Source organism: Marivita sp. (assembly GCF_022763305.1).
Lineage (GTDB): Bacteria > Pseudomonadota > Alphaproteobacteria > Rhodobacterales > Rhodobacteraceae > Marivita.
The window spans coordinates 1-54,443 of the sequence record NZ_JALEGT010000033.1; the positions used below are offsets into that span (position 1 = coordinate 1).

Here is a 54,443-nt window from a genome sequence, read left to right on the forward strand (position 1 = left end):
AAAATCAGTGCGTCCAAGCGCCCTTGCGATCAACTGCGAAGTTTTCCGCATATCCGCGTCGCCGGATATTGGGTTTGCGCTTGTTTGGGGTGAGCTGGATCGCATCAATGCCATGTTCCTTGGCATAGGCCTTTGCGGCCTCCAGCGTGTCGAACTTCAGGCGCACTTGGCTCTGGGTGTCCGACGACGATGTCCACCCCATGAGCGGATCAATCTCGCGCGGGCTTTCCGGCGCGAATTCAAGAACCCAATGCCGGGTCTTCGCCGTGCCGGACGACATTGCAGTTTTCGAAGGCTGGTATATCCGGGCGCGCATGCATTTCACCTGTTTCCTGACTGCGCCAGATATGCGCAAAAACGCGTCCGGGTTCAAGGTCCCGGAAGTGTCGCAGGGCGCATGGGACTTGCGAAGCGTGTGGTGCAAGCAGGGTTTCATCCACCAACGAGCTGCGGGGAGCGAGGGGTGGGTGTGTGCCGCTCGAAAACAAATGATACCAACTGCTTGCAAAATTAAAGGTACTTCATTCGTACAACTTTGAAAGAAAAAAACTTTGGGGTGTTTCTTCCATAAGGCGTTGATCAAGAGAGCAGCCAGCGAAAATGCAATGAATACAGTTGGTTGACGCCACATTCGGCAAACCTGCGACCATGGTTGCATTTCCGTGATCGACTGCCCATTTTGTCATTTCCATTCTGGCCCGCCCGTTTTCGCGGCGAGCGATTCCGTCAGGTGATCCATGCCCGATACCCAGATTCTCCACGCTCCCGCCCCGGATGTGCGCGCTCGCGACAAACTCGAGGGCGGAATCCGCTTCAGGATGAACACCGAGTTCGAACCGGCGGGTGACCAACCGACAGCGATCAAGGAGTTGTCAGCGGGTGTTCTGGGCGGCGAGCGGGATCAGGTTCTGCTCGGCGCGACTGGCACCGGCAAGACCTTCACCATGGCCAAAGTGATCGAGGAGACGCAGCGTCCGGCGATCATTCTCGCGCCGAACAAGACGCTTGCCGCGCAGCTTTATGGCGAGTTCAAAGGTTTCTTTCCGGACAACGCCGTCGAATACTTTGTCAGCTATTACGACTACTACCAGCCCGAGGCTTATGTCCCCCGGTCGGACACTTATATCGAGAAGGAGTCCCAGATCAACGAACAGATCGACCGGATGCGCCATTCGGCCACCCGGGCGTTGCTGGAACGGGATGACGTGATCATCGTGGCCTCGGTGTCGTGCATCTACGGTATCGGCTCGGTCGAGACCTACGGCGCGATGACGCAGGATCTGCATGTCGGCAAAAGCTATGACCAGCGTGCTGTAATGGCCGATCTGGTGGCGCAGCAATACCGCCGCAATGATCAGGCCTTCCAGCGCGGGTCGTTCCGGGTGCGGGGCGACAGCCTTGAGATTTTCCCGGCGCACCTGGAGGACAGGGCATGGAAACTGTCCTTCTTCGGGGACGAGTTGGAAAGCATCACCGAATTCGACCCGCTGACGGGCGAGAAAACCGACAGTTTCGAACGCATTCGTATTTACGCCAACAGCCACTACGTGACTCCGAAACCGACGATGCAGCAGGCCATCGTGGGCATCAAAAAGGAATTGCGCCAACGGCTCGATCAGTTGGTGAACGAAGGCAAACTGCTTGAAGCGCAGCGGCTGGAACAGCGCACGAATTTCGATCTGGAGATGCTGGAGGCGACGGGCGTCTGCAACGGGATCGAGAACTATTCGCGCTATCTGACCGGCCGCGCGCCGGGCGAGCCGCCCCCCACCCTGTTCGAATTCATCCCCGACCATGCGATCGTCTTCGCCGACGAAAGCCATGTCAGCGTGCCGCAGATCGGCGGCATGTACAAAGGCGACTACCGGCGCAAGTTCACCCTTGCCGAACACGGGTTCCGCCTGCCCTCGTGCATGGACAACCGCCCCCTCAAGTTCGAGGAATGGGACGCGATGCGCCCGCAATCCGTCTTCGTGTCTGCGACGCCCGCGAAATGGGAAATCGAACAGACTGGTGGCGTGTTCACCGAACAGGTGATCCGACCCACCGGCCTGCTGGACCCGGAGGTGGAAATCCGTCCTGTCGAGATGCAGGTCGATGATCTTCTTGATGAGGTTCGCAAGGTCACGGCCAAGGGATTCCGGACACTCGTGACGACCCTGACCAAACGCATGGCAGAAGACCTGACGGAATACCTGCACGAACAGGGCATCAAGGTGCGCTACATGCACTCCGACATCGACACGATCGAACGGATCGAAATCCTGCGGGACCTGCGTCTTGGCGCGTTCGACGTGCTTGTCGGGATCAACCTGCTGCGCGAAGGCCTCGACATCCCGGAATGCGGGCTCGTCGCGATCCTCGACGCGGACAAGGAAGGCTTCCTGCGGTCCGAGACCTCGCTGATCCAGACCATCGGGCGGGCCGCGCGGAACGCCGAAGGGCGCGTCATCATGTATGCCGACCGGATCACCGGGTCGATGGAACGCGCGCTGGCCGAAACCGAACGCCGCCGCGTCAAGCAGATCGCCTATAACGAAGAGCATGGCATCACCCCCGAAACGGTGAAGAAGAATGTCGAGGACATTCTGGCCGGACTTTACAAAGGCGATGTGGACATGAACCGCGTCACCGCCAAGGTGGACAAACCGTTGGCCGGGGCCAACCTGCAGGCGGTTCTGGATGGATTGCGCACCGATATGCGCAAGGCGGCCGAGAACCTTGAATTCGAGGAAGCGGCCCGTCTACGGGACGAGATCAAGCGGCTCGAAGCGGTGGACCTCGCCATCGCGGACGATCCGCTGGCGCGTCAATCTGCTGTCGAAGCCGCAGCCGAGGCTGCAGTAAAGTCGTCCGGACGGTCGACGGCAGGTCGTCCGGGCCAGCGCGGCGGAAATGTAAAGCGGCGGAAGAAGCGGTAACGGCGTCCTCTGGCTCACCTCATTGCAATAGCCATTGAGGCGGGCCTTTGTCCGGCGTAGGTCTTTGAAGATACAGCCCGGTTTGTTGGTCGGGTGATTTCAATCGGAGTTGGCATTTCATGCAACGCGTTCTGGCATGCCTTATCGCTGCCGTGCTTGTGACGTTCGCAGGTGTTCCCGGTGTCCAAGGCCAAGGCTGGAGCCAGAGGGCCACCGCCCTGAGTGACAGTCTGACCGACGAAGTCGTGCGCCGCCTGGGAAACGATTTCCGGGAATGCGGCGAGCTGTCGAACGTCTTTCGCTACGACTGTTACAGCAAGAGCTACCGGAACGCCGCCATCAAACTCGTCGGCATTCCGGAATATGGAACAGCCCATGAGGCGCTGACCCTTGTGGAAAAGCGAATTGCTGCGGTGATTGACGCCAATCTGGACCTATCGCGCCCGCCGCTCCGTCAGGGCTTCAGGAGTTTCAAGGCAGTGACCGAAGCCGCCCTTCCCGTGGTGAAACGCGAAACGCTGCGGGCGATGGAAGAGGCGCAGACCATCCTGCTGCGGTCGCCCAACGCCCAGCAGCAAACGCATTTCGCAAGGATCGCGGCTGTCATCGACTCGAACAAAGTCTTGTTGCGGTCCGCGATGTTGCAATTGCGTCAGGGCGTGACCCGGTTTGCGGGTCTGCTGGGCCTTGCGTGGACGCTCTGATCGTCGCTCCAGCCCGATCCGTCAAATGAGCGGCACGAACGGCACTCCGCAGGCGCTCAGGACCAACAAGCCAGAAATCGCAATCCACACACGCATACCGCCTCCTGATGCCGGATGATTGTTTCCGGCCTAGGGGATACGCGATCAGAAGTCGAACAAGTCTTCCAGAAACCCGCCGCGCTTCTTCTTTTTGCGATACCCTGTGTCTTCGTAACCCGAAGACGCCCCGCGCATTGGCTGTGGCGCCGGCGGAGGCGGCGGTGGCGCGTAGCTGGCGCTGCGTTCGATGATCTTGTCCAACTCACCGCGATCAAGCCAGACACCCCGGCATTGCGGGCAATAGTCAATCTCGACACCGGAGCGTTCGGCGATCACCAGCGCGGTTCCGTCGATAGGACATTTCATGTGGCCGTCTCCTTTGGTTTGACCCTCAGGAGATATGCACTCCATGTCGAATATCACCCCCAGTGCAACAGTTCGGTCGGAAGCGACTGGCACAAGTCGAACGTTACGCTACCATATCGACATGCGTATGTTTGCCGTGGCCTTTACTGTCTTGTTGGCGCCTCTTCCAGCGGCTGCGTGGGAATTCACGCCTGCGCCGATCTGCACCTTGTTTCATCAAGACGCCGATGTGGCCGTGATGGTCACCTATGACCCGGCCAGTGGTGAATATGCCATTCATCTGTCGCGCGAAGGCGGCTGGCCGAATGCGGCCGTCTTCTCCATGCGGTTCGAAGGGCCGCGCGGGCTGACCATCTCGACCACCCGCCATGTGATCGAGACCGAGGACACGCGCACCCTCACCGTAAGGGATCGCGGGTTCGGGAATGTCCTGAACGGATTGAACTTCAACCAGCGCGCAGTGGCTGTACTGGGCGATCTGGAGGTTTCGATGTCGCTCGATGGCGCGGCGCCGGCGGTCGAGGAGTTTCGCGCCTGCCCGCAGGACCAACTCGTTCACTGGCGCGAGACCAGGTCCAGCCGCGCGTCCTGACCATCGCTTGCGGCAGGGCATCGGACCGGCTTAGAAGACGCCATGATCCCGCTTCCCATTGACCATGTCCTTCCCGAACTTGTCGCGCATCTGCGCGACCGGGGACGCGCGGTCCTGCAGGCCCCACCTGGCGCCGGCAAGACCACGCGTGTCCCACTGGCCCTTCTTGAGGCTGGTCTGACACAGAAGCGCATCGTGATGCTCGAACCTCGGCGTCTTGCCGCGCGGGCAGCCGCCGAACGTATGGCTGAAACACTTGGTGAAGCGACCGGTCAGATCGTGGGGTACCGCGTGCGCGGCGAGAGCAAGGTCTCGAACAAAACCCGCATCGAAGTTGTGACCGAAGGCATCCTGACCCGCATGATCCAGTCCGATCCCGAGTTGACCGGCATCGGAGCAGTGATCTTTGACGAATTTCATGAACGCTCGCTGAATGCCGACCTCGGGCTCGCGCTCTGCCTCGAGATCACGGGTGCCTTGCGTGATGATCTGATCCTGCTGGCGATGTCCGCCACTCTGGACGCCGCACCCGTTGCAGCCCTGATGAACGCCCCGATCGTCACCTCGGAAGGGCGCAGCTTTCCGGTCGAGACGCGCTGGCTCGAAACGCCTGTCGGCAAATCCGTCAGGTTTGACGCCGCAATGGCCGAACTGATCCAGTCGGCCCTGTCCAACACCGAAGGCGGGCTTCTGGCATTTTTACCGGGCGAGGGCGAAATCCGACGGGTTCAGGCGGCACTGGACGGACGGGTTCCGAAAGGCACGCACATCCGCCCCCTGTTCGGCGCGATGCCCTTCAAGGCACAACAAGAGGCGATCCGGCCCGAACCCACCGGCCGCAAAGTGGTGCTGGCAACGTCAATTGCAGAAACATCGCTCACCATCGAAGACATCCGGGTCGTCGTCGATGGCGGCCTCGCACGGCGGTCGCGGTTCGATCCGGGATCCGGAATGTCGCGCCTCGTGACCGAAAAGGTCACAAAGGCCGAGGCAACCCAGCGCGCCGGACGCGCGGGCCGTGTGGCCGAGGGTGTGGCTTTCAGGCTTTGGACCAAGGGGGAAGATGGCGCGCTGGCCGCCTTCCCACCAGCCGAGATTGAAGCCGCCGATCTGGCCGGTCTTGCGCTGGAGCTGGCGCTCTGGGGGGCGACGCCGGACGCCCTGCCCTTTCTGACACGTCCGCCCGATGGGACTTTTGCCGAAGCGCAGGCCCTGTTGCAGATGCTGGGCGCTCTCGACCCACATTGCCGGATCACGGATCACGGGCGCACCTTGTCTGCCCTGCCTCTGCATCCGCGGCTTGCGCATATGCTGTGCCTTGCCGGCCCGCCTGCCGCACCACTTGCCGCGTTGATGGCGGACCGCGATCCGCTTCAGGGTGGCGGCGTCGATCTGAATCTCCGCCTCGAAGCGCTGCGGGACCCACGGCAATTCAGCACTGAGCGGCGCGCAACCCTCAATCGCGCGGCGCTCGACCGGATCCGCACAGAGGCGCACCGGCTTGTCCGCGTCGCTCCAAGAACCGGGGACACTCAACTTGGGCCTTCGGACATGGCAGCGCTTGCCTATCCAGATCGCATTGGGCTGCGCCGCAAGGGTGACGCTCCGCGCTATCAGCTGTCCGGGGGCAAAGGCGCCGTGATGGACGCGGGCGATGCGCTTGCCGGTGCCCGGCTGATCGTCGCCACGGACCTCGACGGCAATCCCCGCGAGGCGCGCATTCGTCAGGCAATCCAGATCACTGATGGCGCGCTTCGGGAATTGTTTGCCGACCGGATCACCTGGGTCGATATCTGCGAATGGTCGAAACGCGACCGGCGCGTCATTGCGCGGCAACAGGAAAAGCTGGGTGCCATTGCGCTTGACGACCGGGCCTGGAAAGACGCGCCGCCTGACAGGATTGCGGAGGCAATGCTGGACGGAGTGCGCGAGCTTGGGTTGAGCCCCGCATTGAGCGATGCCGCGCGCCGCTTCATCGCCCGCGTCGCGCTCGCGCGGGACGCGGGGATGGACGTGCCCGACATGTCCGAGACCGCGCTGCTCGAAACGTTGGAGGACTGGCTGCTGCCGCATCTGGGCGGCGTCAGGACGGCGGAGGACTGGAAGCGTTTCGATCTCTTGCCGGCGCTGCGCGCCATGCTCGACTGGTCGCAGATGCAGGCGCTGGACCAGCGAGTCCCCGGCCGCTTCACGACCCCTCTGGGCCGCGAGATCCCAATCGACTATTCGGGGGATCACCCCGAAATTTCCCTGCGGCTGCAAGAGCTTTTCGGTCAGAAGACACATCCCCACGTGGGCAAAACACCACTCAGGGTAACGCTCTTGTCTCCTGCCCAGCGCCCGGTGCAGACCACGCTGGACCTGCCCGGTTTCTGGGCCGGTTCTTACGCGGATGTGCGCAAGGATATGCGAGCAGCCTACCCGAAACACCCCTGGCCCGAAGACCCGACACAAGCCGACCCGACTTTGAGGGCCAAGCGCCGGCAGAATGACTGAAGAGCCGGGACGCCTGAACGCTTGCCGTACCGCCCGATCCGCCGTACATGCGGCACATGCTTGATGACGCCGACGACATACACCCGCTGTTCTACGGTGCGCCAAAAACCACCGAGTTCAAGAAGCTGCGCAAGCGGATCGTTCAGAACGTCCGTGAGGCGATTGAGCATTACGGCATGGTCGAGCGCGATCCTGCGAAGACCCCTAAATGGCTCATCTGTCTGTCGGGAGGCAAGGACAGCTACACGCTGCTGGCGGTTCTGCACGAATTGAAATGGCGCGGGCTCTTGCCGGTCGAGCTACTGGCCTGCAATCTCGACCAGGGGCAACCGGGTTTTCCGGCAACTGTCCTGCCGGATTTCCTTGAAAAGATGGGTGTTCCGCATCGGATCGAATATCAGGACACCTATTCCATAGTCGTGGACAAGGTTCCGCAAGGACGGACCTACTGCGCGCTGTGTTCGCGGTTGCGGCGGGGCAATCTTTACCGGATCGCACGCGAGGAAGGGTGCGACGCAGTTGTCCTTGGCCATCACAGGGACGACATTCTCGAGACCTTTTTCATGAACCTGTTTCACGGCGGACGCCTTGCCACGATGCCACCGAAACTGGTCAACGAAGAAGGCGATCTCTTTGTCTATCGCCCGCTCGCGCATGTCGCCGAGGCCGATTGCGAGAAATTCGCGACCGCGATGAATTATCCGATCATTCCCTGCGATCTCTGCGGAAGTCAGGATGGGCTGCAGCGTCAGCAGGTCAAAGCCATTCTCGATGGGTGGGAAAAGAACAGTCCGGGACGGCGACAGGTGATCTTTCGCGCGCTGACAAATGCGCGCCCCTCGCATCTCTTGGACAGCGATCTCTTTGATTTCAAAGGACTGTCTTTGAATACTGTTGCAGATGCGAAAAATCCTACGGAAATTCCCAAGCTGCGTTAAGACATCACTTACCGACGACGCCTCATCCTTCCCTCAATCGTGTTTGGGACAGGGTCGTCATGCGTACACTTTTCGAACTAGCGCAACTGCGGAGAACATTGCGAAGGGGGCTGTCCGGCCCCCAGATGCTTGCGTTCCTGCCAGCACTCTGTTTGGCGGCCTATTGGGGCGGGGGGGAAGTGCTGCTGGTCCTGTGCGCGCTGACAACACCACTTGTCTATGCCGCGTTCGGAGGGTTCGGCCATTGGTTCGACCGCCCTGAGGCTCACGATAGTGGTGGTCCTTCTCTTGCGCGCGTGGCGCAGGATTTTCTTGAGATTGCGCGACACAACGGCCAGACCACGGCCTGTTTCCGCATCGCCCTTCCTGAATTGGACAGGATTGCTGAAAGGTACGGGCCGGATGCTGCTGCCGAGACCCGTAATCTGATCGCATCACGCCTTCGGACGATGTTGCGTGGCTCCGATCATGTCTTTTCTGATGGGAACAGCCGCTTCATCGTTCTGATTTCACCCGGTTTTCGCGTGCGGCTCGACAATCTGCTCGATCTCGGCAAAAGACTGTGTGCAAACGCGGAAAGCCCGGTTTCGATCGCAGGGACCACGCACACCCTTCCCGCATGTATCGGAATTGCATCCTCGCTGAATTTCGGACGCAACGTCACTGCAAGCTCCTGGCTCACCTCTGCGTCCGCAGCACTGGACGAGGCGCTGATGTCCGGGCCGGGCACGATGCGGCTCTGGTCAGACCGGCTGGCCCGCCAGCATCGGTCGCGGCGGGATGCAAACGACCGAATTTCCCAGGCCCTCGATGAGGGGGCGATCCAGGCGCATTTTCAGCCGCAGTTTCATATCCGCACCGATGAGACCGCCGGGGTGGAAGTGTTCGCGCGTTGGATGGATGCAGAACGCGGCACGCTTGCCGCCAGCGAATTCCTGAACGCAGCACGAGACAGCGGTCAACTTCCTCGATTGGGACGAACCATGTTCCTTCAGGCTGTCACCGCACATGTCGCCTGGGACAAGGCGGGACTGCAGGTGGACACGATCAGCCTGAACCTGTCCGATGCGGAATTGCGAGACCCCGACTTGTGCACCCGTCTCAGTGGCGATCTTGACCGCTGCGGTTTTCCCGCGCATCGACTGATCCTCGAAATCGCGGAACACACCCTCATGGATTGGTCGGGTGACGACATGCTGCGCCGCAATATCCTCGGGCTTGTCGAACTCGGTTGCCGCTTCGACCTTGATGAGTTCGGAGCCGGAACAACCAGTCTGGCCATCCTTCGCGAACTTCCCATCTCGCGCGTCAAGCTTCACAGCCTGCTCATCAAAGGCATTGAGGCATCGGACGACAGCCGACGCACCGTCGATGCGATCCTCGGACTGTGTGATCGCCTTGAACTGCCGGTTGTCGCGACCGGGATCGAAACGCACCAACAACTCGGCGTCATCCGCGATCTGGGCTGCGCATTCGGACAGGGTTTCCTCTTCGCGGCCCCGATGGACTGCGCACAAATGCACCAATGGCTGAGCGAGCGCCAACAGGCCAAGCAGGCCGCCAATGGCGCCAGAATTCAACGTATCAAGTAGATGGCGAAGGCGGGCATTACGCTCTTGCAAGTCCAAGAACAAATGCCGCACCGGGCCGGTCTTTCCTGTGAATCCGCTTGACCTTCAGGCACAGTCCCTGTTGAACGCAGCGGTAATCCGGAAACCACAGGTGGCGAGCCCCGATGGACGACCAGAACAAGAACCTTCTCATCGCAACAGCACTGAGTTTTGCCGTTATTCTGGTGTGGTTTGTCCTGTTCCCGCCGCCCGAGCCCACTGTCTCGCCGGACGGCTCAACGCCCGCCGCGACCGAGAGCGCGGCACCAACCGTCGCGGCGACGCCGGATGCCGCTCCGGGGACTGCGGCCACCGTTGGCGACACCGGTCCGACAGCCGTTGTGGACGCGCCGCGGGTGCCGATCGAAACCGACCGCGTCGTGGGGTCGATCTCTTTGGTCGGTGGTCGGATCGATGATCTGTCGCTCAAGAATTACCGCGTCAGCCTTGCCGAAGATGCAGATGTCGTTCACCTGCTCAACCCCGTCGGATCGGAGCGCCCTTATTACGCGCTCTTCGGCTGGGCACCGGGTGGCGGACTGACGCTTGACGATGTGCCCACCGTCACGACGAACTGGACGCTCGAAGACGGCGAAACGCTGACCGCAGACACCCCGATCACGTTGCGCTGGGACAGCCCCAATGGCACGATTTTCCGCCGTTTGATCGAAATCGACGATGATTTCATGTTCACTGTGACCCAATCGGTCGAAAACGCCAGCGGGTCTGCCATGTCCATGGCGCCCTACGGCCTGATCGCACGGCATGGCGAACCCGTCGACCTGAAGAACTTCTTCATTCTCCACGAAGGCGTCGTTGCCATGGCCGACGGCACGCTGGCCGAGATCGACTATAAGGACATGGTCGATTTCACCGTTGATCCCGCTGAGGGTGCGCGGGCCGAAGTGACGCAAGTCACCGAAAACGGGTGGATCGGATTCACCGACCATTACTGGATGACGACGATCATCCCCGAGAACGGCACCCCGTTCCGGCAGGTCGCGAAATACAGCGATGCCAGCAACATCTATCAGACCGAAGCGGTGCAACCGACCGTCACAATCGCGCCAGGCGAGACGCGCGAGGTGTCGACACAGCTCTTCGCCGGTGCAAAGGAATGGCAAACGATCCGGGATTACCAATCTGCAGGCGTCGACCGTTTTATCGACGCGATCGACTGGGGTTGGTTCTTCTTCCTGACCAAGCCGATTTTCTGGCTGCTGCACAATCTGAACCTTCTGATCGGCAATATGGGCTGGGCAATCATTGGCCTGACCCTGATCATAAAGGCCGCACTCTTCCCGCTGGCCTATAAGTCCTATGTCTCGATGGCGAAGATGAAGGAACTTCAGCCCGAGATGGAAAAGATCAAGGAGCGCGCCGGCGACGACCGCCAGAAGCTTCAGCAGGAGATGATGGAGCTTTACAAGAAGGAGAAGGTCAACCCTGCCTCCGGCTGCCTGCCGATCCTGCTGCAGATCCCCATCTTCTTCTCGCTCTACAAGGTGATCTTCGTCACACTGGAACTGCGTCATGCCCCCTGGCTTGGTCCGTTCCAGGATCTGTCGGCGCCTGACCCCACCTCGATCATGAACCTCTTCGGACTTCTGCCCTGGGCTGCTCCAGCACCGGGATCGCTGCTGGCGCTGATCTTCATCGGCATCCTGCCATTGCTTCTCGGCATCTCCATGTGGCTGCAGCAAAAGCTGAATCCGGCGCCCACAGACGCGACGCAGGCGATGATCTTTGCCTGGATGCCATGGGTCTTCATGTTCATGCTGGGTGGCTTTGCAAGCGGACTGGTTGTCTACTGGATCGCGAACAACACGATCACGTTCACCCAGCAATACCTGATCATGCGGTCGCAAGGCTACAAACCGGACGTGTTCGGCAACATCAAGTCGAGCGTGAAGCGCAGCCCGAAGACGGGCGAAAAATGACCGCAACCGTCACCGAGATCTGGCGACACCCGATCAAGAGCCACGGTCGGGAAGCGCTGGACTCGGTCACAGTTGCCGCGGGCGGCACGGTCCCCTTCGACAGGGTTTGGGCCGTTGCGCATGAACGGTCCAAAGCAGATGGGTCCGAATGGGTCAGCTGCGGACACTTTTGCCGGGTTGCCAAGCTGCCAAGTCTGATGGCCATAACGGCTCGGTTCGATGAGGCGCAGAGCCGGATCACCCTCAGCCATCCCGATCTGCCGGATCTGACCTTCGATCCCGACGGCGACAGCATGGCTTTTCTTGACTGGGCTCAGACGCTTGTACTTGAAGACGCGCTTCGGCCCGCGCGGCTCATCAAGGCCCGTGCACAGGCCTTCACCGACAGCGATTTTCCAAGCGTCACGCTTTGCAATCATGCGTCCCATCGTGCTGTGGAACAGCGGGTGGGACAGCCCCTGTCCCATCTGCGCTGGCGCGGAAATATCTGGATCGACGGATTGGCGCCGTGGGAAGAGTTCGATTGGGAGGGCCGCGAGGTTCGGATCGGTGAAGCCGTGCTTCGCGTGCGCGAACGAACCGACCGCTGCAAATCGACCCACAGCAACCCCGCGACCGGCAAACGTGATGTGGATGTGCTGAGTGCGCTGGACAGCTGGGGGCATCAGGATTTCTCGGTCCGGGCCGAAGTGATCCAGGGCGGAGCAATCAAAACCGGCGACGAGGTGGCCCGTGTCTGAGATGAAGCTTCCCTTCCCCCTTGCGGAAGAACCCGACGAGTTGAGCCGGGAAACCGGACGCAAGCTCTTTGCCGGAGAGGTCGATTTCCTCAAAGGTGTGGTGGCCATGTCGGGCCTGCCTGCGGATGACCGGATCGAGGTCTGCTTCGCCGGGCGATCCAATGTGGGGAAATCCTCGCTGATCAATGCGATCACCGGGCGCAAGGCACTGGCTCGCGCGTCGAACACGCCGGGCCGCACCCAAGAGATCAACTATTTCACTCTGGGTGACGAACGGTATCTAGTGGACTTGCCCGGCTACGGCTACGCGAATGCACCGGTGAAAGTGGTCGAGAAATGGCAGGCGCTTCTCAAGCAATACCTGTCGGGTCGCGCCAGCTTGCGCCGCGCCTTCGTGCTGGTTGACAGCCGACACGGGATCAAGCCGGTTGACGAAGAGATCATGACGCTTCTCGACAAGAGCGCGGTTGCGTTTCAGGTGGTGCTGACCAAGTCCGACAAGATCAAACCAACACAGCTCGACGGACTTTTGACGCAGGTGCGGGGCAAGCTGGCCAAACACCCAGCCGCCTATCCGGAACTCGTGCTGACAAGCAGCGACAAGGGCGATGGAATCGCCACCCTGCGCAGCATCATCGCCGGGATCGTCTGATCGCAAAACGGCTTGCCTCTGCGAGAGGCATGTCGCACACAGGATGCATGCCGGACATGGGTCCGGTCTGGACCGAGAACAAACATGAAATCCCGAGACATGAATCACGACTGGATCGCAACCGCCCGTACCCTGTCCGAGGCCCTTCCCTTCATGCAGCGCTACGCTGGCGCCATCGTTGTGGTCAAGTTCGGCGGCAACGCGATGGGAGACGAGGCGGCGATGGCGGAATTCGCACGCGACATCGTCCTCATGCGCCAGGTCGGCATCAACCCGGTTGTGGTGCATGGCGGCGGCCCGATGATCAACGACATGCTGACCAAACTGGGCATCAAGTCGGAGTTCGTCCGGGGCAAGCGCGTCACGGACAAGGCAACGGTCGAAGTGGTCGAGATGGTTCTGACGGGCCTTGTGAACAAGCGCATCGTGCAGGCGATCATGGACGAAGGTGGTCGCGCGGTGGGTCTGTCGGGCAAGGATGACGACCTTATGGTTTGCGAGGCGGACGATCCCGAACTGGGGTTCGTTGGCCGTCCGGTCGAGATGAATCCGCAGGTGCTGCGCGACCTCTTCAAGGCAGGGATCATTCCCGTGGTGGCGCCCGTTGCAACGGGCATGAACCCGAATGAGACCTTCAATGTGAACGGCGACACGGCGGCTGGTGCCATTGCCGGCGCGCTCAAGGCCGACCGGTTGTTGCTGTTGACCGATGTCAGCGGTGTGAAGGACGGCAGCGGAAATGTCGTCACTGCAATGACACCGGAAGAGGTCAGCGCGATGATCGAGGACGGGACCATCGCAGGGGGTATGATCCCCAAGACGGAAACCGCGCTCAAGGCCATCGAAGACGGGGTGCGCGCCGTGGTGATCCTGGATGGTCGTGTGCCCAATGCCTGTCTGCTGGAGCTGTTCACGGAACACGGTGCCGGATCACTGATCCGCCCCAAACGGTGACGCTGACCGAGCTCGAGGCGTCGGCACGCCGGGTCGGTCTGGCATTGCGTGGGGCCTTTCATCCCGGCAAGGACGACGCGGCACCGATCGGAACCCGGACGCTGGTTCTGCTGGGACCGGATGAACCAGCCTTCTGGCGGATCTTCACGTCATCCCCGGAATATCTGGATGGCGCTCCGCATCCGTTGGACCGTTGGTCAAAACGTGTCGTTATGGACTGTGCAGCGCCTGTGGGGGGCAAGGCTCTGTTCCCCTATGACGGGCCGCCCTACCCGCCCTTCCTGCGGTGGGCCGCGCGGACCGGAGACAGCTGGTCATCCCCTGTCGCCTTGCTGGTGCACAAATCGGCCGGCCTATTCATCAGCTTTCGCGCCGCGCTTGCGCTTCCTGACCGGTTGGACCTTGACCCACCGTCGCGCAGCCCATGTCTGACCTGCGAGACGCGTCCGTGCGAAACAGCGTGTCCTGTTGGCGCTCTTGCTCCGGATCAAGCGTATGACGTGCCGGCCTGCATGGCCCACATGCGCTCTGAAGACGGTGTCGCCTGCCGCGAAGGCTGTATGGTCCGGCGCGCCTGCCCCGTGTCACAGCGCTTTGGCCGTTTGTCGGAACAATCCGCTTTCCACATGCGCGCGTTTTTGGGAGAGTGACGCGCACGCAACGAAAAGGCTGTCCCTGTGAAACGACTGATCCTCATGCGTCATGCCAAGTCGGATTGGTCCGCCTCGGGTGATGACCATGGCAGGCCCCTGAATGCGCGCGGCAAAGACAGCGCTGCGGCGATGGGCCGTTGGGTTGAGGATCAGGGTTGGACACCGGACGAGGTGCTCTGCTCGACCGCGACACGGACGCGACAGACCCTGACGCTGCTTGGCCTACCGCACCTGCCGACACGCTTCGAACGCACACTCTACCTCGCCGAGGCCGACGAGATCATCGACACGCTGCGCAGTGCCGAGGCCGATACGGTTCTGCTCGTGGGGCACAATTTCGGTATTGCGGAATGCGCGCATGCGCTGGTGAAAACATGGCCCGATCACCCGCGTTTTTCGGACTATCCGACCTGCGCCACAAGCTTGATCCGCTTCGATGTCACGGATTGGGGCGATATCCGCGAAGGCATCGGAGTCTGCGATGACTTTGCCGTGCCTCGCGAGGTGATTGCGGGCAGTCAGCCGGGCTGACCAAGGTCTCATGAAAAAACGCCCCGGATCGGGTCCGGGGCGTCGTTTTGGTGCAGGAGCACCGAGGCTCAATGACCGAGGATCTGGCTCAGGAAGAGCTTGGTCCGGTCGTTCTGCGGGTTGTTGAAGAACTCTTCCGGTTCGTTCTGTTCCACGATCTGACCCGCGTCCATGAAGATCACACGGTTTGCAACCTGACGGGCAAAGCCCATCTCGTGTGTCACGCAGAGCATGGTCATGCCTTCTTCGGCAAGGCTCACCATCGTGTCGAGCACTTCCTTGATCATTTCCGGGTCAAGTGCCGACGTCGGTTCATCAAAGAGCATGATGCGCGGACGCATGCAGAGCGAGCGGGCAATCGCAACGCGCTGTTGCTGACCACCCGAGAGCTGGCCGGGATATTTGTTGGCCTGCTCGGGGATCTTGACCTTCTCGAGGAAATGCATCGCGGTCTGTTCCGCCTCGCGCTTGGGGATCTTGCGCACCCAGATCGGGGCCAGCGTACAATTCTCCAGAATGGTGAGGTGCGGAAACAGGTTGAAGTGTTGAAACACCATCCCGACCTCGGACCGGATCGTGTCGATGTTCTTGATGTCCGAGGACAGCAACGTGCCATCAACCGTGATCGAGCCCTTCTGATGCTCTTCCAGCGCGTTGATGCAGCGGATCAGCGTCGACTTGCCCGAACCGGACGGTCCGGCGATGACGATGCGCTCGCCCCGGTAGACCGTGAGGTCGATGTCGCGGAGCACGTGGAACGTGCCGTACCACTTGTTCATCTTTTCGATCTGGATTGCCACCTCGTCCGAGACAGCCATTTGTGCCTGTGAAGTATCAGCCATGTGTTGGCCTCCTGTGTCTTGCCCTGTCGTTGATGCGACCCGAGGGCACTATCGGTGATCGGTGGCAAGCTGACGCTCGAGCCACTGTGAATATTTCGAGATGCTGAAGCAGACGATGAAGAACACGAAGACAGCAAAGCCCCAGAGCTCCCAATAGACGCCGTTCCATTCCGTCGATGCGAGGATCGGCCCGCGGATCATGCCCACGAGATCGAACATCGAAATCACCGACACCAGCGTCGTGTCCTTGAACAGACCTACCGCCACGTTCACGATACCCGGGATGGAAATCTTGAGCGCCTGCGGCAGGATGATCAGGCGCATCGACTGCGCATAGTCCAGACCGAGGCTGTCCGCCGCTTCGTACTGACCACGCGGCAGCGCGGCCAGACCACCCCGGATCACCTCTGCGATATAGGCGGCCGAGAACATCGTGATCATGATGATGACGCGAAGAACCAGGTCGATATTCGCATCTGGCGGGAAGAAGTAAGCCAGCACCACGTTCGCCACGAAGAGCAGAGTGATCAGCGGGACACCGCGGATAAACTCGATGAAGACGACGCAGATCCACTTGATCACCGGCATCGACGATTGACGCCCCAGCGCCAACATGATGCCGAGCGGTAGCGACAGCGACACGCAGACCGTGCCGAGGATCATGTTGAGCATGAAGCCGCCAAGGTCGCGGGACGGGATCGCCTGAATGGCCAGAACATCCGGCATTGACGCGGGGATGATCCCTCCGGCCCAGATCACCACGATCGCGGCAACCAAGCCCGCCACCATGCCCATCGCAAAGCTTTGGCGCTCGAATTGCTTGAACGCGAAATAGCCTGCGATCAATCCCACCAGCACCATCAACGGAATGAGCAGCGTGCCGCCCCAGATCAGCCAGTAGGCCAGAAACGGGTAGATGCCCGTGAAGACCAGCATCTGGCGCGGCGCTTTTGGATAGAGCACCGGAGCAATGGCGACGATCAGCAGAACAAAGGCCAAGGTCGGGCGCCAATACGCCTCGGGCGGGTAAGTGAACCCGAAGAGCAGCTGGTTCCAGCGTTCCGTCAGAACCGAGAAACAGGCCCCGGTCATGCCGCCGAGCATCTCGCGGCACTCGGCCAGAGAGCTGGTGTTCCAGATGCCATTGGCGAACCAGGGATAGGCATTCGTGACGATCACGAAGATGAAGTAGAGCGACAAGAGGGTCAGGATCGAGTTGAACCAGCCCTTGAACAGGTTCTCCCGCATCCACTTGATGACCCCTGCCTCGGACGCGGGGGGCGGTTGTTCCGGCAACATGGTGTCGCGGACGAAGGCAACGGTCTGCGCATGTGTATCTGACATCTCAGCGCTCCTTCAGTTTCACGGCGTTGTTGTAGACGTTCATGATCGCCGAGATCGCAAGCGAGATGGCGAGGTAGAACAGCATGAGCAGGAAGATCGCCTCGATCGCACGGCCGGTCTGGTTGAGCGTGATCCCTCCCAGCGTGCCGGTCAGGTCCATATACCCCACGGCGATCGCCAACGACGAGTTCTTGGTCAGGTTCAGGTACTGCGAAATCAGCGGCGGGATGATCACCCGGAGTGCCTGCGGCAGGATGACGAGGTTCATGATCCGGCCCGGGCGCAGCCCCAGCGAGGCGGCGGCCTCGGTCTGCCCTTTGCTCACCGCGAGGATACCGGCACGCACGTTTTCCGCGATGAAGGCGGCGGTATAGATGGACAGGGCGAACCAGAGTGCGATCAGGGAGTTGCGCATGAAGATGCCGCCCTGAAAGTTGAAGCCGGCAAGCTCGGGATATTCGAGCGAGATGGGACGACCCATGATGAAATAGGCGAGGATCGTCGGGATGAAAAAGATCGCCAGCGACGGCCAGAGCGTCGGGATCAACTGCCCCCGGTCGTAAAGCGCCTTCTTGGCATACCGGCGGAATGCAAAGATCCCCGCAATCGACGCAAGGAACACGGCAACCACAACACCCGAGCCCGCACCAAAGATCGGCGCAGGGGTATAGAACCCACGGCCGGTGAAGGCGAACATGCCGAACACCATCGAGGCCGTGGCATCATCACCCCGGAAATCGCGGGGCTGCGGCAGGACGGCGATGAAGATCGCCATGATGATCAGGATCCAGATCAGAACCGGAACGTTTCGGAAAATCTCGACGTAGATCGACATCAACTGCCGGACAAGCCAGTTGTTGCTCAGCCTGAGAACACCCACCAGCACACCGATAATGGTGGCCATGATGCATCCAAGGAAGGCGACCAGCAGCGTGTTCAGCACCCCGACAAGGGAGGCGCGCCAATGGGTCGATTGGCTGGTGTAGGGGATCAGTGTCTGGTTGATGTCGTACCCGGCAGGCTCGCCCAGAAACTGGTAGGAGATGTTCAGTCCGGCGGCCTGCAGGTTTGCCAGCAGATTATAGCCCAGATAGGCGAAGGCCAGGATGAGCAGGATCAGCGCGATGAATTGAAACGTATAGGACCGGTAGCGCGTGTCGTTGATCAGCATCGACAGCTGAAACGACCCCGACGGTGGGTCTGAAATCGTGGACATTGTGTTATCCCTGTTTTTCCGGATTCTCTTGGCGGCGCTTGACGCGCTCTACTGCCTGATCCGAAGGCTTTTTGTTTGATTTGAAAAAGGGCGCGGAGTGACCCGCGCCCTTTTCCGTAGTCCCGGTCTTAGCGGAAGGGCGGGCTGTAGAGCAGGCCGCCTTCGGTCCACTGCGCGTTCAGACCGCGCGCCAGACCGATCGGTGTATTCTCACCGATGTTCTTCTCGAAGAGTTCACCGTAGTTGCCGCCAGCCATGATCGCTTTGACGGCCCAGTCAGCTTCGAGGCCCAGCATCGCGCCAAGCGTGCCTTCTGTGCCCAGCAGACGGTTGATTTCCGGGTTGCTGCCCGGCGCTGCCGCGAGTTCGGCCACATTCGCCGAGGTCACGCCCAGCTCTTCGGCGGCGATCAGCGCGTTCAGGGTCCAGCGCGCGATGTCGCCCCACTGGTTGTCGCCGTGCCGGACGAGCGGACCAAGTGGCTCCTTGGAGATGATTTCCGGCAGAACGACGTGGTCGCCCGGGTTTTCAAATGCAGCGCGTGTTGCGGCAAGGCCCGACGCGTCGGTCGTGTACACGTCGCACGCACCTTCGAGATAGAGCGGCTGTGCTTCGGCGTTCGTCTCGATCGGAACCGGCTCATAGCTGATGTTGTTGGCACGGAAGAAGTCCGCGAGGTTCAGCTCAGTCGTGGTGCCCGTCTGGATGCAGACGGTTGCGCCATCAAGCTCTTTCGCCGAGGACACACCCAGTTCTTTCGGAACCATGAAGCCCTGACCGTCATAGTAGTTGATGCCGACGAATTCGAAGCCGAGATCGACATCGCGCGAGAAGGTCCAGGTGGTGTTGCGTGCAAGCAGATCGATCTCACCGGACGCAAGAGCGGTAAAGCGTGTTTTGCCCGTGGTCGGAACGAATTCCACCGCGGTCGGATCGCCCAGAACGGCCGCTGCGACTGCCCGGCACACGCCGACGTCGAAGCCTTCCCATTCGCCGTTCGCATTCGGCGCTGCAAAACCGACAAGACCGGTCGTCACGCCGCAGTTCAGCTTGCCGCGTGCCTTCACGTCGTCAAGCGTGGCAGCCGACGCAACGCCAGCCGACAGGCCAGCAACGGTCATAGCGCCAAGAATTGCAATTTTTTTCATGTTTACCTCTTCCTGTTTTGCCCACGCCTGAAAGCGCGGTTTCTGACGAGCGCATAAGCGCCCATACGACGAAAGTAGGGAACCCCCCACTCGCGATGAGGCCGATTTTGCGAGGATTCATTCGCGGAGGTCAAGCCGCATAGCCTATTTTTTGATCACAGGACCCAAGTTTACCGAGCGTCAATCGGGCAACTGCCCGTTCAACAATCGCATGAATTCGCTGGCGTGCAAAAAGGCGGCCTTCTTGTATTCGGCCATCTCCATGGCCTCTTCGTCCTCGCCCCATTGCTCCTGCTGCCAAAGCTCGTCAACGCGCGATGCCGTCCAAAGCTCTTCGATCGGTTTGGCACCGGCCTTGGCCGCGAAACCGATGATCAAGGACCCGCTGATCGCCACGAGATCGTGGAACGCGGCCAGTTCGAATGCCGTCATTTCATGCACTTGGCGGCGCAAATGCGCAACGGCGGCGGGGTCCTGAGCAGCGTGCATGATGCCGACCCGTGTTTCGAGCCGGACACCCAGTTCGGTTTCCGCCCAGTCCAGAAGCGGGTCCCAATTGGCCTTCTGGCGATCCACAAGTTCGTCCGGCGCATCTGCGCGGTAACACAGAAGATCGCTGTCACCGTAATCGGCAAGCATGTCGGCAACCTCGGCATGCTGGATCATCACCTTGTCGATGGCCGCATTCGCGGTGCGCGTGAACGGCATGGTCCGTGGGTCGATGCGGTCGGTCTGCGCGTCGAATTCCTGGGCGATTCTCGCCGCGAGGGCTTCGCTCGGGACGGACAGCACGGTCTTGGCCGGTGTGCGCACCGGGCGGCCGTCCAGCGCCACGCCGAAGCCTTGGTCCGTGGCGCGTGCTTCGGCAGAGGTCCAGAATCGTTTCGGGGCCCATTCGGTCATGCGGGTTCCTCGCTCAAGCGGGTCAGCGTGGTCAACAGGTCATCCGCGGTGTCCACGATATGATCGGCGTCGGACAGATGCTCTGCCGGATGGTTGCCCCAGGTGACACCGATGGCGCGGACACCTGCCGCTTTGGCCATGCGGATGTCATAGCTGGTATCACCGATCATCACCGCATGCTGCGACATCACGCCAGTCTCGGACAACGCGGCAAAGAGCATCGAGGGATGCGGCTTGGACGGATGCGTGTCGGCAACCTGTGTGGACTGAAAGTACCGTTCAAGGCCATGCTGCGCGATGATGCGGTCCAGACCCCGCCGCGACATGCCCGTTGCCGTTGCAAGAAGCGTGTGGTCTTCGGCATGCAGGACATCGAGGACATCGCGCATGCCCGGAAAGAGGATGGCCTTGGCCTCGGGGCTTGCCGCATCGTGACGCGCCAACGACTCCGCGCGATAGGTGTCCGCAAGTGCTGCATGCACTGCCTCGGGCTGGTCTGGCACCAGCTGCGCCATGTATTCGGGCAAAGACAGACCGACGCCATGCAGGACCGCTTCGCGCGTCGGTTCTGGCAGATCATGTGCGGCAAAGGCGGCGCAGACGGCCTCCACGATATGGGCGCGGCTGTCCACCAACGTGCCGTCGACATCGAACACCACCAGCCGCAGCTGTTCCGGCATCACTCCACATCCTCGAACGGGTCTGCGGGCACATCGCGGGCATCCCATTGCAGGAAATCCCAAGTCCGCTCCATGTGTTCGGGCAACGGGGCCGTCACGGTCAGACGGGCGCCTGTCACGGGATGCTTGAACGAGATCGACCGCGCATGAAGATGCAGTTTGCGACTGATCGCGCCGCCAAGCATCGCGCCCCAGCCATCGCCCAGGTTTTCCTGCCCGGACCCGCCATATTTCCCATCCCCGATGATCGGATGGCCCAGCTCGGCCATGTGCGCGCGCAGCTGATGCGTCCGCCCCGTGATCGGAACCATCGCCACCCAGGCCGCCCGTTTGGCGAGCGCACTGAGAACGGCATAGTCCGTGGTCGCGTGTTTCGCGCCCTCGGTGGTGGGCACGTCTCGGGGATGCACCGCGCGCATCTTCTCGTTTTCGCCACCCGATCCGTGTCCCGGAGCCTTGACAAGCCCGAACTTGATCGTGCCCATCTGCGGAAACGGCACACCGGCGACAGCGGCCCAGTAAACCTTGCGGGTCTCGCGGGCACGGAAGGCTTCGGTCAGGGCCCCTGCCACTGCCCGGGTGCGCGCCAGAAGCAGAACGCCGGACGTGTCCTTGTCGAGCCTGTGGACCAGCCGCGGCTTTTCGTCGAGACCAAAGGTCAGGGCCTCTGCCAATCCATCGACATGGCGTGTCTGCTTGCTGCCGCCCTGCGTCGGAAGACCCGGCGGTTTGTTGAGCGCGATGATGTGATCGTCGCGGTAAAGCACCAGCGATTTCATCATCTCTGCGTCCTTGTCCGACACGGCAGGTTTGGCGCGCGACTGCACCTCTCCCGGCTGAGGAAGCGGCGGGATGCGCACTTCCTGCCCGGTCGCAAGCCGCGTGCTTGCCTTCACGCGCCCGCCATCGACCCGCACTTCACCCTTGCGGCACATCTTTTCGATGCGGCCCTGAGCCAGATGCGGGAAGAGCCGCTTCAGCCAGCGATCAAGGCGCTGATCCGAGTCCCCCGGCCCGACGGTGATGATCTGAACTTGGCTCATGCAAAGATACTCCGTGCCAGCCCGAGGCCCAGCGCCAGCCCACCGACGGACAGGGCGACCGAAAGCGCAACATACAGCATGGCCGACCCGACCTGCCCGCGCTCGATCAGGGTCATGGTTTCCAGCGAAAAGGCAGAGAAGGTCGTGAACCCACCAAGAAGGCCTGTCATGACGAAGGGCGACAGATGCGTCAGCCCACGATGCGCCGCCGCTGCAACGAAAACACCCATCAGGAAAGAGCCCACGATATTCACCGTCAGGATCGCGACCGGAAAGTCGCCCTGACCGATCAGGCGCAGGAGTCCCAACCCGGTCAGATACCGAAGCGCGGCACCGATCGCACCGCCAAGCGCCACAAGAGAAAGGGTTGTCACCATGCAGGCTCTGTCGCGCGGAGCCTCTGGGATGTCAAGCAATGCCCATTGCGCATTGGCCTTTGCCCGCTAGTGTTGACGCAACATCCTCGGAGGAGAAGACATGCAGCGTCGAGCGTTTCTGGGCAGCCTTGCCGCAGTGAGCCTCTTTACGCACAGTGGTTTTGCGCAATCCACTGCCACGCGGCTGCTGGCCGCACAGCATCGGCAGCAAATCCTGCCCTCGGGCTACCCCGACACCGAACTCTGGAGTTTTGACGCAGCCTTTCCCGGCCCGCTTCTGCGCGCCCGGCAGGGCGAGCGGCTTGCCGTGACGGTTGAGAACGCCCTGCCCCAACCGACGGCAGTGCATTGGCACGGTCTGCGGCTTGACAACAGGATGGACGGGGTACCTGGCCTGACGCAGGCACCGATCCCCGTGGGTGGCACATTCGACTATGACTTCGCCCTGCCCGATGCCGGAACCTATTGGTATCACAGCCATGCCAAGAGCATGGAACAGATCGAACGCGGCCTCTACGGGCCACTGATCATCGACGAGACCGACCCGCCGGACGTGGATCAGGACATCGCCCTGATCGTCGATGACATCCGCCTCGAGCAGGACGGCACAGTCGCCAGCTTCGACAATTTTCATGACCTGAGCCACGCCGGGCGCATCGGCAATCTGTGGCTGGCCAACGGGCAGATCGATCCATCCTTCCCCGTCAAACGTGGCGAGCGACTGCGCCTTCGCCTCATCAGCGCCGCCAATGCACGGGTCTTCACGTTGGGTCTGCAAGGCTTCGAAGGCGCCATCGTGGCGCTGGACGGGATGCCGCTGGCCGCGCCGCAATCGCTGCCGGACGAGCTGGTCCTGGCGCCAGCCCAACGGATCGACCTGATCGTCGATGTGACGACGGATGACGAAGAGGCGTTCCTGATCACCTTCGAACGCGACGGCGGTTATGCCATCGCCCATTTCCCGGTGTCCGGACCCTCCCGGGCCAGCCGCGGGTCCAGCGTCGTGCTGCCCCCCAATCCGGAATTCCCCATCGACCTTGCCACCGCCCGCACCGCAACCGTGTTGATCGAAGGCGGCGCCATGAGCGGCATGCGCGCCGCGCGTGTCGATGGCGAAGAGCTGGACGCCCGCGAACTGGCCGGGCGCGGCCTGTTCTGGGCGTTGAACGGCGTTGCCGGTCGACCCGAGACACCTCTGATCGACGTGTCTGTTGGCGAAAGCGTCCGGATCGGCATGGCAAACAACACGGCATTTCCCCATGCAATGCATCTGCACGGGATGCATTTCGCAGAGGTTCTTGGCGATGGAACCCTTGGCCCCCTGCGCGATACGATCCTGATCAATCCGAGGGACACCCGGGAAATCGCATTCCAGGCCCATAATCCGGGCGACTGGCTGTTCCATTGTCATATGCTGGCCCATCATCAGGGCGGCATGGGCACCTGGATTCGTGTCCGGGGCTGATCAGACGTTTCGCTTGGCGCGCAGCCGGGCAAAATACTCGATCCGCTTTTTGAGATCACGTTCGAACCCGCGCTCGACCGGCGCATAAAAATCCGTTCGACCCATGGATTCGGGAAAGTAATCCTGACCGGAAAAGCCATCTTCCGCATCGTGGTCATAGGCATATCCGGCCGAGTATCCCTGATCCTTCATCAGCTTGGTCGGCGCGTTCAGGATATGCTTTGGGGGAACCAGCGATCCTGTCTTCTTGGCGGCGGCCCGTGCCCCTTTGTAGGCCACGTAGACCGCGTTCGATTTCGGCGCGAGTGCGATATAGACCAGCGCCTGCGCGATCGCGAGCTCGCCCTCCGGGCTGCCCAGGCGTTCGAAGGTCTCCCAGCTTTGCAGGCACACAGCCTGCGCCTGTGGATCGGCCAGACCGATATCCTCGACCGCCATGCGGGTGATACGCCGGGCAAGATAGCGCGGGTCTTCACCGGCATCGAGCATCCGGGCAAACCAGTACAGCGCCGCGTCCGGGTCAGAGCCGCGCACGGATTTGTGCAGGGCTGAAATCAGATTGTAATGCGCGTCACCCGATTTGTCATACTGTGCGGCACGCTTCATCAACCTTTGGCTCAGCGCCGCGCTGTCAAGCGGCGTGTCCACGTGCCAGGCCATCACCTGTTCCACGAGATTGAGCAGCGCGCGCCCGTCGCCATCCGCCATGTCGAGCAGGTTCTCCCGCGCCGCACCGTCCAGCGGCAGGGTGCGCCCGAGTTCGACCTCGGCCCGTTCCGCCAGCCGTTCCAGATCAGCCGGATCAAGCCGTTCCAGAACGAGAACCTGCGCGCGGCTCAACAGAGCGGCGTTCAGCTCGAAGGACGGGTTCTCGGTGGTGGCACCGACCAGAAGGATGGTCCCGTCCTCCATATGCGGCAGAAACCCGTCCTGCTGCGCCTTGTTGAAGCGGTGGATTTCGTCGACGAACAACAGCGTCCCCTGCCCCGCCTTGCGCCGCTGTTTGGCCGCATCGAACACCTTGCGCAGTTCAGGCACACCCGAGAAAATCGCGCTGATCTGCACGAAATGCAGATCGGTCTCATCAGCAAGCAGACGCGCGATGGTGGTCTTGCCCACTCCCGGCGGCCCCCAGAAGATGACCGACCCGAGGCTCCCTGCCTCGAGCATCACGGTCAGGGGTGCTTCGGGACCGATGACCTGAGACTGGCCGATCACCTCGGACAGTTTGCGCGGTCGCAGCCTGTCGGCCAGGGGACGCGGCGCCTCGGACGCCGCATCGCCCGTATCGAAAAGATCCGCCACCGTCAGGCCCGGAACCGCAGGATCAGGCGCTGGCCATCGCGTTCTGCCTCGATCTGAACATTGGGCGCGGCCTGACGAAGCGCCGGGCCGACATCCGCAGGTGACTGGATCACAAATCGGTTCACCCGGCGGATCACGTCGCCGGTCTGCAATCCGACCCGCCGCCCCAGCGGACCGGGTTGAAGCACGACGATCCCGTCTTTCGTGAGCGGCAAACCAAGGTCATTGCTCACAGCGGGATTGATCCGCGCGATTTCAAGACCGACGAGAATATCGCGCTCTCCCAGAACGCGCCGCTCGGACGGCGGATCATCGGGGGGCGCAATCAGGGCAACAGAAGAGCGCAACACGTCGCCATTGCGCAGATAGGCCATCTCGACCGTTTTTCCCAACCCTTGCACGGACATGCGGAACAGCATTTCCGCCGGAGTATTGACCGGCTTTCCAGCAACCTCGACAACCACGTCGCCAACCGCGATGCCCGCCGCCGCAAGCGGACTCGCGGGGTGCAGGGCCGTGATGATCACGCCTTCAGGTCGCAAAAGACCGAGCCCGTCCGAGAGATCCGCATCGACTGGCTGACCCGTGGCTCCGGCCCATGGACGTTCGAACACGGTCTTGCCTGATCGAGCCTGTTCAAGAAACTGCGCGACAAGGGCTGCCGGAATGGCAAAGCCGATCCCGTTCGATCCACCGGAGCGGGTCAGGATCGATGTGTTGATCCCGATCATCCGACCCGCGACATCAATCAGCGCACCGCCCGAGTTGCCCGGATTGATGGGCGCGTCGGTTTGAATGAAATAGCCGCGTCCTGTACCGGTCGCCGTGCCCGAGCGCGCCAATCCAGAAACGATCCCCGACGAAACGGTCTGCCCGACACCGAACGGGTTGCCGATGGCCAGAACCAGTTCGCCGACCTCTACCGTGTCGCTGTCGCGAAGTGGCAGAAAGGGCATGTCCTCGGCGTCAACCTTGAGGATCGCAAGGTCCGCCTCTTCGTCCCCGATGAGCACCCGCGCCTGGTATTCGCGGCGGTCATTCAGCACAACGCGGATGTCATCCGCCTGTCCCACGACGTGATAGTTCGACACCACGAACCCGTCAGCAGAGACAATCACACCCGATCCCAGGGAATTCTGGACACGCGGACGCGGCGCGCCGAAGTCGCGGAAGAGGCCACCGAAAAAAGGATCCCCGTCGAACGGGCTGCGGCGCGCCTGAACCACGCGCCGCGCATAGATATTTACCACCGCAGGCGCGGCTTCCTTGACGAGCGGGGCAAAGGACAGGCTGATCTCGGCCCAGGAGCCCGGCACACGTGGCGCATCTTCGGCTTGCGCAAGTCCCGGCCCGGACACCAGAGCCAACAGGAGCGCGCAGATGAGTCTGATCCCAGCCATGGCGTGGATATGTCGCCCGATCGAGATTTTTGCAAGACTGTCCTCGGCGCATGTTCGTCAGTCATTCGGACACGAATTATTGATCTCAATACGGTTCGGTCTTCAGCGCGCTGACAATTTCCTGTTTACTGTCCCGCGAACTTCAAACTTGTGAGTGGGGACGCAATGAAACTCAGCGCACGCAACAAACTGCCCGGCACAATCACGGCCATCGACAAGGGGGCCGTCAATTCCACCGTTCAGATCGATCTCGGCGGCGGCGCCACGGTGACGGCGATGATCACCAACGCCTCGGTTGAAGAGCTGGGACTGGACGTCGGCAAGACAGCCTATGCCATCGTGAAGGCTTCGGACGTCATCGTCGGGGCAGACTGACGCCCGAGTGACGGAAGGCAGACCTTGCGGCCGGAGCCCGTGGTTTCGACGCTGACCGGCAACCCGTACACATGGCTGAGATTGGTCGCAGTCAGAACGTCATCAGCCGTCCCGTCGGCATGGGGTCTGCCGTCCTTCATCAATAGAACCCGGGCATCCAGCGCAAAGGCCTGATCCGGATCATGCGTTGACAGGATCACGCCACGCCCTTCGGCTGCAGCGCCCGAGACCAAAGCGGCAACCTGCGCCAGCACCTGCGCCTGATTGCCGAAGTCCAGACTTGCCGTCGGCTCATCCATGACGATCAACGTCGCGTCCTGCGCAAGGGCGCGCGCGATCAAGACAAGCTGCCGCTGCCCCCCCGACAGGCGCGAATAATCCCGATGTGCGAGATCTCCGATGCCCAGTTGTTGCAGCGCCCGCATTGCCGCGTCGCGGTCACGCTGCCCGGGTTGTCCGAACGCGCCCAGTCGCGCGGTGCGGCCCATCAACACCACCTCCAGCGCCGCGAACGGAAAAGGCGGCGCATGCGCCTGCGGAACATACGCAATCTGGCGCGCGATTTCGGCCCGCCTTTGTGCCGCAATCGGTGTGCCCCCAAGCAGAACCTCTCCGGACAATGCGGGCAGCAGGCCAAGGAGCGTGCGGAACAACGTGGTCTTGCCGCAACCGTTCGGGCCAAGCAGGCAGAGGATATCCCCAGCGTTGACGGAAAGGCTCAAACCCACACCGATTTCGGTGGCACCATATCCGATGGCAAGGTCGCGGGCCTCGAGCATCACGCCCACCCACGGCGGCCGCGCGCCAACAACCAGACGAAGAATGGTGCACCGATCACGGCGGTCAGAATACCCAGAGGCACCTCGACCTGGGCGATGGTGCGGGCCAGCGTATCGACAATGAGCAGGTAGCCCGCCCCGATCAACACCGCGACCGGCAGAAGCCGCCCGAAACCCGGCCCGACCAGCATCCGCGCGATATGGGGGATGACAAGGCCGACCCAGCCGACAACCCCTGCTAGAGCGGTGACGCTTGCCGTGATCAGCGTCGCCGCAGCGATGACGAGAAAGCGCGTGCGCCCCACCTCGATCCCTAGCGCACGAGCCTCTTCGTCACCAAGGCTGAGGACGTTGATCCGCCAGCGCAGAAGCGCCAGAGGGATCAGACCGATGAACACCATCGGCAAGGCGGGCAGGATATCTTCGGTGGTGATCGCTGCAAGGGAGCCGAGGAGCCAAAAGGTGATGGCGGGCAATTGGTCATAGGGATCGGCCATGACCTTGAGCAGAGAGGTTGCAGCACCCGCCAGCGCGCCGATCACCACGCCGATCAGCACCAGCGTCAGCGTCCGGTCCGTATTGCGAACCATCGAAGCCACGAGGGTCACCACGCCAACCGCTGCCATACCACCGACAAACGCAGACGCCTGAATGGCCGCGACCGGCAGCGACAGGAAAATGCCAGCCACCGCACCAAGCCCGGCACCGGCCGAGACCCCCAGGATGTCGGGCGAGACAAGCGGATTGCGAAAGAGCGCCTGATAGCTCGCCCCGGCAGCAGCCAGCGCCGCACCGACCAGAAGGGCGGCGGCAACGCGCGGCACGCGGATGTTCCAGACGACGATTGCGGCCTGCGCGTCGCCCTGCCCAAGGAGCGCCATCACGGTCTGACTGGGCGACAGCGCGAAGGGACCGATCATCACAGCGACAAAGGCCAACGCCGCGAGACACACCGTCAGAACCCCCGTCAGAGACAGGACGGGCCGTCCAAGGCTTACAGCGGCGGTCGTCCCTCGGCCCATTCGAGCAGCCTTTCAAGTTCTTCGTCGCTCAGATCAACATGATAATAGAGCTTGTAGAAGTCACGGGTATCCTCGCGCAGATCGCCCTGCCATTTGTCCGGATAGAGCAAACCTGCCATCCAGATCAGTCCCATCATCCGGTTGAGCGACGGCGGCCGGTCGATCCAGCCGAAAGGCGCGGTGGGCGACAGATAGACCCGCCCGTCACGCACCGCGTCGATCCCCTGCCAGAGCGGATCGTCGAAGACCTTGCCATAGAAGATCGGATCCCACGTCACGATGGTGTCGGGGTTGGCCACGATCACCTGTTCCATCGAAGCCTGCACCAACCCGCGTGTGGCGCCCCCATCATCCGCCACGTTGCGTCCGCCCGCGCGTTCGATGATCTCGGTGTTGATCGAGCCCTTCATGCCCGTCTCCAGCCCCTCTGGCCCACGGGCAAGGTAAACGCGCGGCCGGTCGTCCTCGGGCACGTCATCGAGGATCGCGTCGATCCGGGCGAACGTTGCTTCGACATCCGCCGCCAGCGCCTCGCCCCGCTCCGGCACGCCCAGCGCTTCGCCAAGCAGCCGCAGTGCGGCGGGTGTGTTCTCGAACCGCCCGTCGATCAGGATATAGGGAATACCGGTCTGCTCCTGCACACGGTTGGCGAGATCGACATAGGTGTCGCGCACGGAACCGAAATCGATGATGAGATCGGGCCGGATCTGCAGCACCCGCTCAAGGTTCGCCTCACCACCGCGTCCTGTCAGACGTCCGGTCTCGGGAATGTCGCGATAAGGCGCAGCAATATAGTCCCGTTCTTCCGGGCGCAGTGCGCGCGGCCACCCGGTGAGCGCCTCCGGCTTCATGATGTAGACAAGGATGGAAGCCGGCGGTCCCGCTGCGAAGACGGTGTTCACCTCCTCCGGGATCTCGACAACGCGTCCGGCACTGTCCGTGATTTCGCGCGCCTGAACTGGCAAAGCAAGCATGGCAAGAAGCAGTACGAGAAGTCGCATATCAGTTCTCCTTCGGCAGGGCTGGGGCGTCAAAACCGTATTCCGAGAGTATGGATTGCCCGGCCGGGGACAGGATGTGCATCGCAAACCTCCAGGCATCCGAAGATGCGCCATCAAGGACGATCAAGCCGTAATCCGCGCCGACCGACACCGCTTCGGGCACCTGAACGATCTGAAGCTCGGGAACCTCCTTCCGGGCCAGAACCGCATTGGTGCAGTAGGTCAGAAAGACATCTGCCTGATCACTGTCCAGAACCCAGGCATAGGCGTTGCGGCCCTCGGGTGGTGTGGCGCTGTCCGCACCCCCGGTGAGTTGCAACGCTTTTGCCTTGAGCGCATCGGCATGCCCGGACTTGTCGAAAAGCTCGAATGCATAGTCGCCGGACGGGTCCGCCTTCGGTGTCGATGTACCGAGACGCACATCGTCCGACAGAATGACATCGAGCAGCGTATCGGTTGAGACCGCAACTTTCGGTCTTGCCAGTGCACACAGGCGATTGCGCGCAAAAAGGGCAACCGGTCCCCCGTTTCCGGCAGCTTCAAGTGTTCTCGGGTGGCGCATGTTCGCCGACGCGAAAACGTGGGCCGTTTCTCCGGCTTCGATGCGCTCCCGCATGAGTCCCGACGGCCCGAAGGTCGACGAAACCGGAATACCGTATGTCCTGGTAAAGTCCTCGGACACATCCGACAGCGCAGCTTTGAGGCTGCCTGCAGCAAAGAGCGAAACCTCGTCTGCCATGGCCGGTGTCATGGCCAGCCCCATAACAGCTCCGAGGACACGTAATGTCCGCATTGTGCCCCCCCCATGTTCAGTCGTCTTGGATGTGCGAGTCACCCGGTTTCGGAGGAGCTTTCGGCGTGAACGCGCAGCGGTCCGGCTTGATGTCGATCAGAGGTGTTCCATCCAGGCAATCGAGTCCGCGCACAACGAGCGTGCCCGCCTCGATCCTTTCGAGCTTCACGATCGAGGTCCCGATCGGGTTGGGCCGGACCGGTGACCGCAAGGCGAACGTACCGACGGTCCGCCCGTCACTCTTCGGGCTTTGCGACACCAAGTCACGGCGGCTCTTGTCAAGCCAATAGAGCACCTCAATCGTCGGATAGTCATCGAGCCCATTCAGTGCATCGTGCCACACCGAATCCAGCACGAGGCGGCATTCGGGACCGTCATGTCGCCCTTGCCGAGGACAGTCGTCGCGGTGCGTCCAGGGTGTGCGGACCCTGCCGATGAAGCGCAGGACCGCATCCGAGGCTGGCGCCAGATCGACCACTTTCTCGTTGGCGCGAAGGTCACTTGGATCGCTCAAACTCACCCCCGGAAATTATGCATGATTATGCGCATCGATTCGATGCGCTATGCCGCGTCCTGAGAATTATTGAGGACAAAACAGCAAGAAATCCAGTCTCGACACGTCATCTTCATTCCACATTCCACTGGCGCTTCGGAATCTGTGCACTCAAAAGGGACGTCCTGCAGGCCATAACCCCTCGCCTGACAGATGGAGAAAGCCAAATTCCAGCGAAGGCATCTCCCGGTCGCACCAGTTGACTTTTGTTGAGAGCGCCAGACGCTGCGGCCAAAGCGCCATGAACTCTAGTGGCGTTTTTTGCCCAGTGCAGAGACTGCACCGCCTGTCAGCACCTGACGAGTGCAGTCAGGAAACTGCGAATTTTGCACTGGTCCTCACAAGCCTGCCGATGGAAGCGACTGGTGTATCGCGAAAGACCCGGGACCCGGTCATTTCTCGGTTCTTGACAACTGCTGAACCAATTCGGCCAGCCCACTTTTGAACCTCCTTGCTGAAGAGAAGCGCAAACGGCTCCAATTCAGATTTGCGCGTCGCATCGAACCAGTCTTGCGGTGGAGAATATGAAGAAATTCTTCATCTAAGCATTAAAATTGCGATATAGCATTAGGATGCATAATCAATAAAGTGTCACAAGATCGGGCAATCGTGCCGGGGTTGCCTGACTCGGGGCATCCGTTCGGCGGAACCCGAAATGCCATCACGATGCATCTTGCCCAGACAGAATGGCAGCACTGCGTAACTTGGAACAAGGATTTGGGCAGGCGCTGTGGTTTGCCCGGAGCGACCGCACAAGAGCGAAAGAGACATATCATCACTGTTTCGAGCGAAGCCGTGAACCCAGTCAGAAAAGGACGCCGCAGACAATGGCGGGAAAAACCTACCCCAAACCCAAGTCCCCCCAAGAGTACCTCGTTCAGGGGTGTGATCGGCCTTGGGAGGTGGAAATCGCGCCGTTTCGCGTGTCGCCGAACGTTTATTATGTCGGGAACAACTGGGTTGGTGGCTATCTGATCCGAACCGATGAAGGGCTGATGCTGATCGACACGACCATGCACGCGCAGATCTACCTGCTTCTGGAGAGCATCAGGCAGCTGGGCTTCGACCCGCGTGACATCAAGATGATCCTCGTCACACACGGCCATTACGATCATCACGGCGGGGTCCGCCCGATTGCGGAATATACCGGTGCCAAGGTCTTCTTCCCCAAGGAAGACGAATACATGCTGACCGAACAGCCGGAACTTCAATTCACTTTGGGCTATGCCTGTGGCGAGTTCGAGATCGACGAGTATTACGCCGACAACAAGCCGATCACGTTGGGGCACGTGACCGTCCACACCGTCCACACACCGGGCCACACGGCTGGCACCACCTCGATGTTCATCGAGGACCGCGACGAGAACGGCAAGAGCTTCGTCGTCGGGCTGCATGGCGGCGTTGGTCTGGGCAGCGTAACGGATGCCTATTTCGAGGAATACGGCCAGCCAAAATCGCTGCAGGACGACTATCTGGCCAGCCTGCACAAGTTGCGCGGCCGCAAAGTGGACATCGCCGTCGCGTTGCACCCCAGCCATCTGGGGATGTTCGAGAAAATCGGCGAGGACCGGCTGGACTTCACACCTTTCCATGACCCCTCGGTCTGGGAGGCGTTCATCGACCATCGGATCAAGCTGTTTGAGGACATGAAAGCGGCAAGCTGAGAGGAACGCCGCTTTCGACACGAGTTCGAGGCTGCATTGGCACGTCAAGTGCGGCCCGAGGACGACACAATGGGAGGAGACCCACAATGAATGCGAAGTACCGAAATATGTTCGGTGCGCTGGTCACTGCTACGGCGCTGACCTTCGGCGCCGAGGCCAATGCCAATGGCGGCACTCTGACGGTTGGCTATGACAGCCAGCCCAACTCGCTTGACGCGCAGATGTCGACAACGCTTTACACCCGCGAACTGAGCCGGACCTTTTACGAAACGCTGGTCACGCTGAACGGAGACTACCAGCCGGTCCCGTACCTCGCGGAGAGCATCGAGACCAGCGACGACCGCAAGACCATTACCTTCAAGCTGCGCCAGGGCGTGATGTTCCACGACGGGACGGAAATGACCGCCGAGGACGTGGTTGCTTCGATGAACCGTTGGACGCAAGTCAACTCGCGTGCGCGTGGTTTCTTTGAGGGAAGCACCTTCGAGGCGTCGGACGACTACACCGTCGTGCTGACCATGCCCGAAGCCAAGGTCGACACGCTGCACGTGCTGGCATCTTGGAACACCGCTGTCATCATGCCGAAATCAGTGGTCGATGCGGCTGATGAAAAGGGCGTGAAGGACTATGTCGGCACCGGCCCTTTCAAGTTCGTGGACTGGAAGCAGGATCAATACGTGCACATCGTCAAGAACGAGGCTTATCAGGCGCATGACGCCCCCGCCTCTGGCTTTGCCGGCAAGAAAGAGGCGCTGGTTGACGAGATCTATTTCAACTTCGTCAAGGACACGGCCACCCGTGCGGCGGGCCTTCAAAGCGGTCAGTATGACATCGCCATGCGCATGTCGACGGACGATTTCGACCGCTTCGCCAACGATCCGAACATGGGGATCGCCAAAAGCTATCTCGGCTTCCTGATGATGAACTACAACAAGCAGGAAGGCGTGTTTGCGGACGTCAAGATGCGCCAAGCGGTCAATACGGGCATCAACCACGAGGAAATCCTGTTGGGCGCCTATGCCAACCCCGAATTCTTCGAACTCAATTCCTGCTACAACCTGCCGGATCAAGCGGATTGGTATACCGAGGCGGGCTCGCAGTATTCCAACCAGAACGATCAGGAAAAGGCCAAGGCGATGCTTGCCGAGGCAGGGTACAACGGTGAGGAAGTGATCCTGCTTACCGCCAGTGTTCCGGAATTCCAGAACGCCGCGCTGATCATCCAGGCGCAGCTTCAGGGGCTTGGCATGAATGCCAAGGTCGAAGCCTACGACTTTGCCACCTATGCGCAGAAGCGTCTCGAGCCGAGCAACTGGAGCATCACGGTGCAGCCCTTCTCGCTGAACCCGATCCCGACACAGTGGATCTTCTTCAACCCCAAATCCTGGGGCTGGACCGATGACAAGGAACTACTGGACCTTGTCGCGCAGATGCAAAACGGCTCGGCAGAAGAGGCCAAGGCGCTTTGGCCCGCGGCGCATGAACGGTCTTGGGAATACCTTCCGATCACCAAGATCGGCGACACCTACGGCTACTCTGCCTTCAACAAGAGTACGGTACAGGGGTTCTCGACCTTCGATCAGGGCATCTTCTGGAATGTGAGCGTTTCCCAATAAGCGCTTTGACCCTTGGCGTGCCGCAGCGGTGCATCGTCTGCGGCATGTCCATTTTGGCACCCTGCCGCCCCCCTTCAGAGAGCAAGAGCCCGGCCCATGAAATCCTATCTGATCAAGCGCTTGCTCTCTGTTGTGCCAGTGCTCTTCATCGTCTCGACCATCGTTTTCCTGATCCTCTACCTGACGCCGGGCGACCCCGCGATCGTGATCCTTGGCGAGGAAGCCTCACAGGAACAGGTGGATAACCTGCGCGAACAGCTGGGCCTGAACAGGCCAATGGTCGAGCAGTATTTCAGTTGGATCGGCAACGCGCTACGCGGCGATCTGGGGGAATCCTTCTACATGAATGAAACGGTGATGGGCGCGATCCTGTCGCATCTTGGGCCGACCATTTCGTTGGGCATTCTGGCCGAATTGATCGCGCTGGTGCTGGCCATCCCGATGGGCATCATCGCGGCCCGGCACAAAGGCACTGCGACCGACCAATCCGTGATGGCGTTTTCCCTACTGGGCATGTCGATCCCGAATTTCCTGCTCAGCCTGTTCCTGATCCTGATCTTCTCCGTCACCCTGCGTTGGCTTCCCGTCGCGGGATATCAGCCGCTCAGCGCCGGGCTGTGGGAGCATTTGAAATTCCTGATCCTGCCCGCTTTTGCCCTGGGAACGGCACATGCTGCGCTGATTGCCCGCATGACCCGCTCGGCCATGCTGGAAGTTCTGAATGCCAACTACATCAAGACCGCACGCGCCAAGGGGGTCAAGGAGCGCTGGGTCATCTACAAGCACGCCCTCCGCAACGCCTTTCTGCCCATCCTTACTGTCATGGGACAAAGCTTCCTGTCGCTGATGGGCGGCACGGCGATCGTCGAGACAATCTTTTCCATTCCCGGCATCGGGCAGTTGATCGTCAACGCCGTGATGCGTCGAGACTATGCCGTTGTGCAAGGCGCTGTCCTGTATGTGACCTTCGCCTTCGTCTTCATCAATCTCGCAGTCGATATGCTGTACGGCATCGTCAATCCGCAAGTCCGTCTGGACAGCAAGAAATAGGGCGCCCGGATGACTGACATGACCCAGGATATCGACCTTCAACAGGTCAAAAAGGCCCTCAAGAAGGAACAGAACCGCATCCTGATGCAGCAGGTTCTGGCCAACCGCTCGCTGGTGATCGGCTTTGTCATCATCGCGCTTCTCGTACTGGTCGCGGTGTTTGGCCCCCTGTTTCTGACCTACGACCCCAATCAGATGGACGTAGTCAACCGGCTCAAGGGTCCGTCAGCCGCGCACTGGATGGGAACCGACAACCTTGGCCGCGATGTGCTGAGCCGGATTGTCTACGGTGCGCAAATCTCTATCGGCGTGGGCTTTGCCGTGGCCGTCATCTCAAGCTTCCTTGGCCTGATCGTCGGCATCTATTCCAGCTATTACAAGTGGCTCGACCATGTGCTGATGCGCGTGGCGGATGGCATCATGGCGTTCCCCGGCCTGCTGCTGGCACTTGCCCTGATGGCCGCGCTTGGCGGGCGTGTGTCGAACGTCGTGATCGCAGTAAGCATCGTCGCCACACCCTATATCGCCCGCGTCGTCCGATCAGAGGCGCTGGCTCTGAAGGAACAGACCTTTGTCGAGGCGACCCGCGCCCTCGGGGCATCGAACACCCGGATCATCTGGTTGCATATCGCGCCCAATACCCTGTCGTCGCTGATCGTGCAGGCAACCTTCATCTTTGCCGAGGCGATCATTATCGAGGCGGCACTGAGCTTTCTGGGCGCTGGCGTACCGCCCCCAGCACCCAGTTGGGGCAACATCCTGTCCGACGGCAAGACCTATATTTTCAAGGCCTGGTGGATGACCTTCTTCCCGGGGATGACGATCGTTCTGGCGATCATCGGGCTGAACCTGTTCGGCGACGGCTTGCGCGACTTGCTCGACCCGCATTCAAGCCGGGGCAAGAAATGAAGGACATGACGATGCAGGCTAAGCCCGTGCTGGAGGTCAAAAACCTCAGGACAAGTTTCCGAACCGAACGCGGCAAGGTAACGGCCGTTGACGGCGTGTCCTTTTCGCTTGGCAAGGGCGAGGTTCTTGGTGTCGTGGGCGAATCCGGCTGCGGCAAGAGCGCGACCGCACAATCGATCCTGCGGCTCTTTGATGAAACCTACACGACCCACGAGGGCGAAGTCTGGTTTGAAGGTCAGGACCTGCTCTCGCTGCCGGCTGCCGCCATGCACTCCGTGCGCGGCAACCATATCTCGATGATCTTTCAGGATCCCCTGAGTTCGCTGAACCCGGTCTACACCATCGGCAACCAGATCGCCGAGGCGATCCTCATCCACAAGAACGTCTCGCGGCGCGAGGCGAATGCCCGCGTTCTGGAGTTGCTCAAACTGACCGGTATCCCCGCCCCCGAAAAGCGTATGGGCGAGTACCCGCACGAACTGTCCGGCGGGATGCGACAGCGGGTGATGATCGCCATGGCGCTGGCCTGTGAATCCAAGGTGCTGATCGCCGATGAACCGACCACGGCGCTGGACGTGACCATTCAGGCGCAGATCATGGCGCTGATGGAGGACCTCAACGAAAAACTGGACATGGGAATAATCCTGATCACCCATGATCTGGGCGTCGTGGCCGAAGTCTGTTCGCGCGTTGTCGTCATGTATCTGGGCCAGGTCGTCGAAGAAGCGGACGTGGTCAGTCTGTTCGCCCGGCCCTTGCACCCCTACACCCAAGGCCTGATGAAATCGATCGCGCAGATGGATTGCGATCGCTCGCAGCCCTTGCATGTGATCGAGGGCACGGTGCCGTCGCTCCACTCCGTCCCCGCGGGCTGCCGCTTTGCCCCGCGCTGCCCGTTTGCGGATGATCTGTGCCGCACACGCATGCCCGAGCTTGAACAGCACGGTGACAGTCAAAAGGTGCGCTGCTGGCACGCTGAAACGATACTTCGGGAAGGCAATGCAGATGCCTGATACCACACGTGAAGACCGTCCCTTGCTGGATGTCAAAGGGCTCAAGAAATTTTTCCCGGTGCGCGGTGCGCTCGGAACCACGGTGCAGGAGGTCAAGGCCGTCAACGACGTGTCCTTCACCCTGCGGCGGGGTGAGACCTTTGGGATGGTCGGTGAATCCGGTTGCGGGAAAAGCACGCTGGGCCGGACGATCCTACGCCTGACCGAACCGACCGAAGGGGAAGCCCGTTACGAAGGTCAGGACGTCTTTGAAATGGATGAAGCCCAGCTGAAGCGGATGCGGCAGGACATGCAGATGGTCTTCCAGGATCCGTTTTCCTCGCTGAACCCGCGCAAGCGCATCGGCGCGATCCTCGAAGAACCGCTGGTCATCCACGGGATCGGCACCCCGGCGGAACGCACCTCTAAGGTGCTGGATATTCTCACGCGTGTCGGCCTTCAGGCCGAACACTACTATCGCTTTCCACACGAATTCTCGGGCGGGCAACGTCAGCGTATCGGCATTGCCCGTGCCTTGATGGTCAATCCCAAGCTGATCGTGTGCGACGAGCCCGTCTCGGCACTCGATGTGTCAATCCAGTCGCAGATCATCAACCTGCTCAAACAGTTGCAGGCCGAGTTCGGACTGACCTACCTGTTCATCGCCCACGACATCAGCATCGTGCGTTACATATCTGACAGGATCGGGGTCATGTATCTGGGCCGAATGGTCGAACAGGCAGAAACGGATGCCATGTTCGCCGCACCCAAACACCCCTATACTCAGGCGTTGCTGTCGTCGGTGCCGATCACACAGCCCGGCGCACGCAAGGAACGGATTGTGCTGAAAGGCGAAATACCCTCGCCGCTCGACCCGCCAGCAGGTTGCGTATTCCACACGCGTTGCCCCATGGCGACAGACGTCTGCAAGCAGAAGACACCTCAAAGCAAGGAAGTTGCCGCCGGACATCATGTTGCCTGCCATCTATACTGAAAGCGCGGTTGGATTCTTGATGCGTGCCGACCCCACGGCACGCTCCGGGTGATTTGCGCGGTTGTGGCGCCTTGCGTTTGCAAAGTCGCAAGGCAGCTTCAAGATGACTTCGTCACGTTCGACGGGGCAACCGTCATGCGCTTTACGTGCAAAACGCGGATAGCACACGATGCAAGCCGCTTTTGAATTTGCGTTGGCATCAAACGGCTCGTGCAGCGGGGCAGCGATGATGCGCGACGAACGCTGCCCCGAGATCCTTGTGTCTGCCGCCGCTTGCTGTCTTTCAGAGCAGACGCATTAGAACGCAAGCTTGCCCTGCAATGCTGCATCGATTGCCTTCTGGCCAAAGTGAAGTCCGCATTCGAATTTACCGAAAACGAATTGGCTGTTCGCGCCGGAATTCAGACCCTTCTGGATGCCCTCGCCAATCACGAAATCCTCTTCGAACACCGTGCGGATCAGGTCGTAGTTCTTGGTGTAATACCGGATCGCCTTTTCCGATTTGGGCTCTTCCGGCGTCAGCATCATGCATTGGAAGACACATGTTCCCGGACCGGTCGGGATCACAAAATGGATGTAGACGTGATCATTCTGGACCTGCACGAAATTGGCAGGGAACAGATAATTCTGGGTCATGAAGTACTTCCGGTACTCCCATTCCTCTTCAGGTTTGTCGCGCAGTTCCTCGATATTGGGCTGCGGCAAGGCATGGCGCACGTGCGGGTCGAAATTCAGATGGACGCTCTGGTTGTCCAGGTACCCCGCGCACGCGGTGTCGCGATGGGCGTGGCAGAAGTGGTAGCTCTCTTGGAACCCTTCCAGCAGAATGCGCCAGTTCATCTTCTTATGCAGTTCCCATTTGCGGAAGACGAAGTTGTTGCCAAGGTCGAGACCGTTCACCTGTTCGGCCATGGGCGCAAGCCATGCGTCGATATCCACCTCGTGGTCGGGAACGGACGGCATGACCCAGATCAGTCCGAAGCGCTCCCATGCCGGCAAAGATACCAGACCCAGTTCGGAGCGGTCGACACCTTCAAACCCTTCGGGCTGCGGGAGTCCGCGAAGCTTGCCGTCCAACCCGTAGGTCCATGAGTGGTAAGGACAGGAGAAGGTACGCGCCTTTCCGCAGGGTTTGTTTTCGACACGCGCTCCGCGATGGCGGCAGACATTCAGGAATGCCTTGACCTCGCCGTCTTGGGCCCGTGTCACGAGGATCGGCACGCCGGTCGTGTCATGCGTGAAGAAATCACCCGGCTCGGCGAGGTCAGACACATGGCCAAGGATCAGGGGAAACTTGCGAAAGAGGGTGTCGATTTCCATCTGCACACGCTCTGCCGAATTGTACCGCTCGATCGGATTTTCCATGACCTCCGGAAGCATATGCGTCGTCTTGTTTTCCACCATCTTGAAGATGTCGCGAATGATTTCCCGCTCTTGCTGAGTGATTGTCATGGCAGTCCTCCCCGTCAGCTGCGAACCCGTGCGGACCAAGTTCGGTCGGCCGCGTTTATGCAATACCCTAGGGTACTGTTCAATCGCGATTTGGGCCAGTGACAGTGCCTTAGAACTTCACGTCCACCGGGCAACACAGTAAACAATCGCAAGGACATATCGGGAAAACGCAATGACCGGCTCTGCCAAATCACCTGTCCGCCGCCGGCCGACACAGCGGCGCAAGGACAGCCCCCTCACAGAGCAGGACTGGGTGGACGCCGCCGTCAAAATCCTCGGTGACGAGAATGTTCGTGGCATACGCATTGATGCACTCTGCAAGATGTTGGGCGTCACGAAAGGCAGCTTTTACTGGCACTTCGCGACACGGAACGATTTGCTGGTGGCCATGCTGGACCACTGGCGGCGGCGCATGACGATGAATGTCATCCAGTCCGTGTCCAGTTCCGGCGACGATCCCCGTGGCCGGATGAAGCGCCTGTTCACCCTGCCCCGCCGCAAGAACTCGCCTGCTTCGGCACAGGTCGAGACGGCGATCCGTGATTGGGCAAGGCGGGTGGACCTGCCGCGCAAAGCGGTGCACGAGGTTGATCAAATACGCTTCGAATACATCACCAAGCTCTATCGAGACATGGGCTATTCCGATCCCGAGGCCCGCAAGCGCGCATATCTGGCCTATTGCATGCTGATGGGCGACTCGATCCTGCATGGAACGCTTGGTGGAGTGCAGACCGAAGATTTCGCCGAGCAGGCGCTGCGGATCACCACCGCGCCCGATCACTCGGACTGAAACAGGGACGCTTCAGCGAAAGCGGTCTGCCACCGCACGGCCTGCGGCTTGGTATTCCCGCTGGAAACGCTCGACGATTGCAGCGGTCGGCTCGACGCGGTCGATGACACCGCAGCCCTGCCCTGCACTCCAGACGGTCTTCCAAGCTTTTGTTCCCTCGTGCATATCGCCCGAGAAATCGATCTTGGCCTCGCCCTTCATGTCTTCCAGATTCATGCCCGCCGCTTCGATAGAGGCTTTCATCCAGACCCCAAGCGCGCCGGTGATCGCCTTTGAGGTGATCAGGTCCTCGATCCCACTGTTGATCACCATTTGACGGTAGTCGTGGCCGATCAGGTTTTCCTCTGCTGTCAGGAAGCGCGTGCCGACATAGGCCAGATCCGCCCCGAGCGTTTCGACCGCCAGCACCCCCGCGCCGGTGGAAATCCCGCCGCCGACGGCAATGGGCCCGTCAAAGAACTGACGCACCTCATCGAGAAAAGGAGCCATCGCATAATGACCTGTGTGACCGCCAGCGCCGGCGCAAACAAGCACAAGGCCATCGGCACCTTTTTCGACCGCCTTGCGGGCATAGGTGGAGCTGTTCACATCGGCGAAAACGAGGCCTCCGTAGGACTGCACCGCCTCGGTTACACGGTGCGGGCCGCCAAGAGCGGTGATGACGATCTCGGGCTTGAACTCTTGTACCAAAGCGATCTCATCATCGAAACGACCGTAACTGTTATGGGTGATCATGTTGAACGCAAAGGGAAGGCCTTCCGGTCCAAGCTCTTCGTGGATGCGTTCAAACCAACCGCGCAAGTCGTCTATCGTGCGCCCGTTTGGGCCAGGAAACGCCCCCAGAATACCTGCCTTCGCGGATGCGATGACCAGATCAGGGCCGGAGACCAGAAACATCGGTGCTGCGATCATCGGCAGACGCAGCCTCGACTTCAGCGCAGCGATCTTTTCTCTTGCGGTCATGATGGGTCCTTTATCACGCATTCTGGCAGCCGGCGCAGACCTGCGCGGTGCGGAGGTGTTGAAATCGGCTTAGACCTGCTCGGCATCTGCCTGCGCACGGGCGCGTAGCGCGGAACGGTCAACCTTGCCGGCTGGCGTCAGCGGCAACATCTCGAGAACCTCGATCCGATGGGGCATCTTGTAGTCCACGAGATACTGGCGGCACACGCTGCGCAGGTCCTCGTCACTGGCGCTTTGTCCGTCTGCGAAGGTGACATAGGCGACAACGATCTCACCGGCACGCGCGTCCGGTGCGCCAACAACGCTGACCCCCGTAACCGCAGGGTGCGAAAACAGCGCCTCCTCGACCTCACGAGGAAACACGTTGAACCCTTTATGCAGGATCATGTCCTTCTTGCGATCGGTGATGCTCAGGAATCCGTCCTGATCCAGCACGCCGATATCGCCGGTATACACCCAGCCATTGCGCAGAACGATCGCGGTCTCTGCGTCGTTGTTGCAGTAACCGCGCATCATGTGCGGACCTTTGATGCGGATCTCCCCTGCCTCGCCGGCGGGCAAGATGGTCTCACCGTGTTCGAGATCGACAACCTCGATGAAGGTGTCTGGCATCGGCTTCCCGACAGTTCCCGGACGATTTCCGTTGATCTCGGTATTGACCGAAATCGGGGCCATCTCGGTCATGCCATAGCCTTCATAGATGGTCAGGCCCGTCAGGTCCTTCCAGCGACGATGCACTTCCAGTGGGAAAGACGCACCGCCACCGGGGCAGACGCGGAGCGAGCTGATATCCCGCTGCTTCAGCTTGGAGTCGGCCATCATCGCCTGATAAATCGCCGGAGGTCCGCCGCCGAGCACAGTTACTTTCTCGTTTTCGATCTGGTCCAGAACCGCTGCAGGATGGAATCCGTCCGGCACGATGGATCCGCCACCGCATTGAAGCGGCGAGCAAATCCCGGCTAAATAGCCGTAGATGTGACTGAACGGCGCAATGGGCAGAAAGATCTCGCCGTCGCGCAATGGCCATCCGCACTGCATGCGTGCGCCGGCGGAAATCACCTGCTGCTGGGAATAGAGGATGCGTTTGGGCGTGCCTGTTGTGCCACCCGAAAAAAAGTATGTGGACGGAGCATCACCCGCGCCGCAGCGGCTATGAGCATTCGTTTCGGTTTGGATCCAGTCCCTGAGCGTGGCCGCATCTATGATCCGCGCATCGGGCGCGAAATCCAGTTCGTGATCCGACAGAATCAAGGCAGGGCCAAGATCCTCCATGAGCCGCGCACCGGACACGCGGGGCATGGCTGCGTTGAAGAGAGCGGCTCGCCCACCGCTGAACAAAACGCCAAGATATGCTGTCAGGAAGGCCGCGCTGTTGCGCATGAAGATTGCGACGTCTCGGTCTTGAACGTGATCGCCATACATCGCGCCAAAGCCGCGAACCGCGCGCACCATGTCACCCCAGCTGAGCCGAATTGCATTGTCTGCGATCAACAGTCGCTCCGGATGCCGAACTGCACGGTCTTCGAATAGGGCAACAAGATTGTCGGCGGCCTCTACGGACCGCCAGTCCAGGTATTCAGTCGATGACATGCAGGTCTCCTCCACCGCGGTCAGAAACTACGTGATTTCAGTCTGAATTCGCAATACCAAAAGGTATGTTTGATTGTCGCGAAAACGGAAGAGAGCCAACTGTTTTCTTGGCGCGACATCAAGCCAATGCAAGTCCGACAGTCCAGAGGTCTGGACCGGATACGAACTGACAGAAGAAAAAAGGACCCGGATGTGAGCGACACCAACCTCAAACCCGCAGCCGCACAATCCGATGAATCACGAGCTCCGTTGGACATGAAGATCAGAACACTGTCAGACATCGAGCGCCTCGAAACAGCGGGATTTGACAAGATCTATCCTCAGAAAACCCCGTGGGACATCCTTCGGACACAGGCTGCACTGCGCCCCGATGCAACGGCCCTGCGGTATCTTCGCGATGCGAACGATCCGGCGTCGGACGAGATCGTGACCTTTTCGGAGTTCGCAAAACAGATCATGGGCGCGGCGCGTCTGTTCCGAAGAAACGGGGTCGCAGCGGACCGCTCTATCGCTATCCTCACGCAACACACACCCGCGGCCCAGGCCGCCTTGTGGGGCGCACAGATCGCCGGCCGCGCATGTCCGATCAATCCGATGTTGAAACCCGATCACATCGCCGGGCTGATCCGGGCGTCGAATGCGGCAGCAGTGGTCGCCATGGGCGCGAATTCCGAACTCGATTACTGGAGCACCCTCATTCCGGCGCTGCGGGCCGAAGGGATCGACCTGCCGATCTTTGCGTGCGATGTGGATGGACCATGCCCTGATGCGGATGGTGTGTTCGAGGAACTGATTGCGAAACCCGGTGCGGAGATCACACCGGACGGGGACGAAAACGTCATCGCTGCGTATTATCACACGGGCGGCACGACCGGCGCCCCAAAACTGGTGCAACATACGCGGCTGAACGAAAGCCACGTCGCGCGGTCCTGCGCACTCATGCACGATTTCGGACCAGACGACGTGATGGTGAACGGCTTTCCCCTGTTCCATGTCGCCGGTGCATTTGTTTTCGGCTTGTCTGCCCTATCGGCGGGCGGAAGCCTCGTCATTCCGGGCCGATTGGGCATGCGCAACCCCGCATTCATGCGTGGGATCTGGGCGCACGTCGAGCGTCTCGGGATCACCAGCATCGGCGCGGTGCCAACCGTTCTGGCCGCTTTGAAAGGAACGCCCGTCGATGCCGATATCTCATCGCTCCGATGGCTGCTGACCGGTGGATCGCCCCTACCCACGGAACTGGCGGACGCCGCCGAGGCCCATACCGGCGTTCCCGTTCGCAACATCCTTGGAATGACCGAGAGCGCAGGCACGATGGCAGTCGAGCCGGTTCACGGCCCTCGCACCCCCCTGTCCTGCGGGCTACGTCTGCCCTTCACCGAGATTGCCGTCCTTGGCGAAACCGATGGTGCCGCCGACCCTGCCAAACAGCTCCCTCGCGGCGAGACCGGTATCATCGCGCAAAGAGGCCCCAACGTTGCCGCCGGCTACACCGATGCCACGCGCAATGCAGGCACGTTCCTGCCGGGTGGATGGCTTGTATCGGGCGATCTGGGCATGATGGATGCAAAGGGTCGCCTATTCATCACCGGGCGGAAGAAGGACGTGATCATTCGCGGAGCGCACAACATCGACCCGCAAATGATCGAAGACGCGCTGCTCGCGCATCCGAATATCGAGAACGCCGCAGCCGTCGGCATGCCCGATGCCTACGCAGGCGAGCTTCCGGTCGCTTTCATCTCGACCCGCAATGGATGGGTGCCGGAGGGGTCGGAGTTGGACGATTTCCTGCAAGAACGGATCGCAGACCCCACCGCGCTCCCGAAAAGGATCGATGTCCTGGACGCGCTGCCGCTGACACCGATCGGCAAGATTTTCAAACCCGATCTGCGCGCAATCGCGATCCGCTGGGCGATTGAACTGGCCGCAGAGAAACTCGGGATTCGAACCGAGCTTTCGATAAATGAGCGGCTCTCAGTACTTGTGCGCACGGATGAACAGGACACGGCACGGCTCAAGGACGCACTGTCGGGTATGCCGATTGACATACGCGTGGAAAGCTTCTGACGCTGAGGCTGCTTTTTCAGAGTTGATCGGCTCCGAGACCTTTGGTCTGCGCAAGCAAACAGACCTTCATGGCCCTCTGCTGACTGACTGGAGACTGCTGAATGAAGAGCAAGCGGGCCATTGCGGGACGCGTGCTCCTTGTCCGCGATGGTGATCCTGCAAAACCTGCCTCCGGCGTTATCGCAACCCGCAACCCGGTGAGTCGTGTGCTGACCCTTCACCGCACCCTTCAAGAAACGCGCATCTGGGTCCAAGCGGCAAAACGCTTCAGATCAAGCGGTGCATCAGTCTCTTGAACATCACCGGCCCGATCTTGCGATCCTCGACGGTCCGTCGCTTGCGCCATTTCGCGACCGTTTTGGGATTGATCCCGAGCCCCCGGCTCAATGTCGCGAGCGAAACTTACGATCAAACACATAGACAAACGCCCAATTGCCTACATGTCTGATAGAGAGAACCATGTCGCACCTCTAACTCGGCTAAAATACGTCAATGTTTGAGTTCAGAATGGCATCAATCAATCATGCGTGATGGTGAATCGATTTGTAATCTGACCCGCCACACTCCTGCCACTTGCCCCTGCTAGAGCGATCCGCAACATTTACCGAAACGGGTAGAGCCAGACCCTGTAGTCATCCACGAGCTGTTGCGCATGTTCGATCTGATCCGGCGTCATCTTCTTGACCACTTCTTCGACCGAAATGGCCGCGTCGGGGTCTCCGCCGATGGTGCTGAGCTGGTACCACAGGAACGCGCGGACGAGGTCCGGGGCGGGCAGGCCGAGGCCCGTTTCATAGTACCAGCCGACACCCGATTGCGCGCCCGCGTGGCCCTTCATGGCCGACCGCAGATACCAGTCGAAGGCGCGGACATAGTCCTGCTCGACGCCCAGACCCAGCGCGTACATTACGCCGATCAGTTCCTCGGCCTCGGCATTGCCCGACCGCGCGGCTGGCCAGAGCGCCTCGCGGGCCTCTGCAAAACGCCCCTCTTCCATCAGGTCGCGCGCGTCTTCGATGTCGGCACGGGCCGGGAGCGCCAGAACAAGGCAGAGCGCAATCCAGTGGGTCAGCTTCATCTCGGTCTGCTCGTATGTCTGTCTCTGACCGCGACGCCGCTCGCGGCACAGCCGATCACGGAAGAGGATTTCATCCCCTTCGATGCCGATCAGGCCCGTCTCGGTCAACTGCTGTTTTACGACAAGATCCTGAGCGGGAACAGGAATATCTCGTGCGGGACCTGCCATCACCACGATCTTGCTGGCACGGATGGTCTTTCGCTGGGCATCGGTGAAGGCGGCGTGGGCCTTGGCCCCAAGCGCACGCCGGGCGAAGGATCCGACCGGATCGCGAAACGGATCCCGCGCAATGCGCCCGCGCTCTGGAACCTCGGGCACAAGGACGTTCGGGTGCTCTTTCATGACGGGCGGCTCGAGATCTCGGACATCTATGGCAACGGGTTCGACAGCCCGGCCGAGGAGTGGTTGCCCCAGGGACTGGAGTCGATAATCGCTGCGCAGGCGCTGTTTCCGATGACGGCGCAGTTCGAGATGGCCGGCAATACCGGCGAGAACGAAGTGATCGGCGCGGTCAAGGATCGGATCGACCTTGGCTGGCCCATTCTGGCCAAACGCGTGCGTACGATCCCGGCCTATGGCGAGATGTTCGTTGCGGCCTTCGACCATATCGAGCGGCCGGAGGACGTGACCATTGTCGAGATCGGCAATGCTCTGGCCGCGTTCATCGGAACGGAATGGGCGAATTTCGACAGCCCATATGATGCGTTCCTGACCGATGGCACCCCACTGCCGGAGGATGCGGAACGCGGGCGTCAGCTTTTCTTCGGGGAGGCGCGCTGCGCGCAGTGCCACAATGGCCCGCTTCTCAGCGATCAGGATTTCCATGCCATGGCCCTGCCCGCCTTCGGCCCCGGACGGACGCGGCAATGGGACCCGATCCCGCGCGATGTCGGGCGGATGGGGGCGACCGACGATCTGGAGGACGCTTATCGGTTCCGCACGCCCCCTTTGCGCAATGTGGCGCTGACCGCGCCCTATGGCCATAACGGTGCCTATTCCAGCCTGCGGGACATGGTGCGTCACATGGCCGATCCCGTATCGATGCGATCAGATTGGAGTCCCGCGCGGGCGGCCCTGCCCGAGGTGCCCTGGCTGGCGGCAGTGGATTACGTCATCCAGTCCGACCGGTTGGAAATGGAGCGGCATGCCGCGACACTTGATGTGGCTCCTGTCGCGCTCAGCGATGCACAGGTGGACGAAATCGTGGCCTTCCTCAACAGCCTCACCGGTGTCACTGCGCATGAGCGGCCCTTGGGCCGACCCGACCATGTGCCGAGTGGACTGCCCGTGGACTGACCTTCGACTGTCGGTGTGTTCGGCTCACGACGCTTCGAGGAATTGCCGGATCACCGGTTGCCGCGACGGTTTCTTTGCAAGGCTCTTGAGCAATTTGGCCAGCTTCTTTTCATTGACCCGCTTGGCCGCACTCTTGGGGCTGAACCAGCGGCGCTTGCGCTGACGTCGCTCTTTCCAATTGCGTTTGAGATGATCGACCACCATCGGATAAACATCGACTTCACATTTGAGGACCGATCCGTCTGACAGCCGCTTCTTGTAGGTATAGGTGCCGATCACCTCTGTGCCGATATAGCCCACCGCCCCCGCCTCTTCGAGCGCCTCGATCTCGGCGGCATGCCAGGGCTTCTTGCCGTCCATCGTCCACCCTTTCGGCATGATCCACCGGCGGGTTTCCCGGGACGTCACCATCAGAACCTCGAAAGAGCCGTCCTTTTTCCACCGCATGGGAAGGGCGGCGATTTGCTTTCCGATCTCGGGCATGTCGGCCACCACAAGGTATAGGGGTTCATGGGTCTACACTTACAAGATACGCCACGCACATCAGGTCTGTAAATGACCATGCTGTGACGCTACCACAGTTACAGCCCGGACACACGTTTAAGATGATCCAAGACCTCATCCACCCCCTGATCGTGGCGGATGGCGGCAAAGACAAAGGGACGGCCCTCGCGCATCTTGGTGGCGTCGCGATCCATCACCTCGAGCGAGGCCCCGACATGGGGGGCGAGGTCGGTCTTGTTGATCACGAGGATGTCCGACCGGGTCAGTGCAGGCCCGCCCTTGCGGGGAATTTCCTCACCCGCCGCCACGTCGATCACGTAAAGCGTCACATCGGCCAGTTCCGGGCTGAAGGTGGCAGACAGGTTGTCTCCGCCGCTTTCGATCAGTACGACTTCGACATCGGGATGACGTTTGACCATCTCGGCCACGGCAGCAAGGTTGATCGACGCGTCCTCGCGGATCGCGGTGTGCGGGCAGCCACCGGTTTCCACACCGATCACCCGATCCTGCGGCAGGATCTGCATGCGCATCAGCGCCTCGGCGTCTTCCTGCGTGTAGATGTCATTCGTTATGACACCGACGGAATGCGTGTCTTTCAGACGTTTTGCCAAAGCGGCGGTGAGCGAGGTCTTCCCCGCACCCACCGGGCCGCCGATGCCAACTCGAAGGGGTCCGTTGCGGGGGCTCATGTGCGGAAAATCCTTGGGGTGAGGGTTTCGTGACGCATCGCTGCGATGTCGGCAGCAAAGCTCTGACTGGTCAGATCGTCAAGCGTCTGGTCCTCGGTTTGTGCTGCGATGTCGGAACAGAGCGGCGACAGGGCCGCGACGATCCTTTGCGCTTCGGTCTGGCCCAGCGCCATAAGGCGTTGGCAGGCGGCGACCACGGCAGCGACCCAGGCGTGCAGGTACATCTGCACCGCCATCGTCAGGGGAAGGTCCAAGTGTCTGATCCCGACGCCCAGCGCCACCGGGTAGGTGAGGTTCGTCACGTCGATGCCCCAATTAGCGCGCAACTGGTCGCAGAAGGCCGAACCCTGCGCGTCGATCTCCAACAGGCGTTCGCGGCTGGGACAGAAGGCGCGCGCGGTCTGGTCGACGTCCCACGGGTCCATCCCGCTGGCCGCCGCACGGATGAGGATCGCATCGCTCACGCCATTGCCCTCGCGCAGCATGTCGGACAGCCAGTCCTCCACGTTGGTGGGTGTCACCAGTTTATCGGCAATCGCCTGCTCCAACCCGCTGGAATAGGCGAAGGCCCCGATAGGGAAACCCGGCGACAGCCATTGCGCCAGCGTCAGGATCGGGTCAGTGGGCGTGCGAATGGGTCCGTCCATGGCCATAGGCTCCTCCCTCCGGGGTGAAAGGTTCCACCACCTCTGTCACATCCGCGCCCAAAAGGTTCAGCATGTCGCGAATGACGTGATCGCGCTGGATCAGCAATCGCATCTCTTCGATCTGGCAGGGGGTGTGGCGGTTGCCGATGTGCCAGGCAAGCCGGTGCAAGGACTTGCCTTTGACTTCCAGCAAGGGTTCCGGGGCGGCAAGGACAGCGATTTCGGACCCGTCTTCCAGAACAAGCACGCCGCCATGGTTGAGCGACGTGGTCTTGGGAAGGTCCACCAGAACTCGGCTGCCATCAACAAGGTCAAGCACCTTGCGACGCAGGAAGCGGTCCTCATAGGTCAATTGGACCTGCCCGACCGGGGTTTGGTGGGCGTGGTCGTGATAGACCTGTGCGATGCGATCGGGGGCCGTCATAGCGCCCCCCGCAGAATGTGCCTTACAGTGCGCCGGTGGACAGGGCCCGCTGGACGAGCTGTGCACGCGTGATGCCCATGGAGGCCAGTTGTTCGTCCGACACGGCGTTCAGACGCTTCACGGTCTGCGCGCGCGACGAATTTTCGCCCATCTGAACAATCGCAGTCCAGATGCGTGCCACAAGCGTGGTGGACGGAACGTGGTCGAGTGTGTGTGCCATGAGACAGGTCCTTGGAAGTGGTCAGACTGTCTCCTCCCTGAAGGTGCAGGTAGCACGGCTGTTCCGGCACCAATAGCACCATGACGGCATGCCGGGATTGCACGGAATGCATATGCGGACCTCTTTGCATCATCGCTGTCAAAAAAGAAAATAGCGCTGCGCCATCGGCAGAACCTCTGCCGGTTCGCAGACCAGCAACTCCCCATCCGCGCGCACCTCGTAGGTTTCGGGGTTCACCTCGACCTTGGGGGTGGCGGTGTTCAGCTTGAGGTCCGACTTGCCGATCCCGCGCGTATTCTGCACCGCGACCGTTTTCTTCGCGATCCCCAGCTTTTCGCCGATCCCATCCGCCTGCGCCGCCTCGGACACGAAGATCACTGCCGAGTTTTCGACGCTGCGCCCATAGGCCCCCCACATGGGCCGCGTATAGACCGGCTGCGGCGTCGGGATCGACGCGTTGGGGTCGCCCATCTGCGCGCAGGCAATCGTACCACCGATCAGGACCATCTCGGGCTTCACGCCAAAGAAGGCCGGATGCCAGAGCACCAGATCGGCGCGCTTGCCTTCTTCGATGCTGCCGATCTCACGGCTGATGCCATGCGCAATCGCCGGGTTGATCGTGTATTTCGCAACATAACGGCGCACACGCATGTTGTCGTTGTCGCCGGTTTCCTCGGGCAACGCGCCGCGCTGCTTCTTCATCTTGTCGGCGGTCTGCCAAGTGCGGATGATCACCTCGCCCACCCTGCCCATCGCCTGACTGTCCGAGGCGATGATGCTGAAAGCGCCCATGTCGTGCAGAATGTCTTCCGCCGCGATGGTCTCGCGCCGGATGCGGCTTTCGGCAAAAGCGATGTCCTCGGGGATGGATTTGTCGAGGTGGTGACAGACCATGAGCATGTCGAGATGCTCTTCCAGCGTGTTCACCGTAAAGGGGCGCGTCGGGTTGGTGGAGGATGGCAGTACATGCTCCTCACCGCAGATCTTGATGATGTCCGGCGCGTGCCCGCCACCGGCCCCTTCGGTGTGGAAGGCGTGGATCGTGCGGCCCTTCATGGCTTTGACGGTGTGTTCGACGAAACCGCTTTCGTTGAGCGTGTCGGTGTGGATCATCACCTGTACGTCCATCGCGTCAGCAACGCTCAGACAGCAGTCGATGGCACCGGGGGTCGTGCCCCAATCCTCGTGCAGTTTGAGCGCGCAGGCGCCCGCCTTGATCTGCTCTTCCAAGGCGGCAGGCAGAGAGGCATTGCCCTTGCCCGCGAAGGCGAGGTTCATCGGGAAGGCATCCGCCGCCTGCAGCATGCGCCCGATGTGCCACGGGCCGGGCGTACAGGTGGTGGCGAGCGTGCCATGTGCGGGGCCGGTGCCGCCGCCCAGCATCGTGGTGAGGCCCGAGTGCAACGCGTCCTCGATCTGCTGCGGGCAGATGTAGTGGATGTGGCTGTCGAACCCGCCTGCGGTGAGGATGCGACCCTCGCCCGCGATGGCTTCTGTGCCCGGTCCGACGATGATGTTCACGCCCGGCTGGGTGTCCGGGTTGCCCGCCTTGCCGATCTTGTAGATGCGCCCGTCGCGCAGCCCGACATCGGCCTTGTAGATGCCAGTATAGTCGACGATAAGCGCGTTGGTGATCACGGTATCCACCGCGCCCTCGGTCCGGGTCGCCTGAGACTGTCCCATGCCGTCGCGGATCACCTTGCCGCCGCCGAACTTGACCTCTTCTCCGTAGACCAGCGCATTTGCACCGCTGCCTCCGGCTGTTGCCGCGCCGACGGCTTCGGCAGTCAGGTCGCGTTCGACCTCGATGATCAGGTCGGTATCGGCCAGCCGCAGCTTGTCGCCCACGGTGGGGCCGAACATGGCGGCGTAATCGGCGCGTTTGATCTGTGCTGGCATATCAGGCCCTTTTCAGTCCGCGTTTAGTGAGGCGTTTGTGATTGGAGCGGGTGGCTTGCCGGATCGGTTTGATCGCGAGGGACGCCACCACATCGGGGCTTTTCCCGGCCAGCATGGCCAAAGACGCATCCGTCCCCCCTTTCGCAAAGGCAAAGATCTTTTCGTTCAGCATCCGGCTGTTTTCGGACTTGGGCACTGACCAGAGACCCATTGCCCCCATCATGCGCATGGCGATCACGCCCTGCGCTTCGGCGATGACCCAACCCACCTGCATGGCATTGGCCCAGTAATCCATCGGAGTGAACAGCCGACCCATCAGAGGTCCCCCATGACCTGCTGGTTGAATCCGATCACCCGGCGCGCGCCAGAGAGCGGGATCAACTGCACTTCGCGCCTCTGGCCTGGCTCAAACCGCACAGCGGTGCCCGGCGCGATGTCGAGCCTGTGTCCCCGCGCAGCGTCGCGGTCGAAATCGAGTGCCGGGTTGGTTTCGGCGAAATGGTAATGGCTGCCGACCTGCACAGGGCGGTCGCCCGTGTTGGCCACCATCAGCGTGATCGCCGGGCGGTCGGGGTTCAGGGTCAGCGACCCTTCGGCCGGGAACAGCTCTCCGGGGATCATTTGCGGTTCCGGATTTTGCCAAAGGCCAGCCCGCCTGCAACGGCGATCAGACCCAGAGCACTGACAATCGCCAGCCAATGCGCGCCATCATGCGGGTGCACATGGGCGCCGGGATGCGCCAGTGCGGAAGTTGCCAGAACCATCGACGCCGCCGCCAAAGCCAGACCTTTTTTCATCTCGAAATCCTTTCGCTTCTTCTTTTCAAAAATACGCAAAGTCACCGGATCGGATTGTGCACCGTCACCAGTTTGGTGCCGTCCGGAAACGTCGCTTCGACCTGCACCTCGTGGATCATCTCGGGCACGCCTTCCATGCACTGATCGCGGGTGATGACCTGCGCGCCCGCCTGCATCATGTCGGCCACGCTGCGCCCGTCGCGCGCGCCTTCGACCACCGCATCGGTGATCAGCGCAATCGCTTCGGGGTGGTTGAGCTTCACACCCCTTTCGAGGCGTTTGCGCGCGACCATGGCAGCCATGGCGACCAGCAGCTTGTCTTTTTCGCGGGGGGTCAGGTTCATGTCTTACAGTCTCCAGGATCGCGGCAGGGCGTCACCGCTCAGCCGATCAAGAACAGGAATGAGAGTGCGGCGCAGGTCGTAGCCGTCTTTCGCCAGTGCGCGGAGGACCAGAACGCCGTCCTGCACAAGCGACACACCTGCGGTTGACGGCAGCATGGCACGGATCGGACCTAGATGCGCCTCGGCCTCGGGGGCAGCGAAAACGACTAGAGCCATTGCACGGGCACCGCCGCCCAGCGCGGGTTTGTCGAGGATCGCCGTGATGTCGCCATTCAGGGTGCTGGCATCGCGGAAGACCAGTGCGCCGTCACGCTCCAGCGTCAGGCTGTCGGCAAAGCGGGCCTGCGTGACGACTTCGCCCATCGCGAGGCGGCCAAAGAGGACGGGTTCGACGACCAGCACGCGGGCATCGGACGCCATCCTGATGGTCAGCGACCGGCGCAGCGCGCCGTTCTGAAACAGAATGGTTTCCTGCGGCAACCAATCAACGCGTCCACCGGCTTCGACCGTTACGATGTTGCGCACCCGTGCGTTGGTGTCGTCGGCGGTGCGGTAGACCCGTTCGGCGGCCTGCGTCGTCAGGCGCAGCCGTGCGCCTGTCTGGGCCGTCGCCGCGATGGACAGGGTGTCGCCCCCTGTCAGGCCACCAGAGGTGTTGAGGATCACGCCTTCGACCGCATCGCGGGCCGGGGTCATCAGGATCTTGGCGGACCCGGTCTGGTGCAGATCGGCCAACGCCGACACCCCGTCGCCCCGCGCCTTGGCGGCGATGGTCAGCTTGCCATGAGAACGCGGCGGCAAGGTGGTGAGGGCGGTCAGGTGAGTCATCTTGGCGGAACGCTAGCAATCGGTGTGACCCGAGTTCCAACGCATTTCTTGGCCACGCACCACAACTGAGCGAAAGCACCGCAGAAAGCGGCCAGCATCAAAACGCTGCGCCCAATAAACGGGCAGTCAGGTCATAAATGGCGTTAAATTCATCATATACTCATGCGCCTGAATTGACCTGATGTCGTTTCAGACGATTTTGTATTTTTCTAGGGATACGACGCGGAAGTTGTCGGTTACGGTATCGC

55 protein-coding genes are annotated in these 54,443 nt (G+C 61.0%); 23 read left to right on the forward strand and 32 right to left on the reverse strand.

What is annotated here, in order from left to right; genetic code table 11:
- Window positions 1–4 precede the first annotated feature (4 nt).
- Complete coding sequence (locus MRY75_RS05445; RefSeq protein ID WP_292306127.1) at window positions 5–316, reverse strand: ETC complex I subunit; 312 nt, start codon at window positions 314–316, stop codon at window positions 5–7.
- Between the two features lie 421 nt (window positions 317–737).
- Between MRY75_RS05445 and uvrB the strand changes: the two genes are divergently transcribed.
- Together uvrB and MRY75_RS05455 are read left to right on the forward strand one after the other, a co-directional pair.
- Window positions 738–2,921: an excinuclease ABC subunit UvrB gene (uvrB, locus tag MRY75_RS05450; protein WP_292306128.1), complete on the forward strand. Its 2,184-nt coding sequence runs from the start codon at window positions 738–740 to the stop codon at window positions 2,919–2,921.
- Between the two features lie 119 nt (window positions 2,922–3,040).
- Window positions 3,041–3,625, forward strand: a complete 585-nt coding sequence (locus MRY75_RS05455; protein WP_292306129.1) for a hypothetical protein — start codon at window positions 3,041–3,043, stop codon at window positions 3,623–3,625.
- 144 nt (window positions 3,626–3,769) lie between these two features.
- Here MRY75_RS05455 and MRY75_RS05460 read toward each other — a convergent pair whose 3' ends face one another.
- The gene (locus MRY75_RS05460) at window positions 3,770–4,030 is read right to left on the reverse strand and encodes a zf-TFIIB domain-containing protein (protein WP_292306130.1); all 261 of its coding nucleotides are present in this window, start codon (window positions 4,028–4,030) and stop codon (window positions 3,770–3,772) included.
- A 43-nt stretch (window positions 4,031–4,073) separates the two neighbouring features.
- Here MRY75_RS05460 and MRY75_RS05465 point away from each other — a divergent pair, with 43 nt between their 5' ends.
- From MRY75_RS05465 to MRY75_RS05510, 10 genes are all read left to right on the forward strand, one after another.
- Entirely contained in the window at window positions 4,074–4,622 is a 549-nt protein-coding gene (locus tag MRY75_RS05465) for an excinuclease ABC subunit B (RefSeq protein ID WP_292306131.1), read from the forward strand.
- Window positions 4,623–4,664: 42 nt separating this feature from the next.
- The gene (hrpB, locus tag MRY75_RS05470) at window positions 4,665–7,118 is read left to right on the forward strand and encodes an ATP-dependent helicase HrpB (protein ID WP_292306132.1); all 2,454 of its coding nucleotides are present in this window, start codon (window positions 4,665–4,667) and stop codon (window positions 7,116–7,118) included.
- 56 nt (window positions 7,119–7,174) lie between these two features.
- Window positions 7,175–8,056: a tRNA 2-thiocytidine(32) synthetase TtcA gene (gene ttcA / locus MRY75_RS05475; protein ID WP_292306133.1), complete on the forward strand. Its 882-nt coding sequence runs from the start codon at window positions 7,175–7,177 to the stop codon at window positions 8,054–8,056.
- 59 nt (window positions 8,057–8,115) lie between these two features.
- Window positions 8,116–9,648, forward strand: a complete 1,533-nt coding sequence (locus tag MRY75_RS05480; protein WP_292306134.1) for a GGDEF domain-containing protein — start codon at window positions 8,116–8,118, stop codon at window positions 9,646–9,648.
- A 143-nt stretch (window positions 9,649–9,791) separates the two neighbouring features.
- On the forward strand, window positions 9,792–11,606 hold the full coding sequence (gene yidC, locus MRY75_RS05485) for a membrane protein insertase YidC (RefSeq protein ID WP_292306135.1): 1,815 nt from the start codon (window positions 9,792–9,794) through the stop codon (window positions 11,604–11,606).
- Window positions 11,603–12,346 carry an MOSC N-terminal beta barrel domain-containing protein gene (locus tag MRY75_RS05490; RefSeq protein ID WP_292306136.1) on the forward strand — a complete coding sequence of 248 codons (744 nt, stop codon included), beginning with the start codon at window positions 11,603–11,605 and terminating at the stop codon, window positions 12,344–12,346. Before yidC ends, MRY75_RS05490 begins: the two co-directional genes overlap by 4 nt.
- A 1-nt stretch (window position 12,347) precedes the next feature.
- Window positions 12,348–12,998, forward strand: coding sequence for a ribosome biogenesis GTP-binding protein YihA/YsxC (yihA, locus tag MRY75_RS05495; protein ID WP_292306179.1), 651 nt, complete (start codon window positions 12,348–12,350; stop codon window positions 12,996–12,998).
- Window positions 12,999–13,082: 84 nt separating this feature from the next.
- Window positions 13,083–13,952 carry an acetylglutamate kinase gene (gene argB / locus MRY75_RS05500; protein WP_292306137.1) on the forward strand — a complete coding sequence of 290 codons (870 nt, stop codon included), beginning with the start codon at window positions 13,083–13,085 and terminating at the stop codon, window positions 13,950–13,952.
- Window positions 13,949–14,602, forward strand: a complete 654-nt coding sequence (locus MRY75_RS05505) for a ferredoxin (RefSeq protein WP_292306138.1) — start codon at window positions 13,949–13,951, stop codon at window positions 14,600–14,602. Before argB ends, MRY75_RS05505 begins: the two co-directional genes overlap by 4 nt.
- A gap of 45 nt (window positions 14,603–14,647) precedes the next feature.
- The gene (locus MRY75_RS05510) at window positions 14,648–15,136 is read left to right on the forward strand and encodes a histidine phosphatase family protein (RefSeq protein WP_292306139.1); all 489 of its coding nucleotides are present in this window, start codon (window positions 14,648–14,650) and stop codon (window positions 15,134–15,136) included.
- Between the two features lie 68 nt (window positions 15,137–15,204).
- On the opposite strand, the gene MRY75_RS05515 is transcribed toward MRY75_RS05510, so the two are convergent.
- The 8 genes from MRY75_RS05515 to crcB all read right to left on the reverse strand — a co-directional run bounded on the left by MRY75_RS05515 (window position 15,205) and on the right by crcB (window position 22,689).
- Window positions 15,205–15,978 carry an amino acid ABC transporter ATP-binding protein gene (locus MRY75_RS05515; protein ID WP_292306140.1) on the reverse strand — a complete coding sequence of 258 codons (774 nt, stop codon included), beginning with the start codon at window positions 15,976–15,978 and terminating at the stop codon, window positions 15,205–15,207.
- Between the two features lie 48 nt (window positions 15,979–16,026).
- Window positions 16,027–17,322, reverse strand: coding sequence for an amino acid ABC transporter permease (locus MRY75_RS05520; protein ID WP_292306141.1), 1,296 nt, complete (start codon window positions 17,320–17,322; stop codon window positions 16,027–16,029).
- Window position 17,323: 1 nt separating this feature from the next.
- Window positions 17,324–18,538 carry an ABC transporter permease subunit gene (locus MRY75_RS05525; RefSeq protein WP_292306142.1) on the reverse strand — a complete coding sequence of 405 codons (1,215 nt, stop codon included), beginning with the start codon at window positions 18,536–18,538 and terminating at the stop codon, window positions 17,324–17,326.
- A gap of 128 nt (window positions 18,539–18,666) precedes the next feature.
- A complete protein-coding gene (locus tag MRY75_RS05530; protein WP_292306143.1) occupies window positions 18,667–19,686 on the reverse strand; it encodes an amino acid ABC transporter substrate-binding protein in 1,020 nt (339 codons plus the stop codon).
- Window positions 19,687–19,866: 180 nt separating this feature from the next.
- Window positions 19,867–20,589, reverse strand: a complete 723-nt coding sequence (locus MRY75_RS05535) for an ATP12 family chaperone protein (protein WP_292306144.1) — start codon at window positions 20,587–20,589, stop codon at window positions 19,867–19,869.
- Entirely contained in the window at window positions 20,586–21,269 is a 684-nt protein-coding gene (locus tag MRY75_RS05540; protein WP_292306145.1) for an HAD-IA family hydrolase, read from the reverse strand. The genes MRY75_RS05535 and MRY75_RS05540 overlap by 4 nt, the downstream gene beginning before the upstream one ends.
- Window positions 21,269–22,312: an RluA family pseudouridine synthase gene (locus MRY75_RS05545; protein ID WP_292306146.1), complete on the reverse strand. Its 1,044-nt coding sequence runs from the start codon at window positions 22,310–22,312 to the stop codon at window positions 21,269–21,271. Before MRY75_RS05545 ends, MRY75_RS05540 begins: the two co-directional genes overlap by 1 nt.
- Complete coding sequence (gene crcB, locus MRY75_RS05550) at window positions 22,309–22,689, reverse strand: fluoride efflux transporter CrcB (protein WP_292306147.1); 381 nt, start codon at window positions 22,687–22,689, stop codon at window positions 22,309–22,311. The genes MRY75_RS05545 and crcB overlap by 4 nt, the downstream gene beginning before the upstream one ends.
- Before the next feature lie 100 nt (window positions 22,690–22,789).
- Between crcB and MRY75_RS05555 the strand changes: the two genes are divergently transcribed.
- Window positions 22,790–24,154, forward strand: coding sequence for a multicopper oxidase family protein (locus MRY75_RS05555; RefSeq protein WP_292306148.1), 1,365 nt, complete (start codon window positions 22,790–22,792; stop codon window positions 24,152–24,154).
- Here the strand turns inward: MRY75_RS05555 and MRY75_RS05560 are convergent, their stop codons facing one another.
- Window positions 24,155–25,459 (reverse strand): replication-associated recombination protein A, encoded by a 1,305-nt coding sequence (locus tag MRY75_RS05560; protein ID WP_292306149.1) that lies wholly within the window; start codon window positions 25,457–25,459, stop codon window positions 24,155–24,157.
- Window positions 25,460–25,461: 2 nt separating this feature from the next.
- Window positions 25,462–26,859, reverse strand: a complete 1,398-nt coding sequence (locus tag MRY75_RS05565; RefSeq protein ID WP_292306150.1) for a trypsin-like peptidase domain-containing protein — start codon at window positions 26,857–26,859, stop codon at window positions 25,462–25,464.
- A 165-nt stretch (window positions 26,860–27,024) separates the two neighbouring features.
- On the opposite strand from MRY75_RS05565, the gene MRY75_RS05570 reads away from it, so the two are divergent.
- A complete protein-coding gene (locus tag MRY75_RS05570; RefSeq protein WP_292306151.1) occupies window positions 27,025–27,234 on the forward strand; it encodes a TOBE domain-containing protein in 210 nt (69 codons plus the stop codon).
- Here the strand turns inward: MRY75_RS05570 and MRY75_RS05575 are convergent.
- The 5 genes from MRY75_RS05575 to tsaA are packed head-to-tail and all read right to left on the reverse strand — an operon-like array spanning window position 27,189 to window position 31,343.
- Window positions 27,189–28,013 (reverse strand): ABC transporter ATP-binding protein, encoded by an 825-nt coding sequence (locus tag MRY75_RS05575; RefSeq protein ID WP_292306152.1) that lies wholly within the window; start codon window positions 28,011–28,013, stop codon window positions 27,189–27,191. The two genes, MRY75_RS05570 and MRY75_RS05575, sit on opposite strands and share 46 nt — an antisense overlap.
- Window positions 28,013–29,035 (reverse strand): iron ABC transporter permease, encoded by a 1,023-nt coding sequence (locus MRY75_RS05580; protein ID WP_292306153.1) that lies wholly within the window; start codon window positions 29,033–29,035, stop codon window positions 28,013–28,015. Before MRY75_RS05580 ends, MRY75_RS05575 begins: the two co-directional genes overlap by 1 nt.
- Window positions 29,008–30,036 (reverse strand): iron ABC transporter substrate-binding protein, encoded by a 1,029-nt coding sequence (locus tag MRY75_RS05585; RefSeq protein ID WP_292306154.1) that lies wholly within the window; start codon window positions 30,034–30,036, stop codon window positions 29,008–29,010. The genes MRY75_RS05580 and MRY75_RS05585 overlap by 28 nt, the downstream gene beginning before the upstream one ends.
- A 1-nt stretch (window position 30,037) precedes the next feature.
- Window positions 30,038–30,829, reverse strand: coding sequence for a molybdate ABC transporter substrate-binding protein (locus MRY75_RS05590; protein WP_292306155.1), 792 nt, complete (start codon window positions 30,827–30,829; stop codon window positions 30,038–30,040).
- A 16-nt stretch (window positions 30,830–30,845) separates the two neighbouring features.
- Complete coding sequence (gene tsaA / locus MRY75_RS05595; RefSeq protein ID WP_292306156.1) at window positions 30,846–31,343, reverse strand: tRNA (N6-threonylcarbamoyladenosine(37)-N6)-methyltransferase TrmO; 498 nt, start codon at window positions 31,341–31,343, stop codon at window positions 30,846–30,848.
- A gap of 866 nt (window positions 31,344–32,209) precedes the next feature.
- Between tsaA and MRY75_RS05600 the strand changes: the two genes are divergently transcribed.
- The 6 genes from MRY75_RS05600 to MRY75_RS05625 all read left to right on the forward strand — a co-directional run bounded on the left by MRY75_RS05600 (window position 32,210) and on the right by MRY75_RS05625 (window position 38,607).
- Window positions 32,210–33,046 carry an MBL fold metallo-hydrolase gene (locus MRY75_RS05600; RefSeq protein WP_292306157.1) on the forward strand — a complete coding sequence of 279 codons (837 nt, stop codon included), beginning with the start codon at window positions 32,210–32,212 and terminating at the stop codon, window positions 33,044–33,046.
- Between the two features lie 86 nt (window positions 33,047–33,132).
- Window positions 33,133–34,662 carry an ABC transporter substrate-binding protein gene (locus tag MRY75_RS05605; protein ID WP_292306158.1) on the forward strand — a complete coding sequence of 510 codons (1,530 nt, stop codon included), beginning with the start codon at window positions 33,133–33,135 and terminating at the stop codon, window positions 34,660–34,662.
- A gap of 96 nt (window positions 34,663–34,758) precedes the next feature.
- Entirely contained in the window at window positions 34,759–35,712 is a 954-nt protein-coding gene (locus tag MRY75_RS05610) for an ABC transporter permease (protein WP_292306159.1), read from the forward strand.
- A 9-nt stretch (window positions 35,713–35,721) separates the two neighbouring features.
- Window positions 35,722–36,621 (forward strand): ABC transporter permease, encoded by a 900-nt coding sequence (locus tag MRY75_RS05615; protein ID WP_292306160.1) that lies wholly within the window; start codon window positions 35,722–35,724, stop codon window positions 36,619–36,621.
- Window positions 36,622–36,626: 5 nt separating this feature from the next.
- A complete protein-coding gene (locus MRY75_RS05620; RefSeq protein ID WP_292306161.1) occupies window positions 36,627–37,634 on the forward strand; it encodes an ABC transporter ATP-binding protein in 1,008 nt (335 codons plus the stop codon).
- Complete coding sequence (locus MRY75_RS05625) at window positions 37,627–38,607, forward strand: ABC transporter ATP-binding protein (protein WP_292306162.1); 981 nt, start codon at window positions 37,627–37,629, stop codon at window positions 38,605–38,607. The genes MRY75_RS05620 and MRY75_RS05625 overlap by 8 nt, the downstream gene beginning before the upstream one ends.
- Before the next feature lie 297 nt (window positions 38,608–38,904).
- On the opposite strand, the gene MRY75_RS05630 is transcribed toward MRY75_RS05625, so the two are convergent.
- Entirely contained in the window at window positions 38,905–40,059 is a 1,155-nt protein-coding gene (locus MRY75_RS05630; RefSeq protein WP_292306163.1) for an SRPBCC family protein, read from the reverse strand.
- A gap of 172 nt (window positions 40,060–40,231) precedes the next feature.
- Here MRY75_RS05630 and MRY75_RS05635 point away from each other — a divergent pair, with 172 nt between their 5' ends.
- Window positions 40,232–40,849, forward strand: coding sequence for a TetR/AcrR family transcriptional regulator (locus MRY75_RS05635; RefSeq protein ID WP_292306164.1), 618 nt, complete (start codon window positions 40,232–40,234; stop codon window positions 40,847–40,849).
- A 12-nt stretch (window positions 40,850–40,861) separates the two neighbouring features.
- On the opposite strand, the gene MRY75_RS05640 is transcribed toward MRY75_RS05635, so the two are convergent.
- Window positions 40,862–41,812, reverse strand: a complete 951-nt coding sequence (locus MRY75_RS05640; protein ID WP_292306165.1) for a nitronate monooxygenase — start codon at window positions 41,810–41,812, stop codon at window positions 40,862–40,864.
- Between the two features lie 69 nt (window positions 41,813–41,881).
- Window positions 41,882–43,402, reverse strand: coding sequence for an AMP-binding protein (locus MRY75_RS05645; RefSeq protein ID WP_292306166.1), 1,521 nt, complete (start codon window positions 43,400–43,402; stop codon window positions 41,882–41,884).
- A 255-nt stretch (window positions 43,403–43,657) separates the two neighbouring features.
- Here MRY75_RS05645 and MRY75_RS05650 point away from each other — a divergent pair, with 255 nt between their 5' ends.
- Window positions 43,658–45,469 (forward strand): AMP-binding protein, encoded by a 1,812-nt coding sequence (locus tag MRY75_RS05650; protein ID WP_292306167.1) that lies wholly within the window; start codon window positions 43,658–43,660, stop codon window positions 45,467–45,469.
- A 601-nt stretch (window positions 45,470–46,070) separates the two neighbouring features.
- On the opposite strand, the gene MRY75_RS05655 is transcribed toward MRY75_RS05650, so the two are convergent.
- Window positions 46,071–46,547, reverse strand: a complete 477-nt coding sequence (locus MRY75_RS05655) for a tetratricopeptide repeat protein (protein WP_292306168.1) — start codon at window positions 46,545–46,547, stop codon at window positions 46,071–46,073.
- Between MRY75_RS05655 and MRY75_RS05660 the strand changes: the two genes are divergently transcribed.
- Window positions 46,533–47,843 (forward strand): cytochrome c peroxidase, encoded by a 1,311-nt coding sequence (locus tag MRY75_RS05660; protein ID WP_292306169.1) that lies wholly within the window; start codon window positions 46,533–46,535, stop codon window positions 47,841–47,843. The two genes, MRY75_RS05655 and MRY75_RS05660, sit on opposite strands and share 15 nt — an antisense overlap.
- A gap of 24 nt (window positions 47,844–47,867) precedes the next feature.
- On the opposite strand, the gene MRY75_RS05665 is transcribed toward MRY75_RS05660, so the two are convergent.
- The 11 genes from MRY75_RS05665 to MRY75_RS05715 form a co-directional block, all read right to left on the reverse strand.
- Window positions 47,868–48,326 (reverse strand): NUDIX domain-containing protein, encoded by a 459-nt coding sequence (locus tag MRY75_RS05665; protein ID WP_292306170.1) that lies wholly within the window; start codon window positions 48,324–48,326, stop codon window positions 47,868–47,870.
- 98 nt (window positions 48,327–48,424) lie between these two features.
- Window positions 48,425–49,036: an urease accessory protein UreG gene (ureG, locus tag MRY75_RS05670; protein WP_292306171.1), complete on the reverse strand. Its 612-nt coding sequence runs from the start codon at window positions 49,034–49,036 to the stop codon at window positions 48,425–48,427.
- A complete protein-coding gene (locus MRY75_RS05675; RefSeq protein ID WP_292306172.1) occupies window positions 49,033–49,683 on the reverse strand; it encodes an urease accessory UreF family protein in 651 nt (216 codons plus the stop codon). The genes ureG and MRY75_RS05675 overlap by 4 nt, the downstream gene beginning before the upstream one ends.
- Window positions 49,655–50,107: an urease accessory protein UreE gene (locus MRY75_RS05680; protein WP_292306173.1), complete on the reverse strand. Its 453-nt coding sequence runs from the start codon at window positions 50,105–50,107 to the stop codon at window positions 49,655–49,657. The genes MRY75_RS05675 and MRY75_RS05680 overlap by 29 nt, the downstream gene beginning before the upstream one ends.
- 22 nt (window positions 50,108–50,129) lie before the next feature.
- The gene (locus MRY75_RS05685; protein ID WP_292306174.1) at window positions 50,130–50,327 is read right to left on the reverse strand and encodes a hypothetical protein; all 198 of its coding nucleotides are present in this window, start codon (window positions 50,325–50,327) and stop codon (window positions 50,130–50,132) included.
- Window positions 50,328–50,465: 138 nt separating this feature from the next.
- Window positions 50,466–52,226: an urease subunit alpha gene (gene ureC, locus MRY75_RS05690; protein WP_292306175.1), complete on the reverse strand. Its 1,761-nt coding sequence runs from the start codon at window positions 52,224–52,226 to the stop codon at window positions 50,466–50,468.
- A gap of 1 nt (window position 52,227) precedes the next feature.
- Window positions 52,228–52,542 carry an antifreeze protein gene (locus MRY75_RS05695; RefSeq protein ID WP_292306176.1) on the reverse strand — a complete coding sequence of 105 codons (315 nt, stop codon included), beginning with the start codon at window positions 52,540–52,542 and terminating at the stop codon, window positions 52,228–52,230.
- Window positions 52,542–52,847 carry an urease subunit beta gene (locus MRY75_RS05700; RefSeq protein ID WP_292064052.1) on the reverse strand — a complete coding sequence of 102 codons (306 nt, stop codon included), beginning with the start codon at window positions 52,845–52,847 and terminating at the stop codon, window positions 52,542–52,544. Before MRY75_RS05700 ends, MRY75_RS05695 begins: the two co-directional genes overlap by 1 nt.
- The gene (locus tag MRY75_RS05705) at window positions 52,844–53,023 is read right to left on the reverse strand and encodes a hypothetical protein (protein WP_292306177.1); all 180 of its coding nucleotides are present in this window, start codon (window positions 53,021–53,023) and stop codon (window positions 52,844–52,846) included. The genes MRY75_RS05700 and MRY75_RS05705 overlap by 4 nt, the downstream gene beginning before the upstream one ends.
- Before the next feature lie 41 nt (window positions 53,024–53,064).
- Window positions 53,065–53,367 (reverse strand): urease subunit gamma, encoded by a 303-nt coding sequence (locus tag MRY75_RS05710; protein ID WP_085637600.1) that lies wholly within the window; start codon window positions 53,365–53,367, stop codon window positions 53,065–53,067.
- A gap of 3 nt (window positions 53,368–53,370) precedes the next feature.
- A complete protein-coding gene (locus MRY75_RS05715; RefSeq protein WP_292306178.1) occupies window positions 53,371–54,195 on the reverse strand; it encodes an urease accessory protein UreD in 825 nt (274 codons plus the stop codon).
- Window positions 54,196–54,443 lie beyond the last annotated feature (248 nt).

What these genes read in the sequence shown, in the direction of transcription:
- MRY75_RS05445 (WP_292306127.1), bottom strand. Translation starts at nt 316, where the DNA reads ATGCGCGCCCGGATATACCAGCCTTCGAAAACTGCAATGTCGTCCGGC.
- uvrB (WP_292306128.1), top strand. Translation starts at nt 738, where the DNA reads ATGCCCGATACCCAGATTCTCCACGCTCCCGCCCCGGATGTGCGCGCT.
- MRY75_RS05455 (WP_292306129.1), top strand. Translation starts at nt 3,041, where the DNA reads ATGCAACGCGTTCTGGCATGCCTTATCGCTGCCGTGCTTGTGACGTTC.
- MRY75_RS05460 (WP_292306130.1), bottom strand. Translation starts at nt 4,030, where the DNA reads ATGAAATGTCCTATCGACGGAACCGCGCTGGTGATCGCCGAACGCTCC.
- MRY75_RS05465 (WP_292306131.1), top strand. Translation starts at nt 4,074, where the DNA reads ATGTCGAATATCACCCCCAGTGCAACAGTTCGGTCGGAAGCGACTGGC.
- hrpB (WP_292306132.1), top strand. Translation starts at nt 4,665, where the DNA reads ATGATCCCGCTTCCCATTGACCATGTCCTTCCCGAACTTGTCGCGCAT.
- ttcA (WP_292306133.1), top strand. Translation starts at nt 7,175, where the DNA reads ATGCTTGATGACGCCGACGACATACACCCGCTGTTCTACGGTGCGCCA.
- MRY75_RS05480 (WP_292306134.1), top strand. Translation starts at nt 8,116, where the DNA reads ATGCGTACACTTTTCGAACTAGCGCAACTGCGGAGAACATTGCGAAGG.
- yidC (WP_292306135.1), top strand. Translation starts at nt 9,792, where the DNA reads ATGGACGACCAGAACAAGAACCTTCTCATCGCAACAGCACTGAGTTTT.
- MRY75_RS05490 (WP_292306136.1), top strand. Translation starts at nt 11,603, where the DNA reads ATGACCGCAACCGTCACCGAGATCTGGCGACACCCGATCAAGAGCCAC.
- yihA (WP_292306179.1), top strand. Translation starts at nt 12,348, where the DNA reads ATGAAGCTTCCCTTCCCCCTTGCGGAAGAACCCGACGAGTTGAGCCGG.
- argB (WP_292306137.1), top strand. Translation starts at nt 13,083, where the DNA reads ATGAAATCCCGAGACATGAATCACGACTGGATCGCAACCGCCCGTACC.
- MRY75_RS05510 (WP_292306139.1), top strand. Translation starts at nt 14,648, where the DNA reads ATGCGTCATGCCAAGTCGGATTGGTCCGCCTCGGGTGATGACCATGGC.
- MRY75_RS05515 (WP_292306140.1), bottom strand. Translation starts at nt 15,978, where the DNA reads ATGGCTGATACTTCACAGGCACAAATGGCTGTCTCGGACGAGGTGGCA.
- MRY75_RS05520 (WP_292306141.1), bottom strand. Translation starts at nt 17,322, where the DNA reads ATGTCAGATACACATGCGCAGACCGTTGCCTTCGTCCGCGACACCATG.
- MRY75_RS05525 (WP_292306142.1), bottom strand. Translation starts at nt 18,538, where the DNA reads ATGTCCACGATTTCAGACCCACCGTCGGGGTCGTTTCAGCTGTCGATG.
- MRY75_RS05530 (WP_292306143.1), bottom strand. Translation starts at nt 19,686, where the DNA reads ATGAAAAAAATTGCAATTCTTGGCGCTATGACCGTTGCTGGCCTGTCG.
- MRY75_RS05535 (WP_292306144.1), bottom strand. Translation starts at nt 20,589, where the DNA reads ATGACCGAATGGGCCCCGAAACGATTCTGGACCTCTGCCGAAGCACGC.
- MRY75_RS05540 (WP_292306145.1), bottom strand. Translation starts at nt 21,269, where the DNA reads ATGCCGGAACAGCTGCGGCTGGTGGTGTTCGATGTCGACGGCACGTTG.
- MRY75_RS05545 (WP_292306146.1), bottom strand. Translation starts at nt 22,312, where the DNA reads ATGAGCCAAGTTCAGATCATCACCGTCGGGCCGGGGGACTCGGATCAG.
- crcB (WP_292306147.1), bottom strand. Translation starts at nt 22,689, where the DNA reads ATGGTGACAACCCTTTCTCTTGTGGCGCTTGGCGGTGCGATCGGTGCC.
- MRY75_RS05555 (WP_292306148.1), top strand. Translation starts at nt 22,790, where the DNA reads ATGCAGCGTCGAGCGTTTCTGGGCAGCCTTGCCGCAGTGAGCCTCTTT.
- MRY75_RS05565 (WP_292306150.1), bottom strand. Translation starts at nt 26,859, where the DNA reads ATGGCTGGGATCAGACTCATCTGCGCGCTCCTGTTGGCTCTGGTGTCC.
- MRY75_RS05570 (WP_292306151.1), top strand. Translation starts at nt 27,025, where the DNA reads ATGAAACTCAGCGCACGCAACAAACTGCCCGGCACAATCACGGCCATC.
- MRY75_RS05575 (WP_292306152.1), bottom strand. Translation starts at nt 28,013, where the DNA reads ATGCTCGAGGCCCGCGACCTTGCCATCGGATATGGTGCCACCGAAATC.
- MRY75_RS05580 (WP_292306153.1), bottom strand. Translation starts at nt 29,035, where the DNA reads ATGGGCCGAGGGACGACCGCCGCTGTAAGCCTTGGACGGCCCGTCCTG.
- MRY75_RS05585 (WP_292306154.1), bottom strand. Translation starts at nt 30,036, where the DNA reads ATGCGACTTCTCGTACTGCTTCTTGCCATGCTTGCTTTGCCAGTTCAG.
- MRY75_RS05590 (WP_292306155.1), bottom strand. Translation starts at nt 30,829, where the DNA reads ATGCGGACATTACGTGTCCTCGGAGCTGTTATGGGGCTGGCCATGACA.
- MRY75_RS05600 (WP_292306157.1), top strand. Translation starts at nt 32,210, where the DNA reads ATGGCGGGAAAAACCTACCCCAAACCCAAGTCCCCCCAAGAGTACCTC.
- MRY75_RS05605 (WP_292306158.1), top strand. Translation starts at nt 33,133, where the DNA reads ATGAATGCGAAGTACCGAAATATGTTCGGTGCGCTGGTCACTGCTACG.
- MRY75_RS05610 (WP_292306159.1), top strand. Translation starts at nt 34,759, where the DNA reads ATGAAATCCTATCTGATCAAGCGCTTGCTCTCTGTTGTGCCAGTGCTC.
- MRY75_RS05615 (WP_292306160.1), top strand. Translation starts at nt 35,722, where the DNA reads ATGACTGACATGACCCAGGATATCGACCTTCAACAGGTCAAAAAGGCC.
- MRY75_RS05620 (WP_292306161.1), top strand. Translation starts at nt 36,627, where the DNA reads ATGACGATGCAGGCTAAGCCCGTGCTGGAGGTCAAAAACCTCAGGACA.
- MRY75_RS05625 (WP_292306162.1), top strand. Translation starts at nt 37,627, where the DNA reads ATGCCTGATACCACACGTGAAGACCGTCCCTTGCTGGATGTCAAAGGG.
- MRY75_RS05630 (WP_292306163.1), bottom strand. Translation starts at nt 40,059, where the DNA reads ATGACAATCACTCAGCAAGAGCGGGAAATCATTCGCGACATCTTCAAG.
- MRY75_RS05635 (WP_292306164.1), top strand. Translation starts at nt 40,232, where the DNA reads ATGACCGGCTCTGCCAAATCACCTGTCCGCCGCCGGCCGACACAGCGG.
- MRY75_RS05640 (WP_292306165.1), bottom strand. Translation starts at nt 41,812, where the DNA reads ATGACCGCAAGAGAAAAGATCGCTGCGCTGAAGTCGAGGCTGCGTCTG.
- MRY75_RS05645 (WP_292306166.1), bottom strand. Translation starts at nt 43,402, where the DNA reads ATGTCATCGACTGAATACCTGGACTGGCGGTCCGTAGAGGCCGCCGAC.
- MRY75_RS05650 (WP_292306167.1), top strand. Translation starts at nt 43,658, where the DNA reads ATGAAGATCAGAACACTGTCAGACATCGAGCGCCTCGAAACAGCGGGA.
- MRY75_RS05655 (WP_292306168.1), bottom strand. Translation starts at nt 46,547, where the DNA reads ATGAAGCTGACCCACTGGATTGCGCTCTGCCTTGTTCTGGCGCTCCCG.
- MRY75_RS05665 (WP_292306170.1), bottom strand. Translation starts at nt 48,326, where the DNA reads ATGCCCGAGATCGGAAAGCAAATCGCCGCCCTTCCCATGCGGTGGAAA.
- ureG (WP_292306171.1), bottom strand. Translation starts at nt 49,036, where the DNA reads ATGAGCCCCCGCAACGGACCCCTTCGAGTTGGCATCGGCGGCCCGGTG.
- MRY75_RS05675 (WP_292306172.1), bottom strand. Translation starts at nt 49,683, where the DNA reads ATGGACGGACCCATTCGCACGCCCACTGACCCGATCCTGACGCTGGCG.
- MRY75_RS05680 (WP_292306173.1), bottom strand. Translation starts at nt 50,107, where the DNA reads ATGACGGCCCCCGATCGCATCGCACAGGTCTATCACGACCACGCCCAC.
- MRY75_RS05685 (WP_292306174.1), bottom strand. Translation starts at nt 50,327, where the DNA reads ATGGCACACACACTCGACCACGTTCCGTCCACCACGCTTGTGGCACGC.
- ureC (WP_292306175.1), bottom strand. Translation starts at nt 52,226, where the DNA reads ATGCCAGCACAGATCAAACGCGCCGATTACGCCGCCATGTTCGGCCCC.
- MRY75_RS05695 (WP_292306176.1), bottom strand. Translation starts at nt 52,542, where the DNA reads ATGGGTCGGCTGTTCACTCCGATGGATTACTGGGCCAATGCCATGCAG.
- MRY75_RS05700 (WP_292064052.1), bottom strand. Translation starts at nt 52,847, where the DNA reads ATGATCCCCGGAGAGCTGTTCCCGGCCGAAGGGTCGCTGACCCTGAAC.
- MRY75_RS05705 (WP_292306177.1), bottom strand. Translation starts at nt 53,023, where the DNA reads ATGAAAAAAGGTCTGGCTTTGGCGGCGGCGTCGATGGTTCTGGCAACT.
- MRY75_RS05710 (WP_085637600.1), bottom strand. Translation starts at nt 53,367, where the DNA reads ATGAACCTGACCCCCCGCGAAAAAGACAAGCTGCTGGTCGCCATGGCT.
- MRY75_RS05715 (WP_292306178.1), bottom strand. Translation starts at nt 54,195, where the DNA reads ATGACTCACCTGACCGCCCTCACCACCTTGCCGCCGCGTTCTCATGGC.